The sequence below is a fragment of the Stappia sp. MMSF_3263 genome (assembly GCF_030733745.1).
Lineage (GTDB): Bacteria > Pseudomonadota > Alphaproteobacteria > Rhizobiales > Stappiaceae > Stappia.
On sequence record NZ_JASHIK010000023.1, the window covers coordinates 1 to 55,563 of the forward strand.

A 55,563-nucleotide genomic window follows, 5' to 3' on the forward strand; every position below is an offset into this window, starting at 1 on the left:
AACCCGTCCGAGAGTTGCTCCAGCGTCGTGCCGGTCTCGCTGTTGAAGCTGACGCGCATGAAGAAGTTGCCGGTCTCGCGATCGTCGAACTGGGCGCTGTCGGTGATGTTGCAGCCGTTCTCGGCCAGGTAGGTCGAGATGGCTGCGACGATGCCGCGGGTCGAACGGCATGTGACGGTCAGGGCAAAGGCGCTCATGGGAACTTCCTGCTGGGCGAGGGCTTCGTTGCGGGCCGGATCGCGGACGAACCAATAGCCGGTCGTGACCAGTCTTGTCAGCATCGCTTCGCCGCACCATCGCGAAAAGCGGCGCGCAGCGGCTGATTTGCGACGAAGGTCACCCGTCGGACAGGGGGATGCCTTCGACCGGGGCGGCGGCGGCCCACCAGTGCGGGCGCCGGGCGCCGACCTCCTCCACCAGAGCGCGGGCGGCGGCAAGGCTTTCAAGGAGCGCGAAGCAGGTCGCGCCGGACCCGGACATGCGGGCCAGCCGCACGCCGTCCTGCCGCCGGAGCATGGCGAGCACGTCGCCGATTTCCGGCACCAGGGAGATTGCGGCCTCCTGAAGGTCGTTGCGCGTCCCGCCGAGCCAATCGATAAGATCGCCGAAACCGGCAAAGCCAGTGTAGCCGATCGCCGGCAAGGGAGGATTGTCCCGGTTGGCAAGGCGGGCAAAGACCGCGGGCGTCGGCACCGCCACGCCCGGATTGACGAGGACGATGGCATGCGCGGGAAAGCACGCCAGCGGGGCGATTTGCTCACCGATGCCAGAGACAAGCGCGGGGCGCGAGGCCAGGCACATGGGCACGTCTGCGCCCAGCTCCAGTGCAAGCGCGGCCAGCATGTCGAGATCGTGGCGGTCCGCCGGCCGGCCGGTGCGCAATTCGAGGCCAAGCAGCAGGGCGGCAGCCGCATCGGCCGAGCCGCCGCCGATGCCGGAGGCAACGGGAAGGTTCTTTTCCAGGTGAAGCCGGCAGCGCCCGGCCGGAAGGGGGAGGCGGGCATCAAGGGCGCGGAGCGCGCGCAGGACGAGGTTGTCTCCGCCGCCGGCATCGCCGCCGAGCTCGGAGGCAAAGCGCCCGCCGATCGTCAAGCCGGTGCCTGTTGTCTCGCCGCCGGCGGTCGGCGCGCCGGTCGACAGGGTCAGCCGGTCGCCGAACTCGGGGAAGGCGACGAGGCTTTCCAGGAGGTGGTAGCCGTCCGCGCGCCGCCCCGTCACGTGCAGGGCGTAGTTCACCTTGGCCCGGGCAAGCCTGGCCGGGCGAAACCCGGTACCGGCGTTCTGCGCGCCGCTGGCGCTCATGGGGCGCGCGTCAGCCGCCGTTTTTCTTCGGTTCGATGTTGGCGGCAGGCGCTTCCGGTGCGTCCGTCAGGCCGTTCTCGATCTTTTTCAGGATCTTCGGCAATTCATCGGGCTCGGGGCCAAGGTCGCGGGCGTGATTCCACTGGAAGCGGGCTTCAAGCCGGCGATCCACCTTCCAGTAGGCGTCGCCCAGGTGATCGTTGATCACCGGGTCCTGCGGACGCAGCTCGACCGCGCGTTCCAGTTCCTTGACCGCATCCTCGAAGCGGCCGAGGCGGTAATATGCCCAGCCGAGACTGTCGACAATGTAGCCGTCCTTCGGCCGCAACTCGACGGCCTTGCGGATCATGTCGAGCGCCTCGGCGAGTTTGAGGCCCTGGTCGACGAGCGAATAGCCCAGATAGTTGAGCACCAGCGGCTGTTCCGGGGACAGTTCGAGAGATTTCCGGAAGTCAGCCTCCCCCTGGCCCCACTTCTTCAGCCGTTCGCGGCAGATGCCGCGATAGTAGAAGAGCGTCCAGTGCTGGGCCTTGGGCGCCTCGATCGTGTCGATGCCCTTGGTGTAGGCCTCCTCGGCCTCGGCGAACAGCTTGTGCGAGCGCAGCACGTTGCCAAGGGCGGTCACCGCATCGAGATCGGAGGGGTCGCTCTCGACCAGGGCCTCCAGGTGCGCACGCGATTCCTCGAGGTTTTCGAGGGCGTTGTAGTTGAGCCCGACCTGAATCTCGGCATCGCGCTTCAGCGGCGATGCGTCCGGCACGCCCTGCAGAACGGTGATCGAGCGCTCGTATTTGCCGAGCCGGTCGAACAGCCCGGCCAGCGCGACGGCCGCGACATCGGCGTCATTGTCGAGATGCAGGGAAAGCTGCAGGAAGACGGCCGCCAGTTCCTCGCCGCCGTCGCGGCCGATGGCGGCGCCCAGGCCGTACAGGACCTCGGCCGCACCCACTTGCGGGGTCTCGGCGATTCGCCCGATCGGCTCGTCGGCCTCGATTCGCTTGCGCGTGGCGAGGATCACCGGGTGGTCGGGCAGGATGCGGTTGTAATCGGCAAGAACCTTGAGGGCGGCGTCCTTGTCGCCGTTGCCGGCCAGCGAGCGGGCATAGGCATCGACGACGCGCAGGGCGCCGCGATCGGTCGTGTAGGCCTCGCGAAAGTTATCCAGCGCTTCCTTGCCCCGTCCGGCGTGATCCTGGATCAGCCCGGCGTGGTAGGTGACGAAGACGGTGTACCAGCTGGGTCCCTTGAGGCGGGAGACCAGTTCGAGCGCCTTGTCGGTCTCTCCCTTTCCGGCCAGAGCCCACGCGGAAACGAGCCCGGAGGCAAGTTCGGCGAGCGGGCCGCGCCCGCCATTGGCGAGCTTGTCGCCAGCGGCGGCGAAGCGGCCGGCCCGCATGTCCTCGACGGCTAGCATCAACCCGGCGACGAAATGATCGGACTGCTCGGTCTTCAGCCGCTCTGCAAGCTCCAGCGCTTCGGCGAGGTCGCCATTGGCGAGCTTGAGCACGAAGGTGCGGTCAAGCAGGAAGGGGTTGCCCGGATCGACCACAAGGGCTTCGCCGAAGAAGGCGGCGGCATTTCCCAGATCGTTGGTCTGTCCGGCGAGCCTGCCGGACAGGTAGCTTCCGCTCAGCGTCAGTGGCAGGCCTTCCGCCGTCCCGGTTGTCTGCGGTTCAGCATCCGCGCGAAACGGCGACATCCCGGCGGTGGCGAGCATCGAGCACAAGGCGACGCCGGCAAGCAGGGCCGTGCGGCGGAACGAATGGGCGAAACGGCTGTTCTTCATACGATTGGTCTTGCTGCCCCTGGTGCGACACGGGTCAAAACGAGTCAGGATGCCCCGATTTTCCCTGTCAGGATGGCCTTATTGTGTCTGCGTCGCAAGCAGGCCGCAGCGACCGACGGCGCGTGGCATCCGGCCGGCGCCGTTCTGCGGCGCAACGGCCTGCCGCCGCGTCGAAATATGGTGCGCGGATACGGCACGACAACGAGATACAGGGCAAAGCTCGCAAAAAACCTTTGTTTCGTGCACTGCATCATTTAAGTGGGGTGACATCCGGGGAGGGAGCAATCCTGCACGGAACGGAATGCTTCCGTGCGGCCGGCGGTCCTGCCGGCGACAGGCCTGCTCCGAAGAGGGGATATGCGCGGTATGACGAAATGGGTGTTCGGTTTCGGTGACGGTAACGCCGAAGGCACCGCCTCGATGAGGAACCTGCTGGGTGGCAAGGGAGCCAATCTGGCCGAGATGAGCAATCTCGGCCTGCCGGTGCCACCGGGCTTCACCATCACGACCGAGGTCTGCACCTATTTCGACACGCACGACAAGACCTATCCCGAGGGACTGCGCGGGGAGGTCGATGCGGCGCTTGTGGAGATCGGGCGGATCACCGGGCGCCGTTTCGGCGATGCCGGCAACCCGCTGCTGGTCTCGGTGCGCTCCGGCGCCCGTGTCTCGATGCCCGGGATGATGGACACGGTCCTGAACCTCGGCCTCAACGACGAGACGGTACCGGCATTGGCGGAAGCCGCCGGCGACCCGCGTTTCGCCTATGACAGCTATCGTCGTTTCATCCAGATGTATTCCGACGTGGTGATGGGCCTCGACCACCATGCCTTCGAGGAGATCCTCGAGGACTACAAGAACGAGACAGGCCACGAACTCGACACGGACCTGAGTGCCGACGACTGGCAGATCGTGATCGCCAGCTACAAGGCGCTGGTCGAGGAGGAACTCGGCACGCCGTTCCCGCAGGATCCGCACGAGCAGCTGTGGGGGGCGATCAGCGCCGTCTTCCACTCGTGGGACAGCGCGCGGGCGATCACCTACCGGCGGCTGCATGACATTCCCAACGACTGGGGCACGGCGGTCAACGTGCAGGCCATGGTGTTCGGCAACATGGGCCAGGATTCGGCCACGGGCGTCGCGTTCACGCGCAATCCCTCGACCGGCGAGAAGGCGCTTTACGGCGAGTTCCTGGTCAACGCGCAGGGTGAGGACGTCGTTGCCGGCATTCGCACGCCCCAGGACCTCACCGAGGCTGCCCGGATCGCGGCGGGCTCCGACAGCCCCTCACTGGAGCGCGTCATGCCGGCCGCATTCGCCGAGTTCGTGGAGATCTGCGACCGTCTCGAGGCGCATTACCGGGACATGCAGGACCTGGAGTTCACCATCGAGCGCGGCAAGCTGTGGATGCTGCAGACACGCTCGGGCAAGCGCACCGCCAAGGCGGCGCTGAAGATCGCCGCGGAGATGGCGGACGAGGGCTTGATCACCACGCAGGAAGCGGTGATGCGGGTCGATCCTGCCGCGCTCGACCAGCTTCTGCACCCGATGATCGATCCGGCCGCCACACGTGACATCGTCGCCACCGGACTGCCGGCCTCGCCGGGCGCGGCCTCGGGCGAGATCGTGTTTTCCTCCGACGAGGCGGAAGAGGCGAAAGCTGCCGGCCGCAAGGTGATCCTGGTGCGGGTCGAGACGAGCCCGGAAGACATCCACGGCATGCATGCGGCGGAAGGCATCCTGACGACGCGCGGCGGCATGACCAGCCACGCGGCGGTGGTGGCGCGCGGCATGGGCAAGCCCTGCGTCTCGGGCGCCGGCACGCTGCGTATCGACTATCGCCTGGGCACGCTCACCGTTGCCGGACGCAAGCTCGCCAAGGGCGACCGCATCACCATCGACGGCACCACCGGACAGGTGCTGGTCGGCGAGGTGGCGATGCTGCAGCCGGAAATGTCGGGCGAATTCTCCCGGCTGATGGAATGGGCCGACGCCCACCGGCGCATGGCCGTGCGCACCAATGCCGAGACGCCGGCGGATGCGCGCGCGGCGCGCGGCTTCGGCGCCGAAGGAATCGGCCTGTGCCGCACGGAGCACATGTTCTTTGAAGGAGAGCGCATCGTCGCGGTGCGCGAGATGATCCTGTCGGAGAGCGAGCAGGGCCGGCGCGCGGCGCTGGACAAGCTGCTGCCGATGCAGCGCGGCGACTTCACCGAGCTTTTCGAGATCATGCAGGGCCTGCCCGTGACGATCCGCCTGCTCGACCCGCCGCTGCACGAGTTCCTGCCGCACAGTGAGGAGGAGATCGCCGAGGTCGCCGCCGTGATGGGCGTCGACAGCGAGGTGCTGCGGCAGCGGGCGCTCGACCTCAACGAGTTCAACCCGATGCTGGGGCATCGCGGCTGCCGGCTGCTGGTTACCTATCCCGAGATCGCGGAAATGCAGGCACGGGCCATCTTCGAGGGGGCGGTCGCGGCCGGGAAGACGACGGGCGCGCCGGTGACGCCGGAGATCATGGTGCCGCTGGTCGGCGTCAAGGCCGAGCTCGACCTGGTGCGGGCACGCATCGACGCGATGGCGAAGGCCGTGTCGCAGGAGAGCGGCGTTTCCATCGACTACCAGGTGGGCACGATGATCGAACTGCCGCGCGCGTGCCTGCGCGCTGGCGAGATCGCCGAGGCGGCCGAGTTCTTTTCCTTCGGCACCAACGACCTGACGCAGACGACCTTCGGCATCTCGCGCGACGACGCGGCGTCCTTCCTTGGCACTTACCAGCGTCTCGGGCTGGTCGAGCGCGATCCGTTCGTCTCGCTCGACCAGGACGGCGTCGGGGAACTGGTGCGGATCGGCGCGGAGCGCGGCCGCGCGGCCCGTCCGGGGCTGAAGCTCGGCATTTGCGGCGAGCATGGCGGCGATCCAGCCTCGATCGAATTCTGCGAGAGCGTCGGGCTCGACTACGTGTCCTGCTCGCCCTTCCGCGTGCCGATCGCCCGGCTGGCGGCGGCCCAGGCGGCGCTGAAGGCGAAGGCCGGGGCCTGAACGGATGGCACAGCGCCGGCCGCCGAGCGTCGAGGAGCTGCGCGCGGGCGGCAAGGCGGCGCTGGCGCGGACGCTGTCGGCGGTCGAGACGCAGGGAGACAGCGCGGAGTTCGCCGCCTTTCTCGACGCGGCGGCGCGGGCAGGGCGCGCCCATGTGATCGGCCTCACCGGTCCACCGGGGGTCGGCAAGTCGACGCTGACGAATGCGCTGATCCGCGCCTATCGGGCGCGCGGCGAGAGCGTCGGCGTGATCGCCGTCGATCCGTCCTCGCAACTGACCGGCGGGGCACTCCTCGGCGACCGCACGCGGCTTGCCACCGACCCGGAGGACGCCGGCATCTTCGTGCGCTCGATGGCGGCGCGCGACCGGCTGGGCGGGCTTTCCGACCATGCGGTTGCCGGCATCGTGCTGATGCGCGCCATGATGGACCGGGTGATCGTGGAATCGGTGGGCATCGGCCAGTCGGAGGCCGATGTGGCCCATGCGGTCGACACGCTGGCCCTGTGCATCCAGCCGGGCTCGGGCGACAGTTTGCAATTCATGAAAGCCGGGGTGATGGAACTGCCGGACCTTGTCTTCGTCACCAAGGCGGACATGGGCGCGCTGGCGCGGCGCGCCCGGGCCGATGTGGAAGGCGCGCTGTCGCTCGCCCGGCCGGCAGGGGCGGGACCACTGCCGCAGGTGATGGCGCTCTCGGCAAGCACCGGCGAGGGGATCGCGGAAGCGGTGGCGGCCTTTGACGCGCATGGCGCGCGGATGGCCCTGGAGGGAGCGCGCGACCGGCGCCGGCAGGCCCAGCAACGGCACTGGGTGGCGGACACCGTGCGCCGCCGGTTCGGCAGCCACGGATTGCATCTGTGCGACGTGGAGCGGGCGCTGGCCGAGGCCGGGGGCGCGTTCGCGGCGATTGCCGGGATCGACCGGGACCTGCGCACGCGGTTCGGGACTATGCCGTCCTGGATGTGAGCCGCGACCAGACGGTCCGCAGGCGCACAACGGCGGGCGGGCCGAAGCCCGTCAGCAGCGAGGCCCTGCTGGTGGTGTAGCCGCTGCTGCCGACAGTGCCGCGTGAAAGCACGTTGTTGTCGAAGATGGAATAGACGAGGCCGAGATCCGCCGCCGCGACAATGCGATGGGGATGCTGGGCAAGGATCGGGCGGATGGCCGTGGTGTAGGCGACCGGGCCGGTCGTTGCCACGGTGGCGGCCTGGCCGACGCCGTCACGCACCGGGTGGTAGGCGGCCAGGTTGCGCCAGACCCGCTCGATCACCGCCGCCAAGAACGGATGCCGGGGCGCGCAGACGATGTGCCACTGCTGGTATTCGCTGTCGATCCCGTATTGCGGCCAGCGGCCCCAGTCCTGGTAGAGGGAGCCGGGGCCATTGTTCCAGAAGGACAGCAGGAAGGCATCGTCCGGCGCCAGCACCTCCGACAGCGGCCGGCGGGCGGTCGACTTGATGTCGAGATAGACCCCGCCGGTCTCGTAGAGCTGCACGTAGCGGAAGATGTCGGCCTTCGCCGCGCCGTAGTCGGGGTGGATGCGGTCGAACAGGGCGAGCCTGTCCGGCCCGCAGATGCGCTGGATGCAGGCGCGCACGTCGCTGTCGTCGTAAAGGCGGTGCTCCCAGTCCGGACTGCCGGCCTTCAGGGCCTCGACATTCTCCCGAAGCGCGGGATGCAGGGGGCTCGTGCAGGCGGCGGTCTGGTGGATGATCCTGGGGATCGACAAGAAATGCTCCGGGAAAACAACCACGTGACGTAAAGTCATAGGGGTTGTTTCACCCTGCGGCAAGCCGCGCGTCAGGCGCTGAGCGAGATCGCCCTGCTTGCGTCCTCTTCGCCGGCCAGCCGCTTCTCGGCCTCGATGATCCGTGCCGGCGGGATCGGCCGCGACAGGTAGAAGCCCTGCAGCCGGTCGCAATTGGTGCGTTGCAGGATCGCCGCCTGCTGGCGGGTCTCGATGCCTTCGGCCACCACCTTCATTCCGAGCGCCTCGCCCAGATCGATGATCGTGGACAGGATCGCATGCGCGTGCGGGGCGATCTCCAGGTCGGCAATGAAGGAGCGGTCGATCTTCAGCGTGTCGAAGGGGAAGCGCCGCAGGTAGCTGAGGCTGGAATAGCCGACGCCGAAATCGTCGAGCGCCACGCGCACGCCCATCTCCTGGACCTGGGTCAGCACCTTGAGAATGTCGGTGTCGTTGTCGGCGAAGACCGATTCCGTCACCTCGATCTCCAGGCGGGTCGGCTCGAAGGCACAGGCCTCCAGCGTGTCGCGCAGGTCCTCGATGAAGCGGGGGTGGCGGAACTGGGTGGGCGAGACGTTGACGGCCAGACCCAGATGCGGCCAGGCGGCGGCGTCCTGGCAGGCGCGGCGCAGCACATAGAGGCCGAGATCGTTGATCAGGCCGATCTCCTCGGCGATCGGCACGAAGGTGGCGGGGCTGATCGCGCCCATGTCCGGATCGGTCCAGCGCAGCAGCGCCTCGACGGAGAGGACCTTGGTGCCGTCGATGGTGGTCTGCGGCTGGTAGACGACGTCGAGCTTCTCGCGGGCGATGGCCTCGCGCAGTGCATGGGCGAGGTTCTCGCGCGTGCGCACATGCTCCTCCATGCCCATGTCGAAGAAAGCCCATCGGCCGCGACCGCTCGCCTTGGCCGAGTAAAGGGCAATGTCGGCCTTGCGCAGCAGCTCGCCCATCGACAGGCTGTCCTCCGGCGCCGTCGCGGCGCCGACGCTGAGGCTGACATGCAGGTGGTGGCCGCCGATATACATCGGCACGGCAAAGCGGTCCTGCATGCGCTTGAGCACTTGCTCGATGGTCGCGCGCGAGCCGCAATCGGGCAGCAGCAGGGCGAATTCGTCGCCGCTGATGCGCGCAAGCGTTGCTGCCTCCGGGGCCAGCACGCGCAGGCGCCGGGCCGCCTCGCGGATGACTTCGTCGCCAGCCGCGTGGCCCAGCGTGTCGTTGATGTCCTTGAAGTGGTCAAGATCGATGTAGATGACGCCGATCAGTCCCTTGCCAAGCTGCCAACCGGCCAGTTCGTCGCGGAAGCTGGCGGCGAAGAAGTCGCGGTTGGCAAGACCGGTGAGGCTGTCATGCAGCGCCGCGTGCTGGGCACGGGCCTCGCTCTCGGCGAGGCGGCGCGTGTTCTGCCGCGTGTAGAAGAGGACGAGGCCGGTCAGGCCGGCGATGGTCGCGGCCAGGAAGAACAGCACCGGCCCGACGCCGGACAGGATCGCGGAGCCTGGATTCTCCGCCGCCCAGGTCAGGTAGCCGAGAGGCGCGGCGCGCGGGCTCTTCAGTATCATGTAGGCGCCGCCGGTGGCGTTGCGCGGGTCCTCGACACTGCGCAGGCCGCTGATGCCGGAGCGCTCGGCCAGGGCCGCCAGGCGGACCGGGTTGAGTTTCTTCAGGCTGACCAGCACGGCGGGCGGGCGGCGCGCCGAGAGGAACTGCTTCATCTCCGGACCGATCGCCGTCACGGAAACCAGGGCCGGCTGTCCCTCGAAAACGGCGAACCCGGTCTCGTAGAGCGACCGGGTGAAACCGGTCTTGGGCCTCTCGATATAGTAGAGACCGGAGGGAAGGCGGGAGAAGCTGGCGATGAAGCGGGCGCGGGCACGCGCGATCAACGGCTTGACGGCCTCCAGCAGGCGTTCGGCCGTCTCCGGGTCCTGGCGCTGGCCACGTACGGAATTGTAGATCGGCTCGCCGCCGACACTGACGATGAGCGTCTGGTCATGGCCGTGGTTGGAATAGAGCCATTGCCCGATATTGGCGTTGAGCCAGTCGGTGCTGAGAGTTTCGGGCCGCGAATAGAAGAAGGCCTGGTCCCAGACCGCGACACCTTCCTGTTCCTTGGCGAGAAGCTCCAGCTGCAGGCCCGTGCTTCCCCGCAGAAGGCTGCGCTCGCTGTTCAGCGCGGCAATGTCGGCCGACCGCGAGGTGTAGGCAATCAGGGCAACCGAGAACGCGATGGCCAGCAGAACCAGTCCCACGACGGGGAACAGGATCGCGTTTGCCAAGCGTGCACCGGTGTCCGTTTTTGCTGCTGCCATGGGGGCCTCTTCTTATCGGGCCAAACCTTGCACAAACGGTTTAACAAAAGCCCTCGAATGTTAGTTAACCAGCATTCAAAAACCTGCCGGAAGACTTGCGATTCGCAAAGCCCGGCGAAACACTGACCGGACGAATAAGTGTTTTGACCAAGCCACTTGCGGATCCACTGCGCCGGCGAGCGCGAAGCCGCGGTGCCGGCCGTGCCACGAGCGTGAGGGCGAGACCGGGGGTGTCCGCATATTGACGGATTGCGGCAGGCGACGCGCGGCATACATGCTGGCGCGGAGCAGCCCTTCTCCACGCCGCGCATCTGGAACCCGTCTTCATGGACAAGAGACCGAGCGACCCGCGATCCGAGTTTGTCGAGAGCCGGACCATCGACGAGATCGCGCCAGGGGACACCGCAACACTGCGGCGGAGCGTGGCGCAGCAGGACATCGACCTTCTGGCCGTGCTTTCCGGCGAGGCGATGCCGGTCTCGCTGGGGGTGACATCGCTGCCTGGCAGCGCGCCCGGCCCTCTTGCCGCGAGCCTGATTGCGCTGCTTCTGGCAACGGAGTTGCCGGGGCCGGGAACGGTCAGCCTTAGCCAGTCCCTGACATTTCACGGAATGGTCGCGGCGGGCGATGTCCTGGAGCTTGCGCTGACCGTCACGGCTTGCGATCGGGCGACCCGCGAGCTGGAACTTGCCTGCGACCTGAAGACGGAGACGGGACGGGAGGTGGCGTCCGGGAGCCTGCGCGTGCGCGCGCCGGAGACAAAGATCCGCCGTCACCGGCTGGAGCTGCCGGATATCCGCATGAGCCGGCATGAACGCTTCCGCGCCCTGATCGCGGAAGCGGCAAGCACGACACCGCCTGTCGTGGCTGTTGCCCATCCGTGCAGCGCCGCAGCCATCGCGGCGGCCGTCGAAGCGGCGGATTTCGGGATTGTCACACCGGTTCTGGTGGGGCCGCGCGCCAAAGTCGAGAGGGCGGCGAGGGAGGCCGGGGTGGCGATCGGCCGGTTCCGTCTGGTCGATGCGCCGCACAGCGACGCGGCGGCGGCGGAAGCGGTGGCCCTGGTCAGGCGCGGCGAGGCATCGCTGCTGATGAAGGGGTCGCTGCATACCGATGAGCTGCTTCGGGCGGTGCTGGCCCGGGACGGCGGCCTTCGGACCGAGCGGCGGCTGTCGCATGTCTACCTGATGGACGTTCCGAGCTATCCGCGCCCACTGCTGATCACCGATGCGGCGGTCAATATCGAACCGGATCTGGCGATGAAACGCGACATCATCCAGAACGCCGTCGACCTTGCCCAGGCCATGGGTATCGATACGCCGAAAGTGGCGATTCTGTCGGCCGTGGAGACGGTCAATCCGAAGCTGCGCTCGACGCTGGACGCGGCGGCGCTTTGCAAGATGGCGGACCGGGGGCAGATCACCGGCGCGCTGGTCGACGGGCCGCTTGCCTTCGACAATGCCGTCAATCCGGAGGCGGCGCGGGAAAAGGGGATCCGCTCGCCGGTGGCGGGCATTGCCGACATCCTGGTGGTGCCGGATCTCGAGGCCGGCAACATTCTCGCCAAGCAGCTCACGTTCCTTGCCGGAGCGGATGCGGCGGGCGTCGTTCTGGGCGCGCGGGTGCCGATCATCCTCACCAGCCGCGCCGATGCCGAACGCACGCGGCTGGCCTCCTGCGCGGTGGCGGCGAAGCTGGCGCGGCTTGCCACGGCGCCTGAGAACCGTGGCAAGGGGGCGGCGTGAGCGACGCTATCCTGACCCTCAATGCCGGATCGTCGAGCATCAAGCTGGCGGTCTTCGATCTCGCGCCCGGGGGAGGCCTTTCCTGTTGGCGACGCGGAGAGCTTCGCGAGGCCGGAGCGGCGCAACGGTTCCGCCTGCGCGACGCGCGGGGGCTGACCATCGCCGAGGAGACATGGCAGGCGGGCGGCTTCGAGACCTCCCTCTCGCAGCTCATGGCGCGCGTCGGGGATGCGCTTGCCGGTCGCCGGCTGGCGGGGATCGGCCACCGGGTGGTGCATGGCGGGGCGGGCCACCGCGCGCCGGAACGGGTGACGCCGGACCTGCTGGCCCTGCTGGAGGAGCTTGCGGACCTTGCCCCGCTGCATGTGCCGCACAATCTGGCGCCGATCCGGGCGATTGCCAGGCAGTTGCCGGACGTTCCGCAGGTCGTGTGTTTCGATACGGCGTTCCACCATACGATGGCGCCGGTTGCACGGCGCTTCGCGTTGCCGCGTCAATACGAGGATCGCGGGATCCGCCGCTACGGGTTTCACGGCCTTTCCTACGAATATATCGCCGGCCGGCTCGCCACCTTGTCGCCGCGCATGCACGCTGGCGGCACGATCATCGCCCATCTGGGCAGCGGCGCCAGCATGTGCGCGATGCGCGGGGGGATCAGTGTCGACACAACGATGGGCTTTACCGCGTTGGACGGACTGGTCATGGGTACGCGATGCGGTGCGCTCGATCCCGGCGCGCTGCTGCATGTGATGCGCCAGGACGGGCTCGATGTCGAAGCGGCGGAACGGCTGCTCTACACCCGCTCGGGACTGCTCGGATTGTCCGGCGTTTCCAATGACATGCAGGTTCTGCTGGAGAGCGGGGAGGCAGGCGCGGAGGAGGCTGTCGACGTCTTCGTCTACCGCATCGTGCGGGAAGCGGGGGCGCTTGCCAGCGTGCTCGGCGGGCTCGACGGCTTCGTGTTCACCGCCGGGATCGGCGAGAACGCGCCGGAGATCCGCGAGAGGGTCTGCGAGCGACTCGGCTGGCTCGGCGTGGATCTTGACGGGGAGGCCAACCGCTGCGGCGCGGCGGTGATCTCCACGCCTGAAAGCCGGGTGGAGGTGCGGGTGATCGCCACCGACGAGGAGGCGATGATCGCGGAACATGTCCGCGACCTGCCGTAGGTCGCCATAGGTTGCCATGGGCCGCCATGGCCGGATGGCGGAGGCCCCGCCCCGGGCGCCCCGGACCCGGCGGGGCGTCAGGCGACCGTGAGGGTCGCCGTTTTCAGGTCGTTGGACAGTTCCTCGGCATCCTTGCGGACCTGCTCGGAGGTTTCCGATGCCACGTCCTGGCCGTAGCGCGCCGCCTTGACGGCTTCGCGCGTGTAGTCGTCAAAGGCCTGGCTGCAGAACGCACTGCAGGTCGAGACGACCTCGTCCGGCTCGCGGGCCTTTATCAGGCTGTCGACAAGGCGGATGTCCTGCTCGATCCGGTGGCGAAAGAAGTCCAGCATCTCGGCCTGCCAGCCAAGCGTTGCACGCAACGCTTCGGAGTGCATGCGCTGGGCGATCAGCAGCGGGTTTGCGTAGGCTGTCTCGAACGGCACCAGCGACGCGTTGACGGCGTCCGCGGGCGTCTTGTTCCGGGCTTTTGCCATTGTCTGCCTCCCTTGGCTTTCGGTCCCCGTCACGAACGGGGATGAAAAGCGGTCTGTACGACCGCGGGAGCAAGTGTAAGGGCCGCGTGTGTCAGAACGTTGATCGAGGTCAACAAGACCCTGCGGCAGTCTGTCATGCCGCAGCTTCGCGCAAGCTCAGATGAGCTGCAGGCCCTTGAAGCTCACATGACCGTCGCGACCGACGATGATGTGGTCATGCAGGACGATGCCGAGCGGCTTGGCGATCTCGGCGATCTGGTTGGTCATCTGGATGTCGGCGCGAGATGGCGTCGGGTCGCCGGACGGGTGGTTGTGCACGAGCACGATGGCGCTGGCGGAGAGTTCCAGCGCCCGCTTCATCACCTCGCGCGGATAGACCGGCGTGTGGTCGACGGTGCCGCGCTGCTGCACCTCGTCGGCGATCAGGGCGTTCTTCTTGTCGAGGAAAAGAATGCGGAATTCCTCGCGATCGGAAAAAGCCATGGCGGTGCGGACATAGTCGAGCACGGCCGACCAGGAGGAGAGGATCTTCCTGCCGGTCACCTGGCCGCGCAGGAAACGTTCGGCGACGGCGTGGGCGAGCTTCAACTCGTCGACGACGCGGTCGCCGACGCCGCGTACCTCCTTCAGCCGCGCCGGCGGGGCGGCAAGAACCTCGGCGAAAGAGCCGAAGCGGGCGATCAGCGCCTTGGCGATGGGCTTGGTGTCGGCCCGCTTGATCGGCGAGAAGAGCAAAAGCTCGAGCAGCTCATAATCCTGCAGGGCGGCATGCCCGCCCTCGCGGAAGCGCTGGCGCAGGCGGTCGCGATGGCCGTGAAAATGCGGGGAGGCAGCGTCCGAGAAGCCGTCTTCCGTGCCGCTCATGCCGCCCCTCCCGCTGCAGGCTCAGGGCCGGACGTGCGCCGATGGATTGTCGAGGCCGGCCGGTGACAAGGTGAAGATCTCGCAGCCCGTAGCGGTGATGCCGACGGAATGCTCGAACTGGGCCGAGAGCGAACGGTCGCGGGTGACCGCGGTCCATCCGTCCGCCAGGACCTTCACATGTGGTCGGCCGAGATTGACCATCGGCTCGATGGTGAAGATCATGCCGGGCTTCAGCTCGATGCCCTCGCCCGGGCGGCCGTAATGCAGGATGTTCGGCATGTCGTGGAACAGGCGACCGACGCCATGGCCGCAGAAATCGCGCACGACCGAGCAGCGCTCCGCCTCGACATAGCTCTGGATCGCGTGGCCGATATCGCCGGTGGTGTTGCCGGGTTTCGCCGCCGCGATGCCGCGCAGCAGGGATTCGTAGGTGACCTCGACCAGCCGTTCGGCGGCGCGCTTGGGCTGGCCGACCGAATACATGCGGCTGGAATCGCCGTGCCAGCCGTCAAGGATGTAGGTGACGTCGATATTGACGATGTCGCCGTCCTTGAGCGGCTTGTCGTTGGGAATGCCATGGCAGACGACATGGTTGATCGAGGTGCAGGTCGACTTGGTGTAGCCGCGATAGTTCAGCGTGGCGGGAATCGCGTCGTGCCGAATGCCGAAATCGAAGACGAAATCGTCGATCTCCTGCGTCGTGACGCCGGGCACGATCCGCTCGGCCAGAGCGTCTAGGCAGCGGGCGGTGAGTTGCCCGGCCCGGTGCATGCCGGCGAAGTCGTCCGGTCCGTAGAGCCGGATCTGGCCGGTGTTCTTCAGTGGTGCCGTCGCGGCGTCGATATAGGTGACCATCGGTATCCCGCAATCTGTCCCGATCCGCCCGGCGCTTCTGGCTGTCGCTCCGGGGGGCGTTGCCGCCGCCGGCGCGATCCCGGCGCCCGAAGGAGGGCGCGCCCGCCGCTATCGGACCTGTCCTGTTTGGTATAGCCTTAATTCGCCGGGGCGCGCGGTGCAATCCGCATTCGCCGCAGGGTTGCCGACCGCCCAGGAGAGAAGGGCACGCCAGGCGCAGGCGCGCGCGCGATGCGGGCAGCCTGCCATTTTCCGAGCCGGGCCAAGCACAGGGCTGAACGGGCATCGTAAAGGCTTCGCCCGGAGCGACCCGCCAGGCAGCCGCATCCACCGCTCATCCTTGCTGGTGATGCGCCACTTCGATCGCCGCCTGTGCCGCAGTCTCGCGCTGCATCCGGGATGCAAACGCGGCTTGGCCAATCATCAAGCTCAGACATGTCAAGAATCCTTAGGCATCCACGCGCCGGCTATGGTATGCGGCGCGCTCACAGAGGTTCCCCAGATGGCCCCAGCCCACGACGCCGATTTTTTGCCGACCCCCATTCATCCATCCCTTGCTTCCGCGCTTGAAGCGAAGGGTTACAAACATCTCACGCCGGTCCAGTTGGAGATGGCGGACAAACGCTATGCCGAGGCCGATCTTCTGGTTTCGGCGCAAACCGGCTCGGGCAAGACGGTTGCCTTCGGCATCGCCATCGCCTCAAGCCTCCTTGGGAGCGCGAGCCATTTCGATCGCCCGGACCGGCCGTTGGGGCTGATCATCGCGCCGACGCGCGAGCTGGCGCTTCAGGTGCAGCAAGAACTCGACTGGCTCTATGGGGCGGCGCGTATTCAGACCGCGACTTGCGTCGGAGGCATGGACGTACGCAAGGAACGCCGCGCGCTTGAGCGCGGCGCGCATCTCGTCGTCGGCACGCCCGGGCGCCTGCGCGATCATATCGGAAGAGGCGCGCTGGACCTCGGGGCGCTGCACACCGTGGTGCTCGACGAGGCCGATGAAATGCTCGATCTCGGCTTCCGTGAAGACCTTGAATACATCCTCGGCGCGGCTCCGGCGGAACGCCGAACGCTGTTGTTCTCGGCAACTGTGCCACGTGGCATCGCGGACCTGGCCAAGACCTTTCAGAAGGACGCGCAACGCGTGGCGGTGACCGTCTCGACCGACCAGCACGCCGATATCGAATACCAGATGATGCTTGTGCGGCGCGACGAGCGCGAGCATGCAGTGATCAATACGCTGCTCAACTCCGACAGCACGAGCGCGCTGGTATTCTGCCACACGCGCGAGGCCGTGCGCCACTTGACCGCACGCCTCGCCAACCGCGGCTTCTCGGTGGTTTCGCTTTCAGGCGAAATGGCACAGTCCGAGCGATCCAACGCGTTGCAGGCGATGCGGGATGGCAAGGCACATGTGTGCGTGGCGACCGACGTCGCGGCCCGCGGCATCGACCTGCCGAATCTTGATCTCGTCATCCATGCGGACGTGCCGAGCAATCCCGCAACGCTTCTCCATCGCTCCGGCCGGACGGGACGTGCGGGCCGCAAGGGCGTGTGCGTCCTTGTCGTGCCTCAGCACAGGCGCAGCGCGGCGCAACGCGTCCTTGCGCTGGCCAGGTTGACGGCGGTCGAGCGTGCCGCGCCCGGCATCGCCGAGATCGAGGCGCGTTATCGCAAGGACATAATGGATACGGCGCTCTCCACCGCCGAACCCGACGAAGCAGAAGCCGCGTTCGTGGCGGAGCTGCTTGCGAAAGTCGCTCCCGAGCGCGTTGCCGCAGCCTTCCTGCGCCACCAGCTCAGCTCCCGCCCTTTGCCGGAGGATCTGACCCCTCTGCCCGCCGCCGAGATCCACGCGAAAAAGTCCAGGTACGACAAAAAGGTCGGGCACGAGCGTGGCCCGGTCCCGGCACGAGAGCCACGCGGACCGGACATGGAGGACGGCGTCTGGTTCACGCTTTCGCTCGGCCGCAAGCAGCGCGCCGACCCGAAGTGGCTGCTGCCGATGATCTGCAAGGCCGGCGGCGTGACCAAGCGCGACGTCGGCTCGATCAGGATCGAGGATGCCCAGACCCGGTTCGAGATTGCCGGCGACAAGGCGGCCTCGTTTGCAGAGCAGGTCAACCGGCCCGGCGGTACCGAGCGCGGTATCGTCATCGCACCGGCCGGAGGGGCGCCGGGGCCAGCGCGGCAGGCGAAAGCGAAAGTCCGCAAAGACGCGAAGCCGGGGAAGAAGCCTGCGCACCGTGGCAAGGCCGCACCTAGCGATCCCGGCCAGGCCCGCAAGCACAAGGGCAAACCGAGGCGCCCAGGCTGAACCTGCCGCGGGACGGTCCTCATTCATAAAGACATGAGCGTGACAAGCCCGTGACCACAACCTGGTTTTCCTTATCGACGAAGGCATACCATGCTGGCCTGGAAACAAGTGGATCGAACCTCTGTCCCCGGCGGGGGCGAACTCAAGCTCATGCAACGGGGCGACGAGTTTTCCATCATGTCGGGGGCGACCGAGTTGATGAACAGCCGCCGGGGCGGCTCTGAAGAACAGCTGGCGATCCTGGCGGCCGACCGGATAGGCAAGCGGGACCGGACCCGGGTCCTGATCGGCGGTCTTGGCATGGGCTTCACGCTGCGGGCAGCGCTCGCGCATTTTTCCGCGCAGTGCGAGATCATCGTCGCCGAACTGGTGCCGACCGTCATCGCCTGGGCCAAAGGTCCGCTTGCCGGCGTCCACGGCGAAAGCCTGGCGTGTCCGCGCGTCGTCCTTCACGAAGGCGACGTTGCACCGGTGATCAGCGACAACGGGCCGTTCGACGCCATATTGCTCGATGTCGACAATGGCCCGGATGGACTGTCCCGGCCGGCGAACGACCAGCTTTACAACGCAAGGGGACTGGCTGCCGCGCGGGCAGCGCTCAATCCCGGCGGCGTTCTGGCCATATGGTCCGCTGCCTCCGATCAACGGTTTGCAAAACGCCTGCGGCAAACCGGTCTGGAGGTCGAGGAGGTGCGTGTACGCGCAGGCGGCGCACGGCATCTCGTCTGGCTCGCCAGGAAACGCTAGGGCGAACCCGAACCAGTCATCCCTTTGCGTCCTCATGGGGCGCAGCCGCCGGTTCATTGCCCGGGCGCGCCTTGACCACCGGTTTCTTCTTCTAGGCCTTGGAAAATCTGCCCGCTGGGTGTTCACGCCGTGTTCGGAGCCGGAGCTGCCGCGCGTCTCGCGCCAGCGGGAGTTCACGGACGAGGAGACCCCGGCGCATCTCACGCCTCCCGACGCCATGATTTCGGTTCCGGAGGGCCTCCAAGCCAGCGCGGCCAACGCAGTTCCAGGTTGAGCATTGGCCATCGCTTTGCTAGCAGAGATGCACGTGCGGACGTGGTGGAATTGGTAGACACAAGGGACTTAAGGCAAACTTGAGTGCGCTGGCGGAAACGCCGGACGTAGAACTGCTCAAATTCGGGGAACCCTGTCAGATGGCGATCCCGAGCCAAGCCCGAGCGATCGGGAAGGTGTAGAGACTAGACGGGCAGCACCTAAGGCATTCGCTAGGGTGAAGGTATAGTCCAGACCACAAACGCCGAGAGGCGGCGGCGAAAGCCGTAGCTGGTACGAAAATCCCTCAGCCTTGGCTATGCGGGTTCGAGTCCCGCCGTCCGTACCAGTGAATTTGATCCCGGACATTCCACATGGGAGCTGAATTCGCTGCTTACCCGAGCGTGACAGCCTCACCGGAGGCCCTCTGAAAGGGACGGCAACATGCCCGCCGTCACCTCCGGCAATCCAGCTGCCGGAGAACGGCAGCGGACTGGGCCGCAGGCGAGCGCGAAGCCTTGACCACGTCCGCCCAGCCTTGTACTTGGCTCGGCTGGGGAAGATGGTAGGTTGGCAGCCGAACGTCCTTGCCGCCTCGAGGCGACGGGCGGAGGAGGTCCGGGAGGTCCGCCGGGCGAGCAGAATTCGTGCACACGGCCCGGCGCACTGCCGGCGAAAACCGGTTTTACGTTTCAATACAAGGCTATACGGACGGGCCTGCAGGATCTAAAATTCTTTGGCCTTGCGCCGTGCGGGGGCAGGTCCCGCGCCCCGCGTGCCGGCGGCCCGCAGCGGCCGGGAGACGAACTGATCGCGAACCGTAGACGACGAAAGACGCCCGCAACGTGATTTCACTTCGTCCCGTCCTCAATGTCCTCGGCTTCCTCTATGTGGGCCTTGCGACCGCCATGCTGATCCCGGCAATGGTCGATGTCGCGGCGCGCAACGCCGACTGGCAGGCCTTCGTCATGTCGGCGCTGATCACCGGGCTGATCGGCCTGCTCTTGTCGGTCGCCGTCGGCGGGTCGCTGAACCAGGGGCTCGACCTGCGCCAGACCTTCGTGCTGACGACGCTTGCCTGGCTGACCCTGCCGGCCTTCGGCGCGCTGCCGTTCCTGTGGCTGGGTATCGGCTACGCGGATGCCGTGTTCGAGGCGGTCTCGGGCTTTACCACGACGGGCTCGACCGTGCTGTCGGGCCTCGACGGGCTGCCGCCGGGACTGCTCGTGTGGCGCTCGCTGATGCAGTGGATGGGGGGCGTGGGCATCGTCGTCATGGCCATCGTGCTGCTGCCCTTCCTCAAGATCGGCGGCATGCAGCTGTTCCAGACGGAGAATTCCGACCGCAGCGAGAAGATCGTCGCCCGCTCCATCGAACTGGTGCGGCTGATCGGCGTCTCCTACCTGTTCCTGACGCTGGCCTGCGCGCTGGGCTACTGGGCGACGGGCATGAGCGTGTTCGACGCGGTCAACCATGCCTTCACGACGATCGCCACCGGCGGCTACTCGACGCATGACGCGTCCTTCGGCTATTTCACCAACCCGGCGACGAGCTGGATCGCGATCCTGTTCATGGTGATCGGCTCGCTGCCCTTCGTGCTGATCATCCAGGCGCTGCGCGGCAAGCCGTTGTCGCTCTGGCGGGATCCGCAGGTGAGGGCGTTCTTCGGCTTCATCGTGCTGGTGTCGCTGGCGGTCACGGTCTATCTGGGGCTGGAGCACCGGGTGCCCTTCGGCGAGGCGCTGCGCATCTCCGCCTTCAACATGATCGCCATCGTCACCGGCACCGGTTATGCCTATGGCGACTACACGACCTGGGGCGCCCCCATCGTCGTGCTGGCGCTTTTGCTGAAATTCGTCGGCGGCTGCACCGGATCGACGACCGGCGGCATCAAGATGTTCCGTTTTCTCGTTTTCTTCGGCACGGTGCGCGCCCATCTGCGCCGCATGGTGCGCCCGAACCGGGTGCTCTCCGAGGAATACGGCAACACGCGCCTGACACAGGACCTGTCGTTCTCGGTGCTTGCCTTTCTCGTCGTGTACATGGGCACGGTCGGGGTGCTGACCCTGGTGCTGGCGAGCTTCGATCTCGACCTGGTCACGGCGCTTTCGGCGGCCGCGACGGCGGTCGGCAATGTCGGTCCCGGCCTTGGCCCGATCATCGGCCCCTCTGGCAATTTTGCGCCGATCCCGGACGGCGCGAAATGGATCCTGTCCTTCGCCATGCTGATGGGGCGGCTTGAACTGTTCACCGTGCTGGTGCTGCTTGATCCGGATTTCTGGTCGCGCTGATCCGGCACCGGCCGCGTTTCCCTCAGGAGGTTGCCTTGCGCTTTCCCTCACCGCTCGTCTCCGGCCGTCTCGTCAAGCGCTACAAGCGCTTCCTCGCCGATGTCATCCTCGACGAGGGCGGGGAAGCCGTCACCGCGCATTGCGCCAATCCCGGCTCCATGCTCGGCCTCAAGGGCGAGGGATCGCGGGTCTGGCTGTCGCGGTCCGACAATCCGGCGCGCAAGCTGAAATTCTCATGGGAGATCGTCGAGGCGGACGGCGCGCTGGTGGGCATCAACACCGCGCATCCCAACGGGCTCGTCGAGGAGGCGCTGCGTGCCGGCCTGGTGCCGGAGCTCGCCGGGTTCACCGGCCTGCGCCGCGAGGTCAAGTACGGCAAGAATTCGCGCATCGACATCCTGCTGGAACAGGGCGAGGGCGTCCCGCCGGTCTATGTCGAGGTGAAGAATGTCCACCTGATGCGCGAGGCCGGGCTGGCGGAGTTTCCCGATTCCGTCACCGCGCGCGGCGCCAAGCACCTGGTGGAGATGGGCGACATGGTGGAACAGGGTGCGCGCGCGGCGATGGTCTATCTCGTCCAGAGACCGGACTGCGACCGGCTTTCCTTCTGCCGCGACATCGACCCTGCCTATGCGGCGGCCTTCGAGACGGCGCGGGCGCGCGGTGTCGAGGCCTATGCGATCGGCTGCCGGGTGACGTGCGAGGAGATCGTCGCCGAGCGGGCCGTCAGGCTTCTGGCCTGAGGCGCTGGCCTGCCTGAGGCGCTGGCGCGACTGCGCCAGCCTCAGGCGATACCGTCGCTGCCCTGCTGCACGACGATGGGCGTGTCGTTCGGCACGCGCGCGGCCAGGTCGATGACGTCCTGGTTGAGCAGGCGCACACAGCCGGAGGAAACCGCCTTGCCGATTGTCCAGGCCTCCATCGTGCCGTGGATGCGGTAGATGGTGTCGCGACCGCCCTCGAAGATATAAAGCGCGCGGGCTCCGAGCGGGTTGTCGAGGCCCGGCTCCATGCCGTTGCGATACGGCTCGAGTTCCGGCTGGCGCGCGATCATCTCGGCCGGCGGCGTCCAGCGCGGCCAGGCGCGCTTGTAGGCGATGCGGGCCCGTCCGCCCCACGAGAAGCCGGCGCGGCCGATGCCGACGCCGTAGCGCAGCGCCTGGCCGTTTTCCATCACCAGATACAGGAACCGGTTGGGCGTATCGACGACAAGGGTGCCGGCGCGCTCCGAGGTGGAGTAGGGCACGACCTGGCGGAAATAGACGGGGTCGACCTTGCGCAGGTCGATCGCCGGCACAGGGAACTTCTCCTGGGGCATGGCCGCGTACATCTGCAGATAGTACGGGTCGATGGCCGGTGCCGCCGGGGCAACGCCCATGGTCTGCAGGCGCGGGTTCGAACCGTTGCTCTGGCAGCCTGCAAGGGCAAGCGAACCGAGGCCGACGAGCAGGCTGCGGCGGCTGAGCTGCCCGGAGCCTGGGAGGAGGGCGCCGGTGCGCCGCAAATCGAGATCCTGTGTCATGGCGCCGTTATAGGCTTAGAAATTGCGCCAAAATATGGGCACTTTTTCACTTTCCCGCGAGCGCAAGGCAGCCTTGCGCATAGCGGGATGCTCTGCCTTTCGCTCACGTGTCCGGCGGCGTCGCGGGAAGCGCCGTCGCCGCGACGTCAGCCCTGGGTGTTGGTGGAAATCGGCGGCTGGAACTGCCAGCCCATGTCCCAGGGGAAATAGATCCAAGTATCCTGGGAAACTTCCGTCACGAACGTGTCGACAAGGGGGCGGCCCATCGGCTTGGCATAGACGGTGGCGAAATGGGCGTCCGGCAACATATCGCGCACGACGCGGGCGGTCTTGCCGGTGTCGACGAGATCGTCGATCACGAGCACGCTCGATCCCTTGCCCGCATTGAGGTCGATGACGTTGTGATCGACCGGCTTGATCACCTGCAGGGCGCCTTGCGATTCGTAGTCGTGATAGGAGGCGACGCAGACCGTCTCGATCATCCGGATGCCGAGTTCCCGGGCAACGATCGCCGCCGGCACGAGGCCGCCACGGGTGATGCACACGATGGCTTCCCACTTGCCCTGGCTCGACAGGCGCCAGGCGAGGGCGCGGCAATCGCGGTGGAACTGGTCCCAGGAGACGGGAAAGGCTTTCGGGGGCTGCGGGTTTTCCATGCGGGTCGGTCCTGTTGGGTCGGTCATGCTGTCATTTGGTCAGGTGGCTGCGGCGACGGCCTCGATGGCCGAACGCACGGCCGCGCCGGCGCGTTCAAGGAGCTCGGTGTCGCGGGAGCGCACCACGATCTGGGTGGAGAAGCGCCCGTCGATCGAGCGCGGATAGGACCCGATCAGGACACCGGGGTGAGCGTCCTGGATCTCGCGCAGCGCGCCTGCGACCCGGCTTTCGGGAAGATCCGCGTCGACGGCCAGCGAATGCATCTTCGCGCCGGTGCGCAAGGTCGGGGCGATCGCGTCGAGCATCGCCTGCATGATCGCCGGCACGCCGGCCATCACGTGGACATTGCCGATGCGGAAGCCCGGCGCCTTCGACACGGAGTTCTCGATCAGGTCCGCCCCTTGCGGAATGCGGGCCATGCGGGCCCGGGCCTCGGTCAGTTGGCCCTCCGGATAGAAGGCGGTGAGAATGGCGATCGCGCGCGGGTCATGGTCGATGGGAACGTTGAATGCCCTGGCGATGGAGTCGGCCGTGATGTCGTCATGGGTGGGGCCGATGCCGCCGGAGGTGAAGACGTAGGTGTAGCGGGCGCTGAGCGCGCGCACCGCCTCGACAATGCGCTCCTCGATATCCGGCACGATGCGCACTTCCGACAGCTCGATGCCGATGGCGGTGAGATATTCGGCAAGGTAGCCGATATTCTTGTCCTTGGTCCGGCCCGAGAGGATCTCGTCGCCGATGACGAGAAAGCCAGCCGTGACGATGTCCGACACCTGGTCAGCACTCATGCCGCTCCGCCCCTTCGTGTTTTGCAGGCGGTCATGCGCCTGGCCTGCCGCCTGCCTTTCCGTCGGTCACGTGGCCGCCGGAGGTCGCCATCCATATAGCCAATCGAGCCGCGCGAGAAGCCGTTCGGCGGGCAATCCCCGCATCACGGCGTCACGGGCCAGCGCCATCGGTCCGCTCATGTGATAGACGCGATCGTTGGCGCGGGCCAGCCGAAGCACCTTGTCGGCCCGGTTCTGGCGCTCCGCCTGATAGGCGCGCAGGGCCTGCGGAATGTCGGCAACCCCGTCGATGGCGCGGGCCAGCGCCTCGCCATCCTCGATCGACATGCCCGCGCCCTGTGCCGCGAAGGGCAGCATCGCATGGGCGGCATCGCCCATCAGGGCGATCCGGCCGTCGACCCAGTCGGTGCCGGGATCCATGCCGCACAGCGCCCATTTGAGCCAGCTGTCGGGCCGGGCGAGAAGATCGCGGCAAGCCGCCGGCCAGTCGGCGAAACGGGCGAGCAGCGCGTCGCGGTTCGCGGGTGCCGACCAGCGTTCCTCCCGCCAGTCCTCGCTGACCAGAGCGACCAGGTTGAACTGGGTGCCGGCGGAAACCGGGTAGTGAACCACATGGGCATTGGCGCCGAGCCAGAGCCCGGTGACATCCCGCCATTCTTCCGGAACGTCGTCGGCGGGGATGACCGCGCGGTAGGCCGTGCGACCGCTGAACACCGCTTGGCGCAGGTTCATGACCCGTCGGCGCACGGTCGACCAGACGCCGTCGGCACCGATCAGGCCGGCGCCTGAATGGTGGTCGACATGGGATGCGCCGCCATCGCTCGCCACCTGTTCCAGTTCGATCTTGACCGCGCCGGCATTTTGCGAGGCGTCGCGCAGTCGGGTGCCGAACCGCAGCGTGATGCCGGCCGAGGCCCTGGCGGCCTTGAGCAGGACGGACTGCAGATCGGCCCGGTGGATCACCAGATAGGGCGCGCCGTAGCGCTGCTCGGCCTGTTCGGCGAGCGGGATTTCCGTGAGGGGGTTTCCGGTGCGGGCCGACATGATGCGGATCGCCCGGGGCGCGACCGCGTGCCGGAGCAGCGCCTCTTCAAGGCCGAGGCCGCGCAGCACATGCATGGCGTTTGGAGAGAGTTGCAGTCCGGAGCCGACCGGCTCCAGCGCGGCGGCCTGTTCGATCACGGTCACCGGCAGCGCCCGGCGCGACAGGGCCAGGGCGGCCGTCAGGCCACCTATGCCCGCGCCCGCGATGAACAGGCGGTTCGCATCGGAACGGGACTGAGCCATTCGGCGTCTCCGGCCGCGCCCGTGCTCAGGCGGCCTCGGGGGTCCAGACGCAGTCGGAAGGATTGCTCTCGCCGGCGCTCAGAGCGGGGTTGAAGCGGTAGAGCGTGGAGCAGTAGGGACAGACGATCTCGTTGTCGTCGCCCATGTCGAGAAAGACATGGGGATGGTCGAAGGGCGGGCGCGCGCCGATGCACTGGAATTCCTTCGCGCCGATCTCGATCGCGTCGTGGCCGCGGTCGTTCTGGAAGTGGGGGATTGCAGCATGCGCCATCGCATTTGTCCGTCGTTTCTTGAGTCCCTTGAGATTTGGCGGACCATACGCAGGAAGGACGGGTTTGAACAGTGGGAAGTCGCCGTATCCCGGCGCCCGGGCATGGTGTCGCGGGGCGGTGGCTTGCGCAGGCCGCATGTGGGAGAGGGGCGCGCCTGGCGGCACGGTGCGCGCGGGGCTTTTCATCCCGGCCCTGTCAAACTATCGTAGGCCTCCGTCCGTTTTACGTTTACGTCAAGGTAATCTTGCAATGCCCCAATTCGATTCCGCCGGCCTGCGTCTTTCCTACCTGGATGAGGGGCGGGGCGAGCCCATCCTGCTGATCCACGGCTTTGCCTCCAACAAGGAGGTCAACTGGGTCTATCCCGGCTGGGTCAAGCTTTTGACCGAGGCCGGCCGCCGGGTGATCGCCATCGACAACCGGGGGCACGGCCAAAGCCAGGGCAGCCACAAGCCGGAAGACTACGGCGCGCCGACCATGGCGGAGGATGCCCGCCGCCTGCTCGACCATCTCGACATCGCCCGCACCGACGTCATGGGCTATTCCATGGGCGCGCGGATCACGGCCTTCCTCGCCCTCAATCATCCCGGGCGGGTGCGCAGCGTCATCTTCGGCGGTCTCGGCACCGGCATGATCACCGGCGTTGGCGACCCTGAACCAATCGCCGCCGCGCTGGAAGCGGAGAAGCTGTCGGATGTGCCCGACAAGACAGGCCGGGCCTTCCGCGCCTTTGCCGAGCAGACCAATTCCGACCGGCTGGCGCTGGCCGCCTGCATGCGCTCCTCGCGCCAGAAGATCAGCGCGGAGGAGGTCTCGCGGATCTCCCAGCCGGCCCTGGTGGCGATCGGCACCAGGGACGACATTGCCGGCTCCGCCAGCGGACTTGCACGGCTGATGCCCCATGCGGAGGTGCTCGACATTCCCGAACGCGATCACATGGTCGCGGTCGGGGACAAGGTCTACAAGGCCGGCGCGCTGCGCTTCCTGGAGGCTGTGTCGCGGGGCGGCGCGGCATGAGCGGGCGCATCGCCGAATGCGCCGGCGACGTCACTGGCGAGTTCACCGGCGCGGACGGCAACCGGCTCGTCGCCGACCGGTTCGGCGCGGCGGGGCGGCCCGTGCTGTTGCTGCATGGCGGTGGCCAGACCCGCCATGCCTGGGACGCAACCGGCACACGGCTGGCGCAGCGCGGCTTCCAGGCCTGGAGCATGGACCAGCGCGGCCATGGCGACAGCGACTGGGTGGACAGCGGCGCCTATGACTTCGTCGATTTCGCGCGCGACGTGGTTGCCGTTTCAGAGCGCATCGAGAGTGACACGGGATTCCGTCCGATTGCCATCGGCGCCTCGCTCGGCGGCATTGCCTCGCTGCTGGCGGAGGGGCGGCTACAGGCGGGTACGCTGTCGGCGCTGGTGCTTGTCGACATCACGCCGCGCATGGATCCCTCTGGTGTCAACAAGGTGATCTCCTTCATGTCGGCTCGCCTCGAGGACGGGTTCGCGAGCGTTGAGGAGGCGGCCGATGCGATCGCCCGTTACCTGCCGCATCGCAAGCGGCCGAGCAGTCTCGACGGGCTCGCCAAGAACCTGCGGCGACATGCGGACGGCCGTTATCGGTGGCATTGGGATCCGCGCTTCCTGGGCGGGCACCACGACCGCGAGGTCGAGCCGCATCATATCGAGGACGAGCTGGTGGCGGCCGCGCGGGCGCTCAAGCTTCCGGTGCTGCTGGTGCGCGGGGGGCGCTCCGAACTGGTGAGCGATCACCATGTCGAGGAGTTCATGACCCTCGTGCCGCATGCCCGGTATGCCGATGTGGAAGGGGCCGGCCACATGGTCGCCGGGGACCGCAACGATGCTTTCGCCGGCGCCGTGGTTCGCTTCCTTGATCAGCTCAAGGCCGCCTGAGAGCAAGCGCTTCCAGCCGTTCCCCAACCTCCCGCGAGCGTGGCCGGCACATGCCGGCGCGCGGGCGGTCCCGTTCGCCCTGGTGGCGGCCGGGAGACATTTCATGTGCGGTGTCGGATCGGGCCTACGCTGTCGCGGCCCCGGTTTGGTTTTTTCTTTTTTGGCAATTGCTTGCATGGTTAATCGAAAGTTAATTCGAAGTGTGCGAGCACGCTGAAGCATTGCCTGAAAAAGGCTCTTCAATCCGTTCTTGGAAAAGAGAAATCAGGCGCTGTTAAACCGGTTTCTCCGGTTCGTGCTGACAATCTGATTCAAGTGCTTCGCAAAGAGAATCAAGCAATCGGCAGCGGCATGGAATCAGGCGCGGGAACCGCCGTCAAGCGCAGGAAGGCGGGCGTCTTGCCCGCAGCCTGGCAATCCGGTCCGGCGCGTTGGATCTCACGCTGCAAGGAGTCGGTTAACGAAATGACTCCGGCCCGCGTTCTTGCCCGCTATCCCCGAAAGGTGCGGCCTGGCTTCTGACCCAGGTCCTGGCCCGGGCTGCCGGTGAAGCGGGGGGTGCGTTTCTCCATGAAGGCGGCGCGGCCTTCGGCGAAGTCCGCGCTGTCGAAACAGGCGTCGGCGAGCGCCTGGCAAGTCGCGAGCTCCTCGTCCGAGAGGTGCGCGGTCAGCGCGTCGATGCCGGCCTTGGCGGCCTTGAGGGTCAGCGGCGCGCCCTGTGCGATGGCCTGCGCCAGATCCCGCGTCGCCTGCTCCAGGGGTGTGTCCGTGGCCAGCGTGTCGACGATGCCGAGGCCCTGTGCCTCGGACGCGCCGAACTGGCGCGCGGTGAAGAAGAGGAGTTTCGCGCGCGAAGGCCCGACAAGGCGGACGACGTCGGCGATGGCCGATGGCGGGTAGCCGACGCCGAGCCGGGCGGCGGGAATGCCGAAGCGCGCGGTGGCATCGGCAATGCGCAGGTCGCAGGCCGCGGCAAGGCCGAAGCCGCCGCCCAGGCAGAAGCCGCGCACCATCGCGATCGTCGGCAGGGAAGCCTCGCGCAGCGCGTCGAAGGCCGCCGCGTTGGCCGCCTCGTAGGCGCGTGCGGAAGCGGCATCGCGGCGCACGGTCGCGAACTCCGAGATATCCGCCCCGGCAACGAACGTGTCGTCGCCTGCGCCGCGCAGCACGATCACCCGCGGCTCGGGATCGGCGCAAAGCCTTGCCACGGCCTCGGGTATCGCCGCCCACATGGCGAGGGTAAGCGCGTTGCGGCGGCGCTCGTTGTCGATGACGATCCAGCCGATCTGTCCCTCGGTCCCTATGCGGACACGCCCGGCGACGGCAGCGTCCTGCGTCCGGGTCGATGCGGTGTTGGCGTCGGTGTCCGCTGCCGGTGTCGTCATGTCGGTCTCCTCAAGGCCGGGCTGCCGGAAGTGCCCGCAAAGGCGCTTGTTGCAATGTCGCGCGAACCAGTCCATTCGCCGCCCGTATCAGGAGCGCGCATTCGTGAACGAAAGAGGTTTCCGCGACGGCCACAAGCCCGCTTGACCTATGGCCATCCTTCCTTACATCGCTGTAAGATGTTGTCCATGACGAGCGCTTGAAACGGACCGCCAGACCGACCCGGATGTGGCCGGCGGCGAGCCCACAAGGAGGCAGGCATGCCGCAATCCACCCCCCTTACGGACGCAACCCCTCTGGCGCGCCATGATCCCGTGTGGGATCGCCTGCGCGAGGAAGCGGAGGCGATGGTCCGGTGCGAACCGGCGCTCGCGTCCTTCGCCTACGAGACCGTGCTCAACCATGACCGCCTCGAGGAGGCGGTGGTGCATCGGCTGGCCGACCGGCTCGGCCATGTCGTCGTGTCGCCGTCGCTGATCCGCCAGACCTATCTGGAGGCGCTTGTCGACAGCCGCGAGATCGCCGAGGCGTTTCGGGTCGATCTCGTCGCCGTCTACGACCGCGATCCTGCCTGCACCCGGTTCCTCGAGCCGCTGCTCTACTTCAAGGGGTTCCACGCCCTGCAGACCCACCGGCTGGCCAACTGGCTGTGGCGACGCGGGCGCAAGGATTTCGCCCTCTACCTGCAGAGCCGCTCCTCGGAGACCTTCCAGGTCGACATTCATCCGGCGGTTCCCGTCGGGGTGGGCGTGTTCATGGACCACGCCACCGGCATCGTGGTCGGCGCCACCGCCCAGATCGGCGACAATGTCTCGATCCTGCAGAACGTGACGCTGGGCGGCACGGGCAAGGAGGAGGGCGACCGGCACCCCAAGATCCGCAACGGGGTTCTCGTGGGCGCGGGGGCCAAGGTGCTCGGCAATATCGAGATCGGCCATTGCTCGAAGATCGCCTCGGGCTCTGTGGTGCTGACAGACGTGCCGGCCAACTCGACCGTCGCCGGCGTGCCGGCGCGCGTGGTCGGGGCGGCGGGGTGCGCCGAGCCGTCGCGCACGATGAACCAGTTGCTGGCCTCGGACGAGGGCGGCGCCGCCGGCTGAGCGGCCCGCAATTGCCGGTTTTCGCCATGGCTTGGGGAAAAGAAGCGCCTTTTCCCTTGGTTCGCGCGCGTGATTGTGTAGGGTCCAGCTTCACGGATGCCAGCCTTGCCGCCCCTCCGGCGGGCTGGTCCGGTGTCGGCTTTACTCGGCCGCCGTTCCGTTTCGCGTTCGCGAACGGGGCGGTCCCGCCCGCCGCCGACCGGGACAATCCGAAACCGCATCGAAGAAGAACCGTCCCCCAAGCGTGACGGTCGCCGAAAGGAGCCTTTCGTGAAGCCTGACGAGATCCGCAAGCTCGAAGCCTACCTCCAGAAGAAATTCGAGCTGCAGAAGCTTGTCGTCCGGGCGCGGCCGAAGAAGGACGATTCCGCCGAGGTCTATATCGGCGACGAGTTCATCGGGGTCATCTACCGCGACGACGACGATGACGACGACCTGAGCTGGAACTTCCAGATGGCCATCCTGTCCTACGATATCGACGAGGGCTGAGCGCCTGACGAAAGGCCTTCCGTCCGTGACGGGAGCGCCACCCGAACATGGAACGAGAACGGGCGACGCGGCAGCGGGCGCCCGTTTTTTTGCGTGAACAGCAGGGAACGTGCGTGCCCGCCTCAGGAAGCGGCTTCGGGCCTCAGCTCGGCGATCAGGCTTGTCACCGCGGCATCCATGCCGCGCCAGTGCTCGAGCAGCGCCTGACGGAAGCGGTAGGTGACGAAGAGGCCCGGGGCGACGCGAATGCTTCGCTCGCAATTGGCGGCAAGGGCGGCATCGCGCGGGGTGAAGCAGCGCGCGGCGAAGAGCGTGCCTGCCTCGGCGCGGTGGGCGACGAAACCGGTGCCGCTTTCCGCATCTCCCGGCAGGGGCAACAGGGCAAGGCCCGCCGGGCCGGGCAGCGGGTCGCCTGAGGCCAGCGACATCCACACGCGTTCGAGGCGCTCGCTGGTGTTCATCTCCGGCAGCGCTCCGGTGGCGGTGGCGCCGATCAGCATGACCGGTGAACGGTCGCCGGAATCCGCGAAGAGGCGGGCGTTGAATTCACTGTAGCCGTCCATGGACGGCCAGAGCACCGCCAGGCTGAGACGCTCGACGGGGCCGCCGGCAATGCGCTCCTCGACCCGGCGCATCAGATTTGCGGGAACCTTGAGGCTGATGGAACCGAGCTGTACGGGCACCCGGTCGGCGCTTTCGCTCCAGCCCGAGGGCGCGCGGGTGTAGTTCATCCACTTGCCGACCGTGTGCACGACGAGGGCGGTGCCGGCAAGCGCCAGAGCCAGAACCATCGGGGTGAAGTGCCGGGCGCGCATTCCCGTTCCGCTCGGCAGGGTCAGCGGCATCATCCGCGCGCCCCTGCTTCAGGACCGGTGTCCCGGCGGCTCGCCTTGCTGTCCCGTCGCGGGACGGGTGTCCCGTTTTGTCGCGGGACGAGGGGCAGTGCGCTCGCCATTTTATGGTTACCAGTCCGTTAATGGGGTTGCGGAAACGGCATGCAATTTGCTGGAACAGAACCCGAGTTCAAGTTTAAGGTTCCCAGAACATTGGTTAACGGGGGGTTAACGGCATCATGAGCGAACTGGCACTGGCTGCCTATCTCGGTTGCGCGGGCTTTGTGATTTCCGGAATCACCGGCAGTTTCTATCAGTTGGTGACGGGTGAACCCTTGCGGTTCAATATTTCGGTCGAGACCTGGATCAAGGGCGTCATGTCCTGCGTCCTGTGTGTTTTCGCCGGGCCTTTCATCATCATGCGCAATGCGATTCGCGGACGGCGTATCGAGCAGCGGCCGCTTGGCTGGCTTGTCGCGTCCTCCACCATTGCCGGCATGTGGAGCCTGTGCTCCGGCGTGATGGTGGTGCATTTCATGCTCGTGGTGATGCTGTAGACTGGCGATCCGCGAGCCGGAGTGACGCCGGCTCGCATGTTGTCCGGCCATTGCCGCCGGCACCTCCCGTGTCCGACCAAACGCGAGTTCCCGCCATGACGATCTACCGCCTCGACGACCGTATCCCCGTGACACCGGCTGACGGCGACTTCTGGATCGCGCCGGACGCGGCGGTGATCGGCAGCGTGATCCTGGAACAGGCGGCGAGCGTGTGGTTCGGCGCAACCCTGCGCGGCGACAACGAGACGATCACCATCGGGGCAGGCTCCAACGTGCAGGACGGCTGCGTGCTGCATACCGACATGGGCTTTCCGCTCGACATCGGGCGCAACTGCACCATCGGCCACAAGGCGATCCTGCATGGCTGCACGATCGGCGAGAACAGCCTTGTCGGCATGGGAGCGACGGTGCTGAACGGCGCCAGGATCGGCCGCAACTGCATTGTCGGGGCGAATGCGCTGGTTGCCGAGGGCAAGGAGATCCCGGACAATTCCCTGGTCGTGGGGATGCCGGGCCGGGTCGTGCGCACCCTCGACGAGGCGGCGGTGCAAGGCCTGGTCGCCTCGGCCGAGGCCTATGTGCGCAACTGGCGCCGCTTCAAGGCGGGCCTTGTGCCGGTCGGCGGCTGAGCCAACACTCCTTTCGCAAAAAAATGGCCGGCCCTCTTTTGACGGAGGACCGGCCGGGCAACCCGACCCGGCGTGTGTGGGGGAGGGGGATGGGCCTGGTTGCTTAGGTGTCGGGCGCAAACAATGTCCCGCAAGCCGTCTCCAAGGAGACGGAAGCTTGTCGGGCCCGGCGGAGCCCGCCGGATCCGGAGTGTCTCTTCAGGCGCGCGGGGACCGCTCTATTTCCTGGTCCCGTTGCGGCCTTTCACGTCGGTCGCCATCCTAGTCGGCAAGGCTGGCGACGGTGCTGGTCCGCCGGTCGGAGATCGCCGCCCATTTCGCCGGGCTCTTCACGGACTGGCGTTTGACGAAGCGGTAGGGCGCGGAATACCAGGGCAGGACAGCCTCGATCTGATTGTCGAGAATGACGTCGCCCTGATCGGTGCGCACGGTCAGTACCGCGTGGCCGGCATTGTTGGTGTCCTTGACCACGGTGATGAGCAGCGCGCTTTTCGGCCAGCCGCGCCGAGCCAGCACGCGTTGTTTCTCCAGCACGTATTCTTCGCAGTCGCCGACGCCGTCGCTCGGGTAGGTCCAGTACTCCTCGACGCCGAACAGTTCGATGTCGGTGACCGGCCTGACACGCTTGTTGACCTCGGCGTTGACGGCAATCAGCTCGTTCCATCGATCGCGGTCGAGTTTTACCACCACGGCGCCGTCACGGCCGGTCTTGCACTCATCCGGGTTTTCCCGGCAGAAGCCGACATGGCCGACGGGAGCTTTCGCGGCGGCGCCGACATCCATGAAACGGCCGGTTCCCTGATCCGCCAACGCGGCATCGGCGGAGAGCATGGCGGCTGCCACGCCCAAGGCCACGGCAATATACTTCAGTTTAGTTCTTGTGTTCTTCATGTCTTCATCCCTTCCCCAAGGTTGAAGACACAATGGCAGTGCGATTTTTATCCTGATCTAAGGTGCGTTGTTGGATTTGAAGTGAAATAACCTCAAATAGACATCAAGTTTTATCTTGTTTTTATTTGATATTTATCTTGATTTGAGTAAAATTTTATCGATCCCCGGGGCGGGGGCAAAGAAGCGCAGAAATGCGCGCTTTCTCGCTCTCGGCCTGGTTTGTCCGAGACAAGGAGAGGAGGGCATCAAGACATGCCGCGGCCTTGATCCGGACGGCCATGCGGACCTTGCCGCCGGCTTTTTTTTGGAGAATTTTTTCAAGAACGAGCGGATTGGGCGGGTTTGGGCGTGCCGGGCAAGGGATCGCCACAAGTCGCGGCTCTAAAAGCAGACGCGCCGGCTCCGATCCGCCGGCGTCAGGCGGAGCGACAAGAGAGGCGTTCTGACGGGGGAGGTCCCTCGGGGGGCATCCCTGAGGCGGCCGTTTCCGGCACGGGTTTCGAACAGGACCTCAGGCGCCTGCCGTGAACGTCGTGGAAGCTGGAACACGAAAACCCTGCGGGCCATGCCGGCGGCGCCGGCAAGACAGATCACCGGCAAGAAAGGTTACCGGGAAGACACACTACCAGGAAGGCAGGCTAGCGGGGAGACAGGCAAAAATGCACGGCACCGCACGGCAAACTCGCGCGAGCGCCCTGTCTCTCCGGAAAGGGCCGCCGGGTTTGGCGTTCAGGAGCGCGGTTGGCGTATCAGGAAATGTGCTGTTCGAGCAGGGAGCGGTTCTGGATATGCGCGAACTCGACGGCAATGCCGTCCTCGGTGTGGCGGACCACACGGGCGCGCATCTTGCCGATTCCGATCGCCAGGCCGATCTCCGGCTTGACGTCGGTCTTCAGCGAAGCGCCCGACAGGGACACGTCGATGATGCGCGACTTGTAGCTGCGCCCGTCCGGCAGGACGATCTGCGTGAACGGGTTCTTCGGCGTGAAGCGGTCGTGACGGCGGTCTTCCGGAAGGTTCAGGACGTCGCGGTTGACCAGCCAGGTCAGCACATTGGCGAGCTTGTCGCGCTTGCGCAGCGGCGCGTTGATGCGAATGGCGAAGCCACCCTCGATCTCGCGCACGACCTCGCCTTCGATACGGCCGATATGGTCGATATAGGCGATGACACGCTCACCGATACGGGCGCTGACCGGTGCGATCAGCGCGGCACCGCCCGGCGACATGTCGACGATCTGGCACGGATACTCACGACGGTCTTCAAGCATGAAGCGGCCAAGGATGTTGACCGGGACGCGTGCATGCCGGCGAAGGTCAAGTTGCTTCGCTGCGGCAGCCGTCGTGTATGTGAGTGCCGTGGCGTGCGCCATCCGTCATCGACCTTCCTTGGAGCACAACGGCAGGATATGCCGCGTGAACGCTGCAATTGGGAAGATAGGGGGCGACAGTTAACACTTGGTAAGTGCACCCCGTTTCGGCGGCGTTCCCGTCAAGACTTGCCGCCCTCGATGACTGTCAGGTGCTGTACCTGGCGGGCATTGGCCGCGACCGGCAGCGCGGTTATGGCCTGGATCGCCGAGGAATGGCGGCCGAGCTGGGGTACGGGGCTGGTGGCGACATTGCCGCGCATGCTGAGGAAGGCGGGGCGCTCGTCCGGCCAGATGAGGCGGACGCTCTTCACGGTCTGCGAAAGAATCGGATGCATGCCGGCCCAGTACGGCTGCTCGAGCGCGACGCAGGACCCCAGCACCCGGCTGCATCCCTCGCCGGGAATGTGCAGCGGCAGAAGCAGCATCTCCATGTCGACGCTCTGTTTGCGCTCGGTGTAGCCGCTGACGCCGATCACCGCGGCCGCCGCATCCTCGGTCACGGCGGCAAGCAGCGTGCCGAGCGCTTCGTGGTCTTCCGGGGACCAGCCGCGCAGGATGTTGCGGTTCTTCAGTTCGCGGCAATGCAGGGCGCACAGGCGCGTGCCTGCAAGACGGTAACGATAGGTCGCGCGGTCGACCAGTTCCAGGATGAACGTGTCGCCGAGGACGCTGCGGATGCGGCCCGGTTCGATCTCGCTGCGATCGGGAGCGGGGCGGGTGTCGCGCAGCCCGTCCCAGTACTCGTACAGCCGCTGTGTGACCGGATGTTTCATCGTGTTCCTCGCCCCCTGGCCGCTTGAGCGGCGTTCTGTGCGGCCGCGTGCATTTGCGGGACGTCAGCCACCGGACATGTCCGAATTCGGGACATTCGCGGCGGCTTCCGCGTTTCCTGGGGGATACGAAGCAGGCGGCATGCCAAGCAGTTGAGCGTTTCCGTTAACCTGTCATTAGGGTTAACGAAGAGTGGCTGTTGCCGCAGAGGTGGATAACTGCGCAAGATTGGCCAGTTGGTGAATACAAGCTTACCTGCACCGTAGCTGGAACTGACCTCGACTTGCCGGGCGGACGCGGAAAGCGCCTTGCCGGCCCCACTTCAAACCGTCCGGATCGCGCCTGAATGCGCGGCGGACGGTTTTTTCTTGCCCGGCGACACGGCCTTTTGCCGGATCGTGGGCGCGGCCCATCTTGACTGCCCCCCGGATCGGGCCGATGTGAGCCGGGGCGACATCCGGAATCGGGACAGGTTCCGGCAACCGTTTCGTGCCGACACACAATGCGCAGACGCCAAGGACCCTCATGCTCGATCCCGTGACCAAGGACGACCCGGAGCGGATGCCGCCGCCGCCGCCACCCGCCGAGCCGATCTTCAACCTCCCGCGCGTGGTCTCGACGCTGGCGATGCTGCTGATCGCGATCCATCTCATGGCGACCTACATGCTGTCGCAAGACGGCCGCTTCGAACTGCTGGTGACCTTCGGCTTTCTGCCCTTGCGCTACCTGCCAGATGCCGTTGCCCAGTACCAGTTGCCCGGCGGCGAGGCCGCGCGGGTGTGGACCTTCCTCACCTATGCGTTCCTGCATGGCGGATGGGGGCATCTCTTTGTCAACGTGATGTGGATGGCCGTGTTCGGCAGCGCGGTCGCCCGGCGCTTTGGCACGGCGCGCTTTCTGCTCCTGTCGGCGGTGTGCGCCGCCGCCGGCGCAGGGCTGCACCTTGCGATGCATTTCGGTGAGGTGGTGCCGATGATCGGAGCTTCGGCGGCGATCTCGGGGCAGATGGCGGCGGCGACGCGGTTCGTCTTCCAGCTCGGTGGCCCGCTCGGCGCCATGCGCCGCACGGATGCCTTCGCCTACCGGGTTCCGGCCAGCGGCGCGCGCGAGTCGCTCTCCAATCCCAAGGTCGCGATGTTCCTGCTGGTCTGGTTCGGCATCAATCTGCTGTTCGGCATCATCTCCCTGCCGATTGCCGGAGAGGGGGCAAGCATTGCCTGGGAGGCCCATATCGGGGGCTTCGTCGCCGGTTTCCTGCTCTTTCCGCTGTTCGACCCGGTGCGCCTGCGCCGGACCTGAAGGGGAGGCCCGCAAGCTTTGCCGATTGCGCCGGGGCGCGGATTTGTCATGATGCCTTAAGGCGGTGGCTCGCAGGGCCGCCGAAGCGATGACAAGCCACCCGGGAGGTACAGGATGACTGTCGCATCTATTCTCAACCAGAAGGGGCGGGACGTGACGACGGAACGCGCCGAGACGTCGATGCGCGAGATCTGCGCCATCCTGGGAGCGCAGCGCATCGGCGCCATCGTCATCACCGACGCCAAGGGAAGCATCAACGGCATCATCTCCGAGCGCGACGTGGTGCGCGCCATCTCGCAGGACGGCACCGATGCGCTGGACAAGCCGGTTTCGGCCTACATGACGGCGCGGGTCGTCACCTGCGACCCGATGGAGACCGTCAACACGGTGATGGCGCGGATGACGGGCGGGCGGTTCCGCCACGTGCCGGTGGTGAAGGACGGCAAGCTCGACGGGCTGATCTCGATTGGCGATGTGGTCAAGCACCGCATCGCGCAGATCGAGCAGGAAGCCGAGGACATGCGCAACTATATCGCCATGACCTGAGTGACGATGATCTGAAGCGCCACGCCCTCAGGCGTGGCGAGGCGGCCCGCCCCTGCGGGGGCGGTGCCGAGACATCATATCTTCAGCCGTAGACGTCCTTGGGATCGTAGACGCGCTCGCCGCCGGTCATGTCGAGGCGGACCGATCCGTCGGGGGAGCGGGTGATGCGGCGGTAGAAGCAGGAACGGTAGCCGACATGGCAGGTGGCGCCATTGCCGGCGACCCGGACCTTGAGGACGAGGGCGTCCTGGTCGCAGTCGGTGAGGATCTCGACGACGCTCTGGACCTGTCCGGAGGTCTCGCCCTTCTTCCAGAAGGACTGCCGGGACCGGCTCCAGTAACAGGCCTCGCCCGTGTCGATCGTGCGGGCGAGCGCCTCGGCGTTCATGTAGCCGACCATCAGCACGGTGCCGTCGTCGGCATCCGTGACGACGCAGGCGATCAGCCCGTCGGCATCGAATTTCGGCTGGAAGGCGTCACCGCCCTCGATCTCGGCCTTGCTGCCGCGCCCGGCGAAGGAAAGTTCGGTCATGTCCGGTTGCCCGCGCCGGGCGGCGCGTCCTTTGATCGACTGAGGCCTCAGCCGCGACGGGTGTCGCGGATGAGGCTCATGAAACGGACCTGTTCGTTCGGATCGTCACGGAAGACGCCGGTGAACTGGGTGGTGATGGTCGACACGCCGCGCTTCTGCACGCCGCGCATTGTCATGCACTGATGCTCGGCCTCGAGCATCACGGCGATGCCGCGCGGGGCGAGATTGGTGTCGAGCGCGTCGACGATCTGCGCCGTCAGGTTTTCCTGCGTCTGCAGGCGCTTGGCGAAGATGTCCACCACCCGCGCGATCTTCGACAGGCCGACGACCCCGTCCGTGGGATAGTAGGCAACATGCGCCTCGCCGATGAAGGGCAGCATGTGGTGTTCGCAATGGGAGAAGAACGGGATGCCGCGCACCAGCACGATGTCGTCATAGCCACCGACATCCTCGAAGGTCCGCTGCAGGTGTTCCGCCGGATCCTGGAAGTAGCCGGAGAAGATCTCCTCATAGGCCTTGGCCACGCGCTTGGGCGTGTCGAGGACGCCTTCGCGTTCCGGGTTGTCGCCCGCCCATGCCAGCAGGATGCGCACGGCCGCCTCGGCCTGCTCGCGCGTCGGGCGTCCAAGCGATGCGTCCGCTGCATCGCCGCGCTGCGCGACCGGTTTCAAGATGGCATCCATCGCGGGCTCTCCCGTTTGTACTGTATTCCGCATGGCCTACGCGTCTCCCGACTGTTCGGACCACACGGACCGCTGTTTCCGGGCCGTCTCGGCGGAGACGGGATCGCATGCCAGATTGTTTGAATTGCGGCAGTTTTTCACGACCTCGTCCGCCCGGTCGACTCTCGCTGCACCTGTGTCCATTTCTTTCCTGCGTTCCACCCTATATAAGAAATGCGGAAGGGCTGTGAAGCCGGATCGCCTGCGTCACGCTTTCTTGAAGAGGCGCTTAATGCTCGACGATATCTACAACGCCAAAATTCTCGAACTCGCTGGCAATATACCTCGTCTTGGCCGCCTCGATGCCCCCGACGCCTCAGCCAAGGCGCACTCCAAGTTGTGTGGTTCGACCGTCATTGTCGACCTAAAGATGCAAAAAGGAGTTGTGACCGATTTCACGCAGGACGTCAAAGCTTGTGCGCTCGGCCAGGCCGCCGCATCGGTCGTGGCCCGCAATGTGATCGGTGCAAAGCTCGAGGAACTGCGGCTCGCGCGCGACCAGATGCGGGCGATGCTGAAGGAAAACGGTCCCCCGCCGGAAGGGCGTTTCGCCGAGGCGGAGGTGCTTCAGCCGGTGCGCGACTTCAAGGCGCGGCACGCCTCCACCCTGCTGGCCTTCGAGGCGGTCGTCGACGCGGCCGAACAGATCGAGGCGCGGCGCGGCGACGAGGCCGCCGCCTGAGACAAGGGGCGTCGGCGGGCGGATTTCCGGTCCCCGGATGCAAGGTGCGGGCATGTGCTCAAACGAGGATCACGCGGCCCGGACGGGCCTGCGCCCGCCCGGGCCGGTCGCGCGGGCGGTGCTGCTCCTGATCCGGGTCTACCAGCTCACGCTCTCGGCCTTTATCGGCCGCTCATGCCGCTATGCGCCGAGCTGCTCGGGCTACATGTCCGACGCCATCCTCCGTCACGGTGTGTGGCCCGGACTGTGGATCGGTCTTGCCCGCCTGCAGCGCTGCCGTCCGGGCGGGGGGAGTGGTTTCGATCCGGTTGCGGACGACCTTCCGGCCGGTTCGCGCTGGTACCTGCCCTGGCGCTATGGCCGCTGGACGTCGGAACATATCGATCCGGCGACCCGGCTCGATTGAGGGCATGCTCGGCGGCCGCGTCGCGTGTCATGCAATTTTTGCAAAAGCCATGCGAAACGTGTTGAAGACGACCATCCCGAATACGGATATTTGACGCGCGCACAATCGATGGGCAGGCTTGACGGGCAAATTGCGGGCCGTCCTGCCGTCCGCCCGCGAGTGCGCCGGATGCCGGCGGTTTCGTGCCCGGCCATGCGCAGCGGAACCGCAAACCAGTTCCGGCAAATCGTCCCCGGGGGACCCGGATTTGGACATTCCAGAAGGCGCGGGCCTGACCCTGCGCGCTGCAACTCCCGACGACCTTCCCGCGCTTCTCGACATCGAGAACGCCTGCTTCACGCAGGACAGGATCTCGCGGCGCTCGTTCCGAAGGTTTCTGGAAAGCGCAGGCGCCTCCTGCATCCTGGCGACCCTCGAGGGCCGGCCGGCCGGCTATGCCCTGCTGCTGTTCCGCAGCGGTACGGCGCTTGCCCGCCTCTATTCCTTCGCCATGATGCCGCAGATGCGCGGACGCGGCCACGCGCGCGCCCTGCTGGGAGCGGCGGAGGCGGATGCCTTCGCCCGCGACCGGATCGTGCTCAGGCTGGAGGTGCGCGAGGACAACACGCCCGCACGGCGGCTCTATGAAAGCGTCGGTTATCGCGCCCATGGCCGCGTTCCGAACTATTACGAGGACGGCTGCGCGGCGCTGCGCATGGAAAAACCACTGCGCGACGCGGCGGCTCAAGGATCCGTCGTTCCCTATTTCGCGCAGACGAGCGAGTTCACCTGCGGCCCCTCCTGCCTGATGATGGCGCTCAAGCATTTCGACCCGCAGATCGAGACCGGCGAACGCCTGGAACTGCGGTTGTGGCGGGAGGCGACGACGATCTATCTTGCCTCCGGGCACGGCGGTTGCGGTCCCTACGGGCTGGCGGTTGCCGCGGCGCGGCGGGGTTTGCGGGCCGAGGTGCGGCTGTCGCCACCCGGCCACCTGTTCATCTCGTCTGTGCGCGATCCCGACAAGCGGCGGGTGATGGAGATCGTCCAGGACGACTACCGGGCGGAAGCGGCCGGGCTGGGCATTGCCGGGCGCGAGGAACAGTTGTCCGCCCGCGATCTTGCCGGGGAAGTGGCCGGGGGGGCGCTGGCGATCGTGCTGATTTCCGAATACCGCATGCTGGGACGGCGAGGCCCGCACTGGGTGCTTGTCCAGGGAGAGGATGCGGGCCACCTTTTCATCCACGATCCCTGGCTTGGATACGAGGGTTACGAGACGCCGCAGGACGCGGCCAACCTGCCGATACCGGATGCCGAATTCGACCGCATGGCGCGTTGGGGAAAGCCGCCCGTGCGCGCGCAGATCATCTTGAGAAAGGGTTGAGCCACGATGGCCACATGGGTTGTTCTCGTCGACAACGCAAAGGATGTTTCCAACGCCGACACGCCGCACAAGGTGATGAGCGTGCGCGACTACATGATGCGGCCGAAACTCTTTACCGGCACGCATCCCAACATCATCAACCTGTCGCGCTCCTATTCCTACCAGGGCGCGGGTTATTACGCCTCGCTGCTGGCCGAGGCGCGCCAGCACCGCGTGCTGCCCAATGTCGAGACGATGATCGAACTGTCGCGCAAGGGGCTCTACCGGCACGCGCTTCCCGAGCTGGAGGACAGCCTCAACCGCTGCCTTGGCAAGCCGGGCGCGGCGGAGGCGGGCGAGCGCATACTGGTCTGTCTCGGCCATACCGCGATCGCCGCGCTGGAGCCGTTTGCCCGGCTGCTCTTCGACTGGTACCGGGCGCCGATCCTTGAGGTCAGCGTGGCCTCGGGCCAGTGGCGCGCGATCACCCGCATCCGCGTGGTTCCGATCCCGGAGCTGGAGGGCGATGCCCGTGCCTTCATGATGGAGAGCCTGGAGCGCTACACTCATCGCGCCTGGCGGGCACCGAAGCAGCGCGTGCCGATGAAGCATGCGCTGGCGGTGCTTTCGAACCCGAAGGAGGAGCTGCCGCCCTCGGCCCAGTCGTCGCTGCGTCACATGGCCAAGGTCGCCGCGCGCCAGGGCGTCGAGATCGTGCCCATCGGCAAGGGGGATCTCGACCGGCTGGCGCAGTATGATGCGCTGTTCATTCGCGAGACGACCAATATCGACAACCACACCTACCGTTTCGCGCGTCGCGCGGTGCAGGAGGGGATGCCGGTGATCGATGATCCGGTGTCGATGATCCGCTGCACCAACAAGGTCTATCTGGCCGAGTTGATGGAATCGCACGGCATCCCGATCCCGAAGACGGCGATCCTTTCAAGCGTCAAGGAGGCGGCGGGACTGGAGGCGCGCCTCGGCTCGCCCGTGGTGCTGAAGATCCCGGACGGGTCCTTCAGCCGGGGCGTCTATCGGGTCGAGGGCGAGACGGCGATCGCCGCGAAGCTGAAGGAGCTTCTGGAGGACAGCGACATCATCATTGCGCAGGAATACTGCCCGACCGAGTTCGACTGGCGCATCGGCGTGCTCGACGGCGAACCGCTCTTTGCCGTGCAGTACCTGATGGCCAAGAAGCACTGGCAGATCGTCAAGCACGAGGACGGCAAGCAGTCGAAGGAAGGCAGCTTCCGCTCCGTCTCGCTGGCGGAAACGCCTCCGGCGGTGGTGGAGACGGCGGTGCGCGCGGCGAGCCTGATCGGCGACGGGCTCTACGGTGTCGACCTGAAGTCCTTCGGCGACCGGGTCGTCGTCATCGAGGTCAACGACAACCCGAACCTCGACCACGGCGTCGAGGATTCCGCCGAAAAGGACGTGGTGTGGGAACGCCTGGTGCGCTGGTTCGTGCGCCGCATCGAGGCACGGTGAGGGGCGGGAGGAACCTGCCCGCTCATGACGCCGGCGCCTGCCGCCGCCTCCCCAGCAGCCGCCAGCCGAAGGTAAGCCCGGCTGCGGCGGCAATGATGGCGACCGCGCCGGCGATCTGGACCGGCTGCAGCCTGTGGCCGAAAGCCAGGTAGTCGACCAGGATGGCAACGACCGGGTAGACGAACGAGAACGCGCCCTGGAGATGGGTCGGGAGTTTCTGCACCGCCCCGTACATCAACGTGTACATCAGGCCGGTATGAACGACACCGAGCGTGACCAGCGCTCCCCAGGCGGCGGGCCCTTGCGGCGGTTCCGCCCAGGTGGCGAAAGGGGCCAGCATGGCGATGCCGACGCCGACCTGGATCAGGGCGATCAGGTGCGGCGGCGTGCCGCTCAGCTTCTTGGTGATCAGCGCGGCCACGGCCCAGAAGAAGGCGGCGCCGAAGGCGAGCGCGATGCCGAGCGCGTAATTGGCGCCGGTGTAGCCGGCATCGGGTTTTGCCTGGACGATCATCACCACGCCGGCAAAGGCGATGGCAAGCCAGCCAAGCTTGGTTGCGGTGACCTTTTCGGACAGGAACAGCGCGCCGAAGCCGACCAGGATGAAGGGTTGCATGTTGTAGACCGCCGTCGCGATCGAGATCGAGGCCTGGCCGTAGGCACTGAACAGCATGGCCCAGTTGACGACGATGGCAACGCCGCCGAGCGCGGCGAGACCGGCGACGCGCCAGCTCAACCGGTGGCGCAGCGCGCCCTGCAGGCCGCAGATGGCGAGCAGGGCCAGTGCGCCGAAGACGCAGCGCCAGAAAACGACGTCGACGGCCGGCTGGCCGGACATGATGACGAACCATCCGATCGAGCCGAGAATGGTCATCGCTGCGATCATTTCGGTGGCGCCGCGCAGGGTCTTGTCCATGGGATGTTCTCCTGGAAACAGATGCCCTTACAATCGCGCCGCCGGCCCGTGCTTTCCATCTTCCAAGTAAGGTGATTTGACGAAAATTCTTTTTATTGTAAGCTTAAGTGGCGTTTATTTGGAGTTTTCCATGATCGATGACGTTGATCGCCGTATTGTCGAAGCCTTGCTCGAGGATGCCCGCATGTCGCTGAAGGAGCTTGCGGGACGAGTCGGCCTGTCCTCGCCGGGGGTCTCCGAGCGCATCCGGCGGTTGCAGGAGCGCGGGGTCATCCGTGGCTTCACCGTCGATGTCGATCCCAAGGCGCTGGGCTATGCGCTGCAGGCGATCGTGCGCATCCGGCCGCTGCCGGGCAAGCTGCACATGGTCCAGCGGCATATCGAGGAGACACCGGAATTCTGCGAATGCGACAAGGTGACGGGCGAGGATTGTTTCGTCGTGCGGCTGGTGCTGACCTCGATCGACGAGCTTGACGGTATTCTCGACAAGATCGCCGACAAGGCCGAGACGAGCACGTCCATCGTCAAGTCGCAGCCGATACGCCGCCGGCCGCCGCCTCTCGTGCCGACAGGCGCCTGATCCCGGTCGCAGGCGTCCTGCATAGCCCAATGGCAACGCAAGGTAAGCCGCATCGGCGGAAATCGGTTTCCCGTATTCGCGATTCAGTTACTCTTGAATGGCATTATCTTCGTGTTGCTGAAAGCAGACGCATCGGAAAGCCGGCAAAATGCCCGAGGAGATCGAGCGGCTTCAGGTACTGGACAGACATGAACTCGTCTTCCTTGGACAGGACGAGAGCCTGGATCGTCTTGCCGAACTCACACGACACCAGTTCAAGGTGGACGTGGCCTCGATTTCCGTCCTCGACCGAACGACGCAGCATGTGAAGGCATCGGCAGGCGAGGCCTGCGAGACGCGGCTGCGTTCGGATTCCTTCTGCGATCAGGTCGTGATCTCGCAAAACGCGCTGCTGGTCGACGACCTGTCGAACCATGCGCTGTTTCGCGCGCGAAAGAGCGTCACGGGCGGCCCCCGCTTTCGCTCCTATGCCGGGTCGCCGATCCGCATCGATGGCCATGTCGTCGGTGTCGTCTGCCTCAAGGACCACCGGGTCGGGGTGCTTGGCGAGGACACGCTGGCCCAGCTCGAGGCCTTTGCCAGGATCGCCGCCGATCTTCTCACGGCGGCGCAGGCGCGCCGCGCCGCCGAGCGTATCGCCCGTTTCAACAATGACGGCCCGATCGTGCGCATTCGCTGGCAGGGCAAACCGGCCTGGCCCCTTGCCGGAGAGAATCCCGCGCTGGCGCGCCTGCTTGGCCTGAAGGACCCGGGCGATGCGGCCCGTTTCGGGTTCCTCAGCTTCGTCCATCCCGAGGACCGGGACGGGCTGATCCATGTGCTCAACAGCCATCTCAACAGTCAGGCGAGCGAGACCGAGAAACAGGAATTCGAGTACCGGCTGGTTCGGCCAGACGGCCGCGAAGTGTGGGTGCATCAGTACACGCAGGGCTTTTATGGCGGCGATGGACGCCTGATCGTCGTCGAGGGGCTGCTTGTCGACCAGACGGACCAGAAACAGCTGGCATTGCAGGTGCGCGCGGCGCTGGGCCGGCTCAACATCGTCATGGATGCCGGCGAACTCGGCGCATGGGAATGCATGCTTGCGACCGGCGAGTTGCATCGAAGCCAGCAATGGGCCGCCCTGGTCGGGAAGTCGTACGATCATCTCGAACCCTCGCTGCTGTCGTGGAAGCAGGCCATTCACCCGCTCGACAGGGCGCGGTTCGAGAAGGCCTGGCGCGATCACGTGGAGGGGCGCTCGCCCGCGTTCTCGGTCGAGTGCCGCGTGCGCCACGAGATGGGACACTGGATCTGGATGCAGAATTTCGGCCGCGCCACCGACCGCGACGCGCTCGGCAACCCCTCGCGCATCATCGGTGCGAGCCGGGACGTCACCAAGCGCCAGCAGGCGTTTTTCCGGCAGAGCAAGCAAGGCGAGTTGTTCGACCTCCTCAATCGCAGCCAGCAGGCCTTCCTGATCGAGAAGGACGTGCGCAAGGCCTGCGAGATGCTGCTCGGTCCGATCATCGAGCTGTCCGAAAGCCAGTTCGGCTTCATCGGCGCGGTGGCACGGGACCCGGAGACGGGCAACCGGGAGCTTGCCATCAAGGCGATCTCGGATATTTCCTGGAACACCGAAAGCGCCCGTCTCTACGCTCTCCACGAGAAGGGGGAGCTGGTGTTCAAGAGCCTCGACAACCTGTTCGGCTCCACGATCACGACCGGGAGCGTCGTGGTCGCCAATGACGTGCCCGCGCATCCGCTGGCCAAGGGCGTGCCTGCAGGGCATCCCGTGCTGACGCGTTTCCTCGGACTGCCGATCAAGTATGGCGAGGAATTGCTGGGCATGATCGGGCTGGCCAACCGGACGGACGAATATGACGGGGAACTGCTCGACCTGCTCGCGCCGTTGCCCATGGCGCTCGGCCTGTTGCTGCATGCCCGCAGGCTGGAGGAACAACGGGCGGAGACAGAAGAGGAACTGCAACGGCTGGCAAGCCAGGATTCACTCACCGGCTTGCTGAACCGGCGGGCCTTCATTTCGGCGATCGAAGGCGTCGCGGAGAATCCCGACCGGATGGTCTGCCTCGCTATCGTCGATCTCGATCACTTCAAGTCGGTCAACGACGTTCATGGACATGGCGTGGGCGACGAGGTGCTGCGGGTCTTTGCCCGCTGGCTGCGGGAATGCCTGGCCGAGGGGGACCTGTGCGCGCGCATAGGCGGGGAGGAGTTTGCTGTCCTGTTGCCCGCGTCGAGCGAGGCGGAAGCGGTGGAGCGGCTTGACGCGATCCGCAAGACGATCGCGGCGCGCGAGGTCGATGTGGGAGGGATCAGGCTCGGGGTCGCGTTTTCTGCCGGCCTGTGCAGCTGGCGCCCGGATACGGAGACGGTGGAGACAGCTTTCGCGGTGGCGGACAAGGCGCTCTACGAGGCGAAGCGGGCGGGCCGCAACCGTATCCAGCTTGGCAGAATCGGCAAGGCCGATCGCCGCGGCGTTGTTGCCCACTTGCGGCAAATCTCTTAAGGGAGTGTCGGGCGGCCGCCGTGTCGCTTCGAACTGGCCTGTCCAAACGCCGGGCGCCCCCCGTGTCTTGATGCAAGGAGCCGCGCGCGCGGACGGCCAGCCTTGAAACGATCGCTTACCTGCCTTGTTTGCAGGAGTGAGCAGGAGACAGAGATGATCCATCTGACCTTCCCCGATAGTTCGGTTCGTGATTTTTCGCCCGGCGTTACCGGCGCCGAGATCGCCGCCGGCATTTCCAAGTCACTGGCCAAGAAGGCCGTGGCGGTGACCCTCGATGGCGAGCTTGCCGACCTGTCGCTGCCGATCGAGCGCGACGCGCGGCTGGAGATCGTCACCCGCGAGGATCCGCGCGCGCTGGAGCTGATCCGCCACGACGCGGCCCATGTCATGGCCGAGGCGGTGCAGGCGCTGTGGCCGGGCACCCAGGTCACCATCGGCCCGGTGATCGAGAACGGCTTCTATTACGACTTCAAGCGCGTTCATTCCAATTCCGGGGAAGACTGGCCGTTCACGCCTGAGGACCTGCCGGTCATCGAGAAGAAGATGCGCGAGATCATCCAGCGCGGCGATGCCTTTGCCCGCGAGGTCTGGTCGCGCGACGAGGCCAGGCGCCACTTCCTCGACAAGGGCGAGACCTACAAGGTCGAGCTGCTTGAAGCGATCCCCGCCGGCGAGGACGTCAAGATCTACCGCCAGGGCGACTGGCTCGACATGTGCCGGGGTCCGCACATGGCGAGCACCCGCCAGATTGGCGACGCCTTCCGCCTGATGAAGGTGGCCGGCGCCTATTGGCGCGGCGACAGCAACAACGAGATGCTGACCCGCATCTACGGCACCGCCTGGGCGAACGAAGCCGAACTGAAGGCCTATCTTCACATGCTGGAGGAGGCCGAGAAGCGCGACCACCGCAAGCTCGGCCGGGAAATGGACCTCTTCCATTTCCAGGAGGAGGGGCCGGGTGTCGTGTTCTGGCACGCCAAGGGCTGGAGCCTCTTCCAGAGCCTCGTTGCCTATATGCGTCGCCGGCTCGACGAGGATTACGACGAGGTCAACGCGCCGCAGATCCTCGACACCTCGCTGTGGGAGACCTCCGGTCACTGGGGCTGGTACAAGGAGAACATGTTCTCCGTGCAATGCGCGGACCCGGAGGCCGAGGACACGCGCCTGTTCGCGCTGAAGCCGATGAACTGCCCGGGGCACGTGCAGATCTTCAAGCACGGGCTGAAGAGCTACCGCGACCTGCCGCTGCGCATGGCCGAGTTCGGCGCGGTGCACCGCTACGAACCCTCGGGCGCGATGCACGGCCTGATGCGCGTGCGAGGCTTCACCCAGGACGATGCCCACATCTTCTGCACCGAGGAGCAGATGGCGGCGGAGTGCCTGAAGATCAATGACCTGATCCTGTCGGTTTACGAGGATTTCGGCTTCAACGAGATCGTCGTGAAACTGTCGACCCGGCCCGAGAAGCGGGTCGGTTCGGATGACCTTTGGGATCACGCCGAAAGCGTGATGGAAAAGGTCCTGAAGCAGATCGCCGACCAGTCGGGCGGACGCATCAAGACCGACATCCTGCCGGGCGAGGGCGCCTTCTACGGGCCGAAATTCGAATACACGCTGCGCGATGCGATCGGCCGCGAGTGGCAGTGCGGCACGACCCAGGTCGACTTCAACCTGCCGGAACGGTTCGGGGCGTTCTATGTCGACAGGGACGGCGAGAAGAAGACCCCGGTGATGATCCACCGGGCGATCTGCGGCTCGATGGAGCGGTTCCTGGGCATCCTGATCGAGAACTTCGCCGGGCACTTCCCGCTGTGGCTGGCGCCGCAACAGGTGATCGTCACCACCATCACCTCGGATGCGGATGATTATGCCCGCGAGGTTCTGGCGGCGATGAAGAAGGCGGGGCTGCGGGCCGAGATCGATCTCAGGAACGAGAAGATCAACTACAAGGTCCGAGAGCACTCGCTCGCCAAGGTTCCGGTGATCGTCGTGTGCGGCAAGCGCGAGGCGGAGGAGCGGACGGTCAACATCCGCCGGCTCGGCTCGCAGCACCAGAGCGCGATGGGGCTCGACGAGGCGATCGCGGCCCTGCGCGAGGAGGCCGTCGCACCGGATCTCAAGCGCGACGCCGACTGATCGGCCAGGTTTTTCAAGATCCCTGGAGGCCGGTGCGATCCATCGCATCGGCCTTTGCCTTTTCGCCCGTCACTGGTGTCGCCGATCTGTCACGCAATGCCGGCTATTATTCCCTTTTCGAGAATCGTCTAAATTGACGAGGCGTGGCCGGGAAACCTGCCGGTGACAGTTGATGACAGGCACGAGGGCCGCCCGGTGCAAGAGAGCGAACTGAGCTATGCCAATGCCGGGCATTCCTGGACGAAGCGGTCCGTGATCCGGGCCATCGAGACCCTGTCGGGCCGGGAGCATCTGCTTGGCTATTACCGCTACTGGCGCGATGCCGTCGCCGCCACCTCGACCACTAAGTGGAGCGACCTGCTGGCGCTGATCGGGGTCGATGTGGTGGTGGAGGAGGGGAACTGGCCGCCCCAGGGCCTGCCCGACGGGCCGCTGGTGATGATCGCCAACCACCCTTACGGCCTTGGCGACGGGCTGGCGATCCTGGCGCTCGCCGAGCGGCTGGAGCGACCCTACCGCATCCTCATCAACAACGAGCTGCTGAAGGCGCCGGAGATCCGGCCCTATTCGTTGCCGATCGATTTCGAGGAAACACCGGAGGCCCTGCGGACCAACATGCGCACCCGGCAGGAGGCACTGCGCCTGCTCGCCGAGGGCGTCACCATCATCGTCTTTCCCGGCGGCGGCGTGGCGACGGCGGACAAGCTCTTCGGCCGGGCCCGCGAACTGCCCTGGAAGACCTTCACCGCGAAGATGATCCGCGCGGCGCGGGCAACCGTGATCCCGCTTTATTTCGACGGCCAGAACTCGCCGCTCTTCCACCTTGTGTCGCGGTTCTCGCTGACATTGCGTCTGTCGATGTATATCCGGGAGTTCCGCCGCATCATGGGGTGCGACCTGCCGGTCAGGGTCGGGGCGCCGATCCCCTACGACGAGCTGGCCACTTTCGGCGACCAGAAGGCGATGATCGAGCACCTGCATCACCGGGTGATCTCGATGGCTCCGTCCCGCCCGCGCGCCAGGTCCAGGGCCGACCGCAGGCGTCTGCGCCCGATCGCGGCCGCAGGGACACTGCCCGCGTCACTGCTTGAGCAGTGAACTGGTCAGCACCTCGACTTCGCCGTGGCTGGCGGTGTTGACCTCGAACTCGCGTGAGTAGAGCTTGTCCTCGTTGCGGGCGATGACCTGATATTCGCCCGAAGCCAGGATGAAAGCCGGGAATGCGCCGGTGCCTTCGACGACAACGTCGCCGCCGGGCGTGAGGACCGACCATTTGGTGTTGGCGATGGCCTCTCCGCCGGACTGGTTGACGAGCTTCAGCGTCACGCGCGCGGCATTGTGATAGACGGTTGCCTCGGTCAGCTTGCCAGGCTCGACGCGAATGTCGGCGCGCACGGTCGCGTTGACCGCGCCGTAGCGGCTGACCACGTGATAGGTGTCGGCATTCAGGCGGACGATGGCGCCGGGCTTGACGTTGCCGGCGACAAGCTTGCGTTCGCCGCGGCTGTCGAAATCCCGCTCGTAGATGTCGAAGACGACGCGGCCGGTCTGGATCGGCTGCTGGCCGGAGAACTGCGCGTCGAGCTTGATGCCGCCGGCGTTGAGCATCACCGTCTGGCTGGTCAGGCCGTTGCGCACGGCGATCCGGCTGGTGCGGCCGGCATAGCCATAGGCGGTGTGGACGAAATAGTCGCCCGGCGCGAGGCGGAAATCCGCGTCGCCGCCCTGTGCCGTCGCCACCAGCTCAAGCTTGCCCTGCTCATTCGGCTGGTTGGCATAGACACGCCAGCGAACGCCCTGGGTAAGGGAGGGGCCGTCCTCGGCCAGGCGGGCGACCAGATAGACCGGCGACAGGGTGGAAGGGCCGGGCATGCCGGTGTCGGGCGTGATCGCCGGGGCGTAAGGGACAACGGGAGTGGAGGAGCCCGGCACGGCGTTGCCGCCAAGCAGGTTTCCAAGCGGAGCGGGCGTGTCGAGAAGAGGCGGTGCGTTGAGCGGAGCGGGATCGTCCGGCAACGCGGTGACCGGCGCGGAGGCCCCCAGATCTCCGGGCTTTGCCTGCGGTGTGATCACGTCCTGAGCGGCGAGAGGCTGGATCGCCAGCCCGAGGGCGCACAGCGCGCATGCAATAACCCTGGTCACCCGCATTGGCCGGTACGTCCCACCCGTTTCACGATCGATTTTGTCCTTCCTGTTTCCAACCCAAAACTGGGGCGATTTCAAGTCATCTTGCCGGATCGGCATGGGATGATTGACAGGGGCGAAAACCTGATTAGGTCATGGAGGTGAAAATCGCTGCCAGTTCAGCCTCACCTCCATCACGCCCGCCCCCGGGGCCGGCGGCCGATATCAAGGAAATGCGATGACGACGGAGCAATCCGAAACCTTGCGCCTGCTGCTGACGCGCCGGTCTCATCCGGCAATCAGCCTGGTCGCACCGGCACCGGAAGGCGACGCGCTGCGGGATATCCTGCAGGCGGCCTCGCGTGTGCCGGACCACGGCAAGCTCGCGCCCTGGCGCTTCGTTCTGCTGAGGGGCGAGGCGCGTGCCGACCTCGGCAACCGTCTCGTGTCGCTGCTGGAAACCCGCGAGGGGCCGCTCGCCGAGGACCGCCGCCAGCAGGAGGCGACCCGCTTCACCCGCGCGCCGCTGGTGATCGCGGTTGTCAGCCGTGCAGCGGTGCATCCCAAGATCCCCGTCTGGGAGCAGCAGCTTTGCGTCGGTGCGGTCTGCATGAATCTGGTGATCGCCGCTCATGCGAGCGGCTTCGCCGCGCAGTGGCTGACCGAATGGATGGCCTTCGACGATGACGTGTCGGCGATGCTGGGGCTGGCCGAGGTCGAGCGGATTGCCGGCTTCGTTCACCTGGGCACGCCGTCGGAGACGCCGAGCGAGCGGCCCCGGCCGGATCTTGACGGCCTGATCAGCGAGTGGACGGGAGCATGAGCACCTACAGCTACGAAGTGGCCAAGGGTCACGGCCTGCCGCACAATCCGTTCAAGGCGATCGTCGCGCCGAGGCCGATCGGCTGGATCTCCACCCGCTCGCCCGAGGGCACGCTGAACCTTGCGCCCTACAGCTTCTTCAACGCGGTTTGCGACACGCCGCCAATCGTCATGTTCTCCTCGTCCGGCTACAAGGACAGCGTGACCAATGTGGATGCCAGCGGCGAGTTCGTCTTCAACCTGGCGACCGAGGATTTTAAGGACGCGATGAACGTCTCCTCGGCACCGTATCCGCACGGCGTCTCGGAATTCGAGAAGGCGGGTCTGACGGCGGCCGCATCGACGCTGATCGGCACGCCGCGCGTTGCCGAGGCGAAGGCCGCGTTCGAATGCCGCCACCTGCAGACCTTGCGCCTTGCCGGACTGGACGGCAGGCAAGCCGACAACTGGGTGGTGTTCGGCGAGGTCGTTGCCGTGCATATCGACGAAAGCGTGCTGGTCGACGGGCTATTCGACGTGACCCGCGCCCGGCCGCTCGCGCGTCTCGGTTACATGGACTACTCGGTCGTCGACGCCGTGTTCCAGATGACCCGTCCGCGCGCCTGAAACTTGCAGCCCTGACGCCGGCAGTCTTGATACCGGCAGTCCTGGCGCGAGGCCGTCTCGCCGCCCGTCACGAGCGGCTGGCGGCCTCGGCCCGTGCCAGGACCTTTTCGGCGCGGCGCAGGTGCGGACGGTCGAGCATTTCGCCGTCCAGGCCGACCACGCCCGGATTGCCGGCGGCCGCGAAGGCCCCGATGACCGCGCGTGCCTTGGCGATCTCGTCCTCGGACGGGGTGAAGACCTCGTTGATCACCGGCACCTGGGCGGGGTGGATCGCCATCTTGGCGGTGAAGCCGTCGCGCAGGGCCTGCATCGCTTCCGTCCGCAAACCGTCCATGTCCCGGAAATTGGTGAAGACCGTGTCGATCGGCGTCGCGGCGGCCGCGACCGCGCCGAACAGGCACAGGTTGCGGGCGAGGCGAAACGGTTCGTTGAAGGCGCCATCCGGCGTCCGGCTGGCCAGCGCCCCGATATCGGCCGAGAGGTCTTCCGCGCCCCATGTCAGGCCTTCCAGGCGCGGGCTCGCGCCCTGATAGGTGCCCAGGTTGAAGAGCGAGGCGGCGGTTTCCGTGGCAACGGCGAGGATCCGGGTCTGGCCGTCGGCAATGTCGTTCTCCGCCTCCTGGACGGCAAGCTTTGCGGCAAGGTGCTGGACGTCCGCGCCGGAGAGGGACTTGGGCAGCATGATGCCTTCCGGCATCGCCGCCATCACCGCCGCAAGGTCCGCATCCGTCTGGCCGGTGTCGAGCGCGTTGACCCGCACATAGAGCCGCGGCCGGCTGGCGACCTCGCGCTGAGCGGCGAGGAAGCGGGCGGTGATGTCGCGCGCCGCAGGCTTGGCGTCGAGCGCGACGGAATCCTCCAGATCGACAAGCAGCAGGTCGGCACCGCTTGAAAGGGCCTTCTCGAGCTTGCGCTCGCTGTCGCCGGGAACGAAGAGAAGCGAGCGCATGATCACCCTTTCTTTCGCATGAAGGCCTGGCGCCGGCAGATGGCGACGAGCTGGTCATGCTGGTTGAAGGCCTTGTGCTCGAACTCGACGATGCCGGCACCGGGACGCGACTTCGATTCGCGCTTGGAGATCACCTCGGTCGTGCAATGCACGCTGTCGCCCTGGAACAGGGGATGGGGGAACTTCACGTCGTTCATGCCCAGGTTCGCGATCGTGGTGCCGACCGTCGTGTCATTGACCGAAATGCCGATCATCAGGCCGAGCGTGAACAGGCTGTTCATCAGCGGCTGGCCCCACTCGGTCTGGGTTTCGCAGAAGTGCCGGTCGATATGGAGCGGCTGCGGGTTCAGCGTCATGTTGGAAAAGAGCATGTTGTCCATCTCCGTCACCGTGCGGGTGAGCGCGTGATGGAATACGTGGCCGACGGTGAATTCCTCAAAATGCAAACCCGGCATGGTGTCCTCCCTGTGGATCCCGGCGATATGGCGCCAAAGCGGCGAATCGATTCTTCCGATTAAAGCCACAAAACCCAATGGGCAACGGGCCTTAGCGGGCATTAACCACTCGTTAACCAAATCTTCACGACTGTTAAGTAAATCCTAAGACATGCGTTGCCAGGAGAGCGGAGCATGAAAGTCGGCGAACCGTTCTCGATCGCGTCCAGGATCGAGCAAGCTTTTCAGTCCGCGAGCACCTCGACCGGAGCCTCTTTCGAGTATCTGGTCAAGACCGCAAAGCGGGAGTCCAATTTCGACGAGACGGCCAAGGCGCGCACATCGAGTGCGACCGGGCTGTTCCAGTTCATCGAAAGCACCTGGCTGGAGACCGTCAAGGAAGCTGGCGGCCGGCACGGGCTGGGCCAGTACGCGGAGCAGATCCAGCGCGGGGCGAACGGCCGGTATCGCGTTTCCGATCCGGCGATGCGCGCCAAGATCCTCGATCTGCGCAACAATGCCGAGATCTCCTCGCGCATGGCGGGCGAACTGACCCAGAAGAACGCGGCCTATCTTACAGAGAAGCTCGGACGCGAGCCGAGCGAGGGTGAGCTCTACATCGCTCATTTCCTCGGGGCGGGCGGCGCGCGCAAGCTGATCAGTCTTGCGCAAAGCCAGCCGGATCTCGCCGCCGATCGCGTGTTCTCGCGCCAGGCCAAGGCGAACAAACCGATATTCTACGACCGGGGCGGCGCGCGCAGCGTTTCCGAGGTCTATGCCAATCTTGTCGCCAAGCATGGCGGCCCGATGCCGACGCTGCCGGGCACGACCCAGATTGCGGCGCTGCCCGAAGCCAAGCCCGGCGCATCCGCCGCGACGACGGTTGCCGCAGCCGCCACGACGGGCACTGAGACGGCCGGAGAAGGCCTGTCGATGGGCGATCCGACGAGCCGCGTCCTGACCGCATGGTCGGCGACCAGCGACGTTTCCTCGCCGTTCCATGCACTGTTCCGCAATGGCGTCGAAGCAAAGCGTGTGTCGTTCGATTCGCGCTTCACGTCGGCTTTCGCGGCGCAGGAGGCCGGGCAGGTCGAGGCGCTGGAGCGCGCCGCCGCGCGCGCCGACAGCCAGACGGATGCCTACAGCCAGCGGCGCTCGCGCATCCTGACGGAAGCCGGCACCACCCGCACGGCCAGTCTCGTCAAGGGCCAGCCGATGGATCTGACGGGCTTCCTCAACTACCGGCCGACGCTCGAGCAGAAGGACCTGCTGCCGCCGGTGTGAGCCGGCCCGGGGCGGCCGCACAGGGCAGGCGGGACCTGCAGGCGATCAGCAAGGCGCGCGACCCATTCGGGCCACGCGCCTTTTTCGTGCCGTTCGCGCGGTCCCGTGTGGTCTGCCGGGCGAGGCGACAGGCATGAAGCGGGCCGCCTTTCGGCGGCTTTCTTTTATGGTGAACGAAGCTTTAAGCGTTTCCGTCGCAGACTGCTCATGTCGCCGCTTCATGCGGCGCGGCAGGAGACTATCGCATCATGATCGTACAACAGTTTCTGCGATGGATGGCCGACGCACCGGTGACGCGGCGGGCGGAGGCAACCAGCGCGCTGGCGCGGGCCTATCTCCATTCAGCCATGACCGAGGCGGACCGCGAAGCGGCGGAAGCCGCGATGACGATCCTGCTCGATGATCCCGCCGTCCAGGTGCGGCGCGCGCTGGCCGAGGCGCTGTCGCGCAGCGCCGATGCGCCGCGCGAGGTGATCCTGGCGCTGTCCGGCGATCTGCCGGAGGTGGCGAGCCTCGTTCTGGAACGCTCGCCCGTGCTGCTCGACATGGAACTGGTCGACGCGGTTGCCGGCTTTGCCGATCCGCTGCCGGCTGCCGTTGCCCGGCGCGTCGATCTGGGATCGCAGGTTGCCGCCGCGATCGCCGAGGTCGGGTCCCTGCAGGCATGCCAGGCGCTGGCCGAGAACCGCGAGGCGGAGATCCCGCGCTTCAGCATGGTCCGGTTGGTCGAGCGCCATGGCACGGACGCCATCTTGCGCGAGGCGCTGATGGCGCGCGGCGAAACCCCCATCGAAATCCGCCAGATGCTGTTGAAGCAGGTCGGGGATCTC

The 55,563-nt window shown here is 66.3% G+C and carries 52 protein-coding genes (1 of these 52 only partly in view); 28 read left to right on the forward strand and 24 right to left on the reverse strand.

The features are described 5' to 3' along the window. From RBB46_RS19655 to RBB46_RS19665, 3 genes are all read right to left on the reverse strand, one after another. Nucleotides 1-197 (reverse strand): ACT domain-containing protein (locus tag RBB46_RS19655; protein WP_306030804.1); only part of this gene is annotated, 197 nt, incomplete at its 3' end. A 139-nt stretch (nucleotides 198-336) separates the two neighbouring features. Further along, on the reverse strand, nucleotides 337-1,302 hold the full coding sequence (locus RBB46_RS19660) for a 4-(cytidine 5'-diphospho)-2-C-methyl-D-erythritol kinase (protein ID WP_306030734.1): 966 nt from the start codon (nucleotides 1,300-1,302) through the stop codon (nucleotides 337-339). Nucleotides 1,303-1,312: 10 nt separating this feature from the next. Next, nucleotides 1,313-3,088, reverse strand: a complete 1,776-nt coding sequence (locus RBB46_RS19665; protein WP_306030735.1) for a tetratricopeptide repeat protein — start codon at nucleotides 3,086-3,088, stop codon at nucleotides 1,313-1,315. Between the two features lie 366 nt (nucleotides 3,089-3,454). On the opposite strand from RBB46_RS19665, the gene ppdK reads away from it, so the two are divergent. Continuing rightward, nucleotides 3,455-6,127 carry a pyruvate, phosphate dikinase gene (gene ppdK / locus RBB46_RS19670; protein WP_306030736.1) on the forward strand — a complete coding sequence of 891 codons (2,673 nt, stop codon included), beginning with the start codon at nucleotides 3,455-3,457 and terminating at the stop codon, nucleotides 6,125-6,127. 4 nt (nucleotides 6,128-6,131) lie between these two features. After that, a complete protein-coding gene (locus RBB46_RS19675) occupies nucleotides 6,132-7,094 on the forward strand; it encodes an ArgK/MeaB family GTPase (RefSeq protein WP_306030737.1) in 963 nt (320 codons plus the stop codon). On the opposite strand, the gene RBB46_RS19680 is transcribed toward RBB46_RS19675, so the two are convergent. Further along, nucleotides 7,075-7,857 (reverse strand): glycosyltransferase family 32 protein, encoded by a 783-nt coding sequence (locus tag RBB46_RS19680; RefSeq protein WP_306030738.1) that lies wholly within the window; start codon nucleotides 7,855-7,857, stop codon nucleotides 7,075-7,077. The two genes, RBB46_RS19675 and RBB46_RS19680, sit on opposite strands and share 20 nt — an antisense overlap. 71 nt (nucleotides 7,858-7,928) lie before the next feature. Continuing rightward, complete coding sequence (locus RBB46_RS19685; RefSeq protein WP_306030739.1) at nucleotides 7,929-10,190, reverse strand: bifunctional diguanylate cyclase/phosphodiesterase; 2,262 nt, start codon at nucleotides 10,188-10,190, stop codon at nucleotides 7,929-7,931. 326 nt (nucleotides 10,191-10,516) lie between these two features. Between RBB46_RS19685 and RBB46_RS19690 the strand changes: the two genes are divergently transcribed. Together RBB46_RS19690 and RBB46_RS19695 are read left to right on the forward strand one after the other, a co-directional pair. Continuing rightward, on the forward strand, nucleotides 10,517-11,935 hold the full coding sequence (locus tag RBB46_RS19690) for a bifunctional enoyl-CoA hydratase/phosphate acetyltransferase (protein ID WP_306030740.1): 1,419 nt from the start codon (nucleotides 10,517-10,519) through the stop codon (nucleotides 11,933-11,935). Next, nucleotides 11,932-13,101, forward strand: coding sequence for an acetate/propionate family kinase (locus RBB46_RS19695; protein WP_306030742.1), 1,170 nt, complete (start codon nucleotides 11,932-11,934; stop codon nucleotides 13,099-13,101). Before RBB46_RS19690 ends, RBB46_RS19695 begins: the two co-directional genes overlap by 4 nt. 77 nt (nucleotides 13,102-13,178) lie before the next feature. On the opposite strand, the gene RBB46_RS19700 is transcribed toward RBB46_RS19695, so the two are convergent. From RBB46_RS19700 to map, 3 genes are all read right to left on the reverse strand, one after another. Continuing rightward, entirely contained in the window at nucleotides 13,179-13,577 is a 399-nt protein-coding gene (locus RBB46_RS19700) for a phasin family protein (protein ID WP_306030743.1), read from the reverse strand. Nucleotides 13,578-13,733: 156 nt separating this feature from the next. Beyond that, complete coding sequence (gene radC / locus RBB46_RS19705) at nucleotides 13,734-14,441, reverse strand: DNA repair protein RadC (protein ID WP_306030744.1); 708 nt, start codon at nucleotides 14,439-14,441, stop codon at nucleotides 13,734-13,736. Between the two features lie 21 nt (nucleotides 14,442-14,462). Further along, nucleotides 14,463-15,296: a type I methionyl aminopeptidase gene (gene map, locus RBB46_RS19710; protein WP_306030745.1), complete on the reverse strand. Its 834-nt coding sequence runs from the start codon at nucleotides 15,294-15,296 to the stop codon at nucleotides 14,463-14,465. A gap of 502 nt (nucleotides 15,297-15,798) precedes the next feature. On the opposite strand from map, the gene RBB46_RS19715 reads away from it, so the two are divergent. The 4 genes from RBB46_RS19715 to sfsA all read left to right on the forward strand — a co-directional run bounded on the left by RBB46_RS19715 (nucleotide 15,799) and on the right by sfsA (nucleotide 21,643). Then, nucleotides 15,799-17,610, forward strand: coding sequence for a DEAD/DEAH box helicase (locus tag RBB46_RS19715; RefSeq protein ID WP_306030746.1), 1,812 nt, complete (start codon nucleotides 15,799-15,801; stop codon nucleotides 17,608-17,610). Between the two features lie 90 nt (nucleotides 17,611-17,700). Beyond that, nucleotides 17,701-18,357, forward strand: coding sequence for a hypothetical protein (locus RBB46_RS19720; protein ID WP_306030747.1), 657 nt, complete (start codon nucleotides 17,701-17,703; stop codon nucleotides 18,355-18,357). Between the two features lie 1,097 nt (nucleotides 18,358-19,454). After that, complete coding sequence (locus RBB46_RS19725; protein WP_306030749.1) at nucleotides 19,455-20,900, forward strand: TrkH family potassium uptake protein; 1,446 nt, start codon at nucleotides 19,455-19,457, stop codon at nucleotides 20,898-20,900. A gap of 35 nt (nucleotides 20,901-20,935) precedes the next feature. Continuing rightward, on the forward strand, nucleotides 20,936-21,643 hold the full coding sequence (sfsA, locus tag RBB46_RS19730; RefSeq protein WP_306030750.1) for a DNA/RNA nuclease SfsA: 708 nt from the start codon (nucleotides 20,936-20,938) through the stop codon (nucleotides 21,641-21,643). 41 nt (nucleotides 21,644-21,684) lie between these two features. Here sfsA and RBB46_RS19735 read toward each other — a convergent pair whose 3' ends face one another. From RBB46_RS19735 to RBB46_RS19755, 5 genes are all read right to left on the reverse strand, one after another. Continuing rightward, nucleotides 21,685-22,422 (reverse strand): L,D-transpeptidase, encoded by a 738-nt coding sequence (locus tag RBB46_RS19735; protein WP_306030752.1) that lies wholly within the window; start codon nucleotides 22,420-22,422, stop codon nucleotides 21,685-21,687. 146 nt (nucleotides 22,423-22,568) lie between these two features. Further along, entirely contained in the window at nucleotides 22,569-23,078 is a 510-nt protein-coding gene (gene gpt / locus RBB46_RS19740; RefSeq protein WP_306030753.1) for a xanthine phosphoribosyltransferase, read from the reverse strand. Nucleotides 23,079-23,117: 39 nt separating this feature from the next. Continuing rightward, nucleotides 23,118-23,867, reverse strand: coding sequence for a molybdopterin-binding protein (locus tag RBB46_RS19745; protein ID WP_306030755.1), 750 nt, complete (start codon nucleotides 23,865-23,867; stop codon nucleotides 23,118-23,120). A gap of 66 nt (nucleotides 23,868-23,933) precedes the next feature. Continuing rightward, complete coding sequence (locus tag RBB46_RS19750) at nucleotides 23,934-25,154, reverse strand: FAD-dependent monooxygenase (protein ID WP_306030756.1); 1,221 nt, start codon at nucleotides 25,152-25,154, stop codon at nucleotides 23,934-23,936. A gap of 25 nt (nucleotides 25,155-25,179) precedes the next feature. Next, nucleotides 25,180-25,425 carry a zinc-finger domain-containing protein gene (locus RBB46_RS19755; protein ID WP_306030757.1) on the reverse strand — a complete coding sequence of 82 codons (246 nt, stop codon included), beginning with the start codon at nucleotides 25,423-25,425 and terminating at the stop codon, nucleotides 25,180-25,182. Between the two features lie 250 nt (nucleotides 25,426-25,675). Here RBB46_RS19755 and RBB46_RS19760 point away from each other — a divergent pair, with 250 nt between their 5' ends. Beyond that, a complete protein-coding gene (locus RBB46_RS19760) occupies nucleotides 25,676-26,443 on the forward strand; it encodes an alpha/beta fold hydrolase (protein ID WP_306030758.1) in 768 nt (255 codons plus the stop codon). After that, nucleotides 26,440-27,333 carry an alpha/beta fold hydrolase gene (locus RBB46_RS19765; protein ID WP_306030759.1) on the forward strand — a complete coding sequence of 298 codons (894 nt, stop codon included), beginning with the start codon at nucleotides 26,440-26,442 and terminating at the stop codon, nucleotides 27,331-27,333. The genes RBB46_RS19760 and RBB46_RS19765 overlap by 4 nt, the downstream gene beginning before the upstream one ends. Nucleotides 27,334-27,824: 491 nt before the next feature. On the opposite strand, the gene RBB46_RS19770 is transcribed toward RBB46_RS19765, so the two are convergent. Further along, nucleotides 27,825-28,718, reverse strand: a complete 894-nt coding sequence (locus RBB46_RS19770) for an enoyl-CoA hydratase (protein WP_306030761.1) — start codon at nucleotides 28,716-28,718, stop codon at nucleotides 27,825-27,827. Nucleotides 28,719-28,976: 258 nt separating this feature from the next. Between RBB46_RS19770 and cysE the strand changes: the two genes are divergently transcribed. Together cysE and RBB46_RS19780 are read left to right on the forward strand one after the other, a co-directional pair. After that, nucleotides 28,977-29,816, forward strand: coding sequence for a serine O-acetyltransferase (cysE, locus tag RBB46_RS19775; RefSeq protein WP_306030762.1), 840 nt, complete (start codon nucleotides 28,977-28,979; stop codon nucleotides 29,814-29,816). A 270-nt stretch (nucleotides 29,817-30,086) separates the two neighbouring features. Next, nucleotides 30,087-30,305 carry a DUF3126 family protein gene (locus RBB46_RS19780; RefSeq protein WP_306030763.1) on the forward strand — a complete coding sequence of 73 codons (219 nt, stop codon included), beginning with the start codon at nucleotides 30,087-30,089 and terminating at the stop codon, nucleotides 30,303-30,305. A gap of 122 nt (nucleotides 30,306-30,427) precedes the next feature. Here RBB46_RS19780 and RBB46_RS19785 read toward each other — a convergent pair whose 3' ends face one another. Continuing rightward, a complete protein-coding gene (locus RBB46_RS19785; protein ID WP_306030764.1) occupies nucleotides 30,428-31,153 on the reverse strand; it encodes a hypothetical protein in 726 nt (241 codons plus the stop codon). Between the two features lie 224 nt (nucleotides 31,154-31,377). Here RBB46_RS19785 and RBB46_RS19790 point away from each other — a divergent pair, with 224 nt between their 5' ends. Together RBB46_RS19790 and RBB46_RS19795 are read left to right on the forward strand one after the other, a co-directional pair. Further along, nucleotides 31,378-31,695, forward strand: a complete 318-nt coding sequence (locus RBB46_RS19790) for a hypothetical protein (RefSeq protein WP_306030765.1) — start codon at nucleotides 31,378-31,380, stop codon at nucleotides 31,693-31,695. A gap of 95 nt (nucleotides 31,696-31,790) precedes the next feature. Continuing rightward, nucleotides 31,791-32,324 carry a gamma carbonic anhydrase family protein gene (locus RBB46_RS19795; RefSeq protein WP_306030766.1) on the forward strand — a complete coding sequence of 178 codons (534 nt, stop codon included), beginning with the start codon at nucleotides 31,791-31,793 and terminating at the stop codon, nucleotides 32,322-32,324. Nucleotides 32,325-32,585: 261 nt separating this feature from the next. Here the strand turns inward: RBB46_RS19795 and RBB46_RS19800 are convergent, their stop codons facing one another. The 3 genes from RBB46_RS19800 to RBB46_RS19810 all read right to left on the reverse strand — a co-directional run bounded on the left by RBB46_RS19800 (nucleotide 32,586) and on the right by RBB46_RS19810 (nucleotide 35,358). Next, nucleotides 32,586-33,215: a transglutaminase-like cysteine peptidase gene (locus RBB46_RS19800; protein WP_306030768.1), complete on the reverse strand. Its 630-nt coding sequence runs from the start codon at nucleotides 33,213-33,215 to the stop codon at nucleotides 32,586-32,588. Nucleotides 33,216-33,964: 749 nt separating this feature from the next. After that, nucleotides 33,965-34,585: a PilZ domain-containing protein gene (locus tag RBB46_RS19805; protein ID WP_306030770.1), complete on the reverse strand. Its 621-nt coding sequence runs from the start codon at nucleotides 34,583-34,585 to the stop codon at nucleotides 33,965-33,967. 119 nt (nucleotides 34,586-34,704) lie between these two features. Next, nucleotides 34,705-35,358 (reverse strand): PAS domain-containing protein, encoded by a 654-nt coding sequence (locus tag RBB46_RS19810; RefSeq protein WP_306030771.1) that lies wholly within the window; start codon nucleotides 35,356-35,358, stop codon nucleotides 34,705-34,707. Between the two features lie 523 nt (nucleotides 35,359-35,881). On the opposite strand from RBB46_RS19810, the gene RBB46_RS19815 reads away from it, so the two are divergent. Then, a complete protein-coding gene (locus RBB46_RS19815; protein ID WP_306030773.1) occupies nucleotides 35,882-36,655 on the forward strand; it encodes a rhomboid family intramembrane serine protease in 774 nt (257 codons plus the stop codon). 114 nt (nucleotides 36,656-36,769) lie between these two features. Continuing rightward, nucleotides 36,770-37,201, forward strand: coding sequence for a CBS domain-containing protein (locus RBB46_RS19820; RefSeq protein ID WP_306030774.1), 432 nt, complete (start codon nucleotides 36,770-36,772; stop codon nucleotides 37,199-37,201). 82 nt (nucleotides 37,202-37,283) lie between these two features. On the opposite strand, the gene hisI is transcribed toward RBB46_RS19820, so the two are convergent. Beyond that, nucleotides 37,284-37,733: a phosphoribosyl-AMP cyclohydrolase gene (gene hisI / locus RBB46_RS19825; protein ID WP_306030775.1), complete on the reverse strand. Its 450-nt coding sequence runs from the start codon at nucleotides 37,731-37,733 to the stop codon at nucleotides 37,284-37,286. Between the two features lie 47 nt (nucleotides 37,734-37,780). Continuing rightward, complete coding sequence (gene folE / locus RBB46_RS19830) at nucleotides 37,781-38,416, reverse strand: GTP cyclohydrolase I FolE (RefSeq protein ID WP_306030776.1); 636 nt, start codon at nucleotides 38,414-38,416, stop codon at nucleotides 37,781-37,783. 271 nt (nucleotides 38,417-38,687) lie between these two features. Here folE and RBB46_RS19835 point away from each other — a divergent pair, with 271 nt between their 5' ends. The 4 genes from RBB46_RS19835 to RBB46_RS19850 all read left to right on the forward strand — a co-directional run bounded on the left by RBB46_RS19835 (nucleotide 38,688) and on the right by RBB46_RS19850 (nucleotide 42,373). Beyond that, a complete protein-coding gene (locus RBB46_RS19835) occupies nucleotides 38,688-39,137 on the forward strand; it encodes an iron-sulfur cluster assembly scaffold protein (RefSeq protein WP_306030777.1) in 450 nt (149 codons plus the stop codon). A gap of 52 nt (nucleotides 39,138-39,189) precedes the next feature. Beyond that, complete coding sequence (gene yidD, locus RBB46_RS19840; protein WP_306030778.1) at nucleotides 39,190-39,543, forward strand: membrane protein insertion efficiency factor YidD; 354 nt, start codon at nucleotides 39,190-39,192, stop codon at nucleotides 39,541-39,543. Between the two features lie 247 nt (nucleotides 39,544-39,790). After that, nucleotides 39,791-40,906 (forward strand): GNAT family N-acetyltransferase/peptidase C39 family protein, encoded by a 1,116-nt coding sequence (locus RBB46_RS19845; protein WP_306030779.1) that lies wholly within the window; start codon nucleotides 39,791-39,793, stop codon nucleotides 40,904-40,906. 6 nt (nucleotides 40,907-40,912) lie between these two features. Next, nucleotides 40,913-42,373, forward strand: a complete 1,461-nt coding sequence (locus tag RBB46_RS19850; RefSeq protein WP_306030780.1) for a RimK family protein — start codon at nucleotides 40,913-40,915, stop codon at nucleotides 42,371-42,373. 22 nt (nucleotides 42,374-42,395) lie between these two features. Here RBB46_RS19850 and RBB46_RS19855 read toward each other — a convergent pair whose 3' ends face one another. Then, nucleotides 42,396-43,289 carry a DMT family transporter gene (locus tag RBB46_RS19855; protein WP_306030781.1) on the reverse strand — a complete coding sequence of 298 codons (894 nt, stop codon included), beginning with the start codon at nucleotides 43,287-43,289 and terminating at the stop codon, nucleotides 42,396-42,398. A gap of 130 nt (nucleotides 43,290-43,419) precedes the next feature. Here RBB46_RS19855 and RBB46_RS19860 point away from each other — a divergent pair, with 130 nt between their 5' ends. The 4 genes from RBB46_RS19860 (at nucleotide 43,420) to RBB46_RS19875 (ending at nucleotide 49,612) form a co-directional block, all read left to right on the forward strand. Beyond that, the gene (locus tag RBB46_RS19860) at nucleotides 43,420-43,869 is read left to right on the forward strand and encodes an Lrp/AsnC family transcriptional regulator (RefSeq protein ID WP_306030782.1); all 450 of its coding nucleotides are present in this window, start codon (nucleotides 43,420-43,422) and stop codon (nucleotides 43,867-43,869) included. A 148-nt stretch (nucleotides 43,870-44,017) separates the two neighbouring features. Continuing rightward, entirely contained in the window at nucleotides 44,018-46,378 is a 2,361-nt protein-coding gene (locus RBB46_RS19865; RefSeq protein WP_306030783.1) for a diguanylate cyclase, read from the forward strand. 153 nt (nucleotides 46,379-46,531) lie between these two features. Beyond that, nucleotides 46,532-48,514, forward strand: a complete 1,983-nt coding sequence (gene thrS, locus RBB46_RS19870; RefSeq protein WP_306030784.1) for a threonine--tRNA ligase — start codon at nucleotides 46,532-46,534, stop codon at nucleotides 48,512-48,514. A gap of 195 nt (nucleotides 48,515-48,709) precedes the next feature. Then, nucleotides 48,710-49,612 (forward strand): lysophospholipid acyltransferase family protein, encoded by a 903-nt coding sequence (locus RBB46_RS19875; RefSeq protein ID WP_306030805.1) that lies wholly within the window; start codon nucleotides 48,710-48,712, stop codon nucleotides 49,610-49,612. Here the strand turns inward: RBB46_RS19875 and RBB46_RS19880 are convergent. Next, nucleotides 49,595-50,662 carry a hypothetical protein gene (locus RBB46_RS19880; protein ID WP_306030785.1) on the reverse strand — a complete coding sequence of 356 codons (1,068 nt, stop codon included), beginning with the start codon at nucleotides 50,660-50,662 and terminating at the stop codon, nucleotides 49,595-49,597. The genes RBB46_RS19875 and RBB46_RS19880 overlap by 18 nt on opposite strands. Before the next feature lie 214 nt (nucleotides 50,663-50,876). Between RBB46_RS19880 and RBB46_RS19885 the strand changes: the two genes are divergently transcribed. Both RBB46_RS19885 and RBB46_RS19890 read left to right on the forward strand, forming a co-directional pair. Further along, the gene (locus RBB46_RS19885; protein ID WP_306030786.1) at nucleotides 50,877-51,461 is read left to right on the forward strand and encodes a nitroreductase; all 585 of its coding nucleotides are present in this window, start codon (nucleotides 50,877-50,879) and stop codon (nucleotides 51,459-51,461) included. Next, on the forward strand, nucleotides 51,458-52,066 hold the full coding sequence (locus RBB46_RS19890) for a flavin reductase family protein (protein ID WP_306030787.1): 609 nt from the start codon (nucleotides 51,458-51,460) through the stop codon (nucleotides 52,064-52,066). Before RBB46_RS19885 ends, RBB46_RS19890 begins: the two co-directional genes overlap by 4 nt. Before the next feature lie 67 nt (nucleotides 52,067-52,133). Here RBB46_RS19890 and RBB46_RS19895 read toward each other — a convergent pair whose 3' ends face one another. After that, nucleotides 52,134-53,015, reverse strand: coding sequence for a CoA ester lyase (locus tag RBB46_RS19895; protein WP_306030788.1), 882 nt, complete (start codon nucleotides 53,013-53,015; stop codon nucleotides 52,134-52,136). A 2-nt stretch (nucleotides 53,016-53,017) separates the two neighbouring features. Continuing rightward, nucleotides 53,018-53,470, reverse strand: a complete 453-nt coding sequence (locus RBB46_RS19900; protein ID WP_306030789.1) for a MaoC family dehydratase — start codon at nucleotides 53,468-53,470, stop codon at nucleotides 53,018-53,020. Nucleotides 53,471-53,644: 174 nt separating this feature from the next. Here RBB46_RS19900 and RBB46_RS19905 point away from each other — a divergent pair, with 174 nt between their 5' ends. Further along, on the forward strand, nucleotides 53,645-54,733 hold the full coding sequence (locus RBB46_RS19905) for a lytic transglycosylase domain-containing protein (protein ID WP_306030790.1): 1,089 nt from the start codon (nucleotides 53,645-53,647) through the stop codon (nucleotides 54,731-54,733). 248 nt (nucleotides 54,734-54,981) lie between these two features. Then, a protein-coding gene (locus RBB46_RS19910; protein ID WP_306030791.1) for a DUF2336 domain-containing protein crosses the window boundary here: on the forward strand, nucleotides 54,982-55,563 show its 5' portion. It continues 573 nt past the right edge of the window; 582 of the gene's 1,155 nt are visible here — the first part of the coding sequence; its start codon is at nucleotides 54,982-54,984; the stop codon falls past the right edge of the window.

Excerpts from the sequence above, each read along its gene's own strand:
- RBB46_RS19660 (WP_306030734.1), bottom strand. The coding sequence starts at position 1,302 with ATGAGCGCCAGCGGCGCGCAGAACGCCGGTACCGGGTTTCGCCCGGCC.
- RBB46_RS19745 (WP_306030755.1), bottom strand. The coding sequence starts at position 23,867 with ATGAGTGCTGACCAGGTGTCGGACATCGTCACGGCTGGCTTTCTCGTC.
- RBB46_RS19690 (WP_306030740.1), top strand. The coding sequence starts at position 10,517 with ATGGACAAGAGACCGAGCGACCCGCGATCCGAGTTTGTCGAGAGCCGG.
- RBB46_RS19855 (WP_306030781.1), bottom strand. The coding sequence starts at position 43,289 with ATGGACAAGACCCTGCGCGGCGCCACCGAAATGATCGCAGCGATGACC.
- RBB46_RS19760 (WP_306030758.1), top strand. The coding sequence starts at position 25,676 with ATGCCCCAATTCGATTCCGCCGGCCTGCGTCTTTCCTACCTGGATGAG.
- RBB46_RS19860 (WP_306030782.1), top strand. The coding sequence starts at position 43,420 with ATGATCGATGACGTTGATCGCCGTATTGTCGAAGCCTTGCTCGAGGAT.
- RBB46_RS19885 (WP_306030786.1), top strand. The coding sequence starts at position 50,877 with ATGACGACGGAGCAATCCGAAACCTTGCGCCTGCTGCTGACGCGCCGG.
- RBB46_RS19880 (WP_306030785.1), bottom strand. The coding sequence starts at position 50,662 with ATGCGGGTGACCAGGGTTATTGCATGCGCGCTGTGCGCCCTCGGGCTG.
- RBB46_RS19905 (WP_306030790.1), top strand. The coding sequence starts at position 53,645 with ATGAAAGTCGGCGAACCGTTCTCGATCGCGTCCAGGATCGAGCAAGCT.
- RBB46_RS19665 (WP_306030735.1), bottom strand. The coding sequence starts at position 3,088 with ATGAAGAACAGCCGTTTCGCCCATTCGTTCCGCCGCACGGCCCTGCTT.
- RBB46_RS19890 (WP_306030787.1), top strand. The coding sequence starts at position 51,458 with ATGAGCACCTACAGCTACGAAGTGGCCAAGGGTCACGGCCTGCCGCAC.
- thrS (WP_306030784.1), top strand. The coding sequence starts at position 46,532 with ATGATCCATCTGACCTTCCCCGATAGTTCGGTTCGTGATTTTTCGCCC.
- RBB46_RS19750 (WP_306030756.1), bottom strand. The coding sequence starts at position 25,154 with ATGGCTCAGTCCCGTTCCGATGCGAACCGCCTGTTCATCGCGGGCGCG.
- RBB46_RS19800 (WP_306030768.1), bottom strand. The coding sequence starts at position 33,215 with ATGAAGAACACAAGAACTAAACTGAAGTATATTGCCGTGGCCTTGGGC.
- yidD (WP_306030778.1), top strand. The coding sequence starts at position 39,190 with ATGTGCTCAAACGAGGATCACGCGGCCCGGACGGGCCTGCGCCCGCCC.
- RBB46_RS19900 (WP_306030789.1), bottom strand. The coding sequence starts at position 53,470 with ATGCCGGGTTTGCATTTTGAGGAATTCACCGTCGGCCACGTATTCCAT.
- RBB46_RS19770 (WP_306030761.1), bottom strand. The coding sequence starts at position 28,718 with ATGACGACACCGGCAGCGGACACCGACGCCAACACCGCATCGACCCGG.
- RBB46_RS19790 (WP_306030765.1), top strand. The coding sequence starts at position 31,378 with ATGAGCGAACTGGCACTGGCTGCCTATCTCGGTTGCGCGGGCTTTGTG.
- RBB46_RS19835 (WP_306030777.1), top strand. The coding sequence starts at position 38,688 with ATGCTCGACGATATCTACAACGCCAAAATTCTCGAACTCGCTGGCAAT.
- RBB46_RS19785 (WP_306030764.1), bottom strand. The coding sequence starts at position 31,153 with ATGATGCCGCTGACCCTGCCGAGCGGAACGGGAATGCGCGCCCGGCAC.
- RBB46_RS19805 (WP_306030770.1), bottom strand. The coding sequence starts at position 34,585 with ATGGCGCACGCCACGGCACTCACATACACGACGGCTGCCGCAGCGAAG.
- RBB46_RS19765 (WP_306030759.1), top strand. The coding sequence starts at position 26,440 with ATGAGCGGGCGCATCGCCGAATGCGCCGGCGACGTCACTGGCGAGTTC.
- RBB46_RS19685 (WP_306030739.1), bottom strand. The coding sequence starts at position 10,190 with ATGGCAGCAGCAAAAACGGACACCGGTGCACGCTTGGCAAACGCGATC.
- RBB46_RS19715 (WP_306030746.1), top strand. The coding sequence starts at position 15,799 with ATGGCCCCAGCCCACGACGCCGATTTTTTGCCGACCCCCATTCATCCA.
- RBB46_RS19815 (WP_306030773.1), top strand. The coding sequence starts at position 35,882 with ATGCTCGATCCCGTGACCAAGGACGACCCGGAGCGGATGCCGCCGCCG.
- RBB46_RS19810 (WP_306030771.1), bottom strand. The coding sequence starts at position 35,358 with ATGAAACATCCGGTCACACAGCGGCTGTACGAGTACTGGGACGGGCTG.
- RBB46_RS19700 (WP_306030743.1), bottom strand. The coding sequence starts at position 13,577 with ATGGCAAAAGCCCGGAACAAGACGCCCGCGGACGCCGTCAACGCGTCG.
- RBB46_RS19755 (WP_306030757.1), bottom strand. The coding sequence starts at position 25,425 with ATGGCGCATGCTGCAATCCCCCACTTCCAGAACGACCGCGGCCACGAC.
- map (WP_306030745.1), bottom strand. The coding sequence starts at position 15,296 with ATGGTCACCTATATCGACGCCGCGACGGCACCACTGAAGAACACCGGC.
- ppdK (WP_306030736.1), top strand. The coding sequence starts at position 3,455 with ATGACGAAATGGGTGTTCGGTTTCGGTGACGGTAACGCCGAAGGCACC.
- gpt (WP_306030753.1), bottom strand. The coding sequence starts at position 23,078 with ATGGAAAACCCGCAGCCCCCGAAAGCCTTTCCCGTCTCCTGGGACCAG.
- RBB46_RS19850 (WP_306030780.1), top strand. The coding sequence starts at position 40,913 with ATGGCCACATGGGTTGTTCTCGTCGACAACGCAAAGGATGTTTCCAAC.
- RBB46_RS19865 (WP_306030783.1), top strand. The coding sequence starts at position 44,018 with ATGCCCGAGGAGATCGAGCGGCTTCAGGTACTGGACAGACATGAACTC.
- radC (WP_306030744.1), bottom strand. The coding sequence starts at position 14,441 with ATGAGCGGCACGGAAGACGGCTTCTCGGACGCTGCCTCCCCGCATTTT.
- RBB46_RS19820 (WP_306030774.1), top strand. The coding sequence starts at position 36,770 with ATGACTGTCGCATCTATTCTCAACCAGAAGGGGCGGGACGTGACGACG.
- RBB46_RS19675 (WP_306030737.1), top strand. The coding sequence starts at position 6,132 with ATGGCACAGCGCCGGCCGCCGAGCGTCGAGGAGCTGCGCGCGGGCGGC.
- cysE (WP_306030762.1), top strand. The coding sequence starts at position 28,977 with ATGCCGCAATCCACCCCCCTTACGGACGCAACCCCTCTGGCGCGCCAT.
- RBB46_RS19720 (WP_306030747.1), top strand. The coding sequence starts at position 17,701 with ATGCTGGCCTGGAAACAAGTGGATCGAACCTCTGTCCCCGGCGGGGGC.
- RBB46_RS19735 (WP_306030752.1), bottom strand. The coding sequence starts at position 22,422 with ATGACACAGGATCTCGATTTGCGGCGCACCGGCGCCCTCCTCCCAGGC.
- folE (WP_306030776.1), bottom strand. The coding sequence starts at position 38,416 with ATGGATGCCATCTTGAAACCGGTCGCGCAGCGCGGCGATGCAGCGGAC.
- hisI (WP_306030775.1), bottom strand. The coding sequence starts at position 37,733 with ATGACCGAACTTTCCTTCGCCGGGCGCGGCAGCAAGGCCGAGATCGAG.
- RBB46_RS19795 (WP_306030766.1), top strand. The coding sequence starts at position 31,791 with ATGACGATCTACCGCCTCGACGACCGTATCCCCGTGACACCGGCTGAC.
- RBB46_RS19895 (WP_306030788.1), bottom strand. The coding sequence starts at position 53,015 with ATGCGCTCGCTTCTCTTCGTTCCCGGCGACAGCGAGCGCAAGCTCGAG.